40 protein-coding genes (2 of these 40 only partly in view) are annotated in these 57,671 nt (G+C 65.6%); 21 read left to right on the forward strand and 19 right to left on the reverse strand.

Features of this window, described 5'->3' with window-relative positions:
* Positions 1-1,191: the 5' portion of a catalase gene (locus ACEN98_RS02625; protein WP_413381198.1), read on the reverse strand. 432 nt of this gene lie to the left of the window's left edge; the window shows 1,191 of its 1,623 coding nt (coding positions 1-1,191); its start codon is at positions 1,189-1,191; its stop codon lies beyond the left edge, outside the window.
* A gap of 32 nt (positions 1,192-1,223) precedes the next feature.
* On the reverse strand, positions 1,224-1,775 hold the full coding sequence (locus ACEN98_RS02630; protein WP_413381200.1) for an asparaginase domain-containing protein: 552 nt from the start codon (positions 1,773-1,775) through the stop codon (positions 1,224-1,226).
* A 134-nt stretch (positions 1,776-1,909) separates the two neighbouring features.
* Between ACEN98_RS02630 and ACEN98_RS02635 the strand changes: the two genes are divergently transcribed.
* Positions 1,910-2,674 (forward strand): L-asparaginase, encoded by a 765-nt coding sequence (locus ACEN98_RS02635; protein ID WP_413381202.1) that lies wholly within the window; start codon positions 1,910-1,912, stop codon positions 2,672-2,674.
* Between the two features lie 15 nt (positions 2,675-2,689).
* On the opposite strand, the gene ACEN98_RS02640 is transcribed toward ACEN98_RS02635, so the two are convergent.
* A complete protein-coding gene (locus tag ACEN98_RS02640; protein WP_413381204.1) occupies positions 2,690-3,655 on the reverse strand; it encodes an IS110 family transposase in 966 nt (321 codons plus the stop codon).
* Positions 3,656-4,318: 663 nt separating this feature from the next.
* Here ACEN98_RS02640 and ACEN98_RS02645 point away from each other — a divergent pair.
* From ACEN98_RS02645 to ACEN98_RS02655, 3 genes are all read left to right on the forward strand, one after another.
* Positions 4,319-6,166 (forward strand): YadA family autotransporter adhesin, encoded by a 1,848-nt coding sequence (locus ACEN98_RS02645; protein ID WP_413381206.1) that lies wholly within the window; start codon positions 4,319-4,321, stop codon positions 6,164-6,166.
* A 173-nt stretch (positions 6,167-6,339) separates the two neighbouring features.
* Entirely contained in the window at positions 6,340-7,173 is an 834-nt protein-coding gene (locus ACEN98_RS02650; protein WP_413381208.1) for a response regulator, read from the forward strand.
* Positions 7,174-7,189: 16 nt separating this feature from the next.
* Positions 7,190-9,493, forward strand: a complete 2,304-nt coding sequence (locus ACEN98_RS02655; RefSeq protein WP_413381210.1) for a sensor histidine kinase — start codon at positions 7,190-7,192, stop codon at positions 9,491-9,493.
* On the opposite strand, the gene ACEN98_RS02660 is transcribed toward ACEN98_RS02655, so the two are convergent.
* Entirely contained in the window at positions 9,490-10,464 is a 975-nt protein-coding gene (locus tag ACEN98_RS02660) for a D-2-hydroxyacid dehydrogenase family protein (protein ID WP_413381212.1), read from the reverse strand. The genes ACEN98_RS02655 and ACEN98_RS02660 overlap by 4 nt on opposite strands.
* A gap of 443 nt (positions 10,465-10,907) precedes the next feature.
* Here ACEN98_RS02660 and ACEN98_RS02665 point away from each other — a divergent pair, with 443 nt between their 5' ends.
* The 3 genes from ACEN98_RS02665 (at position 10,908) to ACEN98_RS02675 (ending at position 14,719) form a co-directional block, all read left to right on the forward strand.
* Positions 10,908-12,773: a phosphoenolpyruvate carboxykinase (GTP) gene (locus tag ACEN98_RS02665; RefSeq protein WP_413381214.1), complete on the forward strand. Its 1,866-nt coding sequence runs from the start codon at positions 10,908-10,910 to the stop codon at positions 12,771-12,773.
* 135 nt (positions 12,774-12,908) lie between these two features.
* A complete protein-coding gene (locus ACEN98_RS02670; RefSeq protein ID WP_413381216.1) occupies positions 12,909-13,148 on the forward strand; it encodes a DUF2256 domain-containing protein in 240 nt (79 codons plus the stop codon).
* A gap of 2 nt (positions 13,149-13,150) precedes the next feature.
* Positions 13,151-14,719 carry a GH39 family glycosyl hydrolase gene (locus ACEN98_RS02675; RefSeq protein WP_413381218.1) on the forward strand — a complete coding sequence of 523 codons (1,569 nt, stop codon included), beginning with the start codon at positions 13,151-13,153 and terminating at the stop codon, positions 14,717-14,719.
* 21 nt (positions 14,720-14,740) lie between these two features.
* Here ACEN98_RS02675 and ACEN98_RS02680 read toward each other — a convergent pair whose 3' ends face one another.
* Together ACEN98_RS02680 and ACEN98_RS02685 are read right to left on the reverse strand one after the other, a co-directional pair.
* Complete coding sequence (locus ACEN98_RS02680) at positions 14,741-16,123, reverse strand: YfcC family protein (protein ID WP_413381220.1); 1,383 nt, start codon at positions 16,121-16,123, stop codon at positions 14,741-14,743.
* 1 nt (position 16,124) lies between these two features.
* A complete protein-coding gene (locus ACEN98_RS02685; protein WP_413381222.1) occupies positions 16,125-17,243 on the reverse strand; it encodes a succinylglutamate desuccinylase/aspartoacylase family protein in 1,119 nt (372 codons plus the stop codon).
* Positions 17,244-17,395: 152 nt separating this feature from the next.
* Here ACEN98_RS02685 and ACEN98_RS02690 point away from each other — a divergent pair, with 152 nt between their 5' ends.
* From ACEN98_RS02690 to ACEN98_RS02700, 3 genes are read left to right on the forward strand one after another with little or no spacing between them, the layout of a single operon-like run.
* On the forward strand, positions 17,396-18,325 hold the full coding sequence (locus ACEN98_RS02690) for a MurR/RpiR family transcriptional regulator (RefSeq protein WP_413381224.1): 930 nt from the start codon (positions 17,396-17,398) through the stop codon (positions 18,323-18,325).
* 33 nt (positions 18,326-18,358) lie between these two features.
* A complete protein-coding gene (locus ACEN98_RS02695; RefSeq protein WP_413381226.1) occupies positions 18,359-21,109 on the forward strand; it encodes a TonB-dependent receptor in 2,751 nt (916 codons plus the stop codon).
* A 1-nt stretch (position 21,110) separates the two neighbouring features.
* Positions 21,111-22,322 (forward strand): cyanophycinase, encoded by a 1,212-nt coding sequence (locus tag ACEN98_RS02700; RefSeq protein ID WP_413381228.1) that lies wholly within the window; start codon positions 21,111-21,113, stop codon positions 22,320-22,322.
* Between the two features lie 112 nt (positions 22,323-22,434).
* On the opposite strand, the gene uvrA is transcribed toward ACEN98_RS02700, so the two are convergent.
* A complete protein-coding gene (gene uvrA / locus ACEN98_RS02705) occupies positions 22,435-25,281 on the reverse strand; it encodes an excinuclease ABC subunit UvrA (protein WP_413381230.1) in 2,847 nt (948 codons plus the stop codon).
* A gap of 470 nt (positions 25,282-25,751) precedes the next feature.
* On the opposite strand from uvrA, the gene ssb reads away from it, so the two are divergent.
* Together ssb and ACEN98_RS02715 are read left to right on the forward strand one after the other, a co-directional pair.
* Positions 25,752-26,252: a single-stranded DNA-binding protein gene (gene ssb / locus ACEN98_RS02710; protein WP_105380070.1), complete on the forward strand. Its 501-nt coding sequence runs from the start codon at positions 25,752-25,754 to the stop codon at positions 26,250-26,252.
* Positions 26,253-26,595: 343 nt separating this feature from the next.
* Positions 26,596-27,273, forward strand: a complete 678-nt coding sequence (locus ACEN98_RS02715; protein ID WP_413381233.1) for a methyl-accepting chemotaxis protein — start codon at positions 26,596-26,598, stop codon at positions 27,271-27,273.
* A 1-nt stretch (position 27,274) separates the two neighbouring features.
* Here the strand turns inward: ACEN98_RS02715 and ACEN98_RS02720 are convergent, their stop codons facing one another.
* Both ACEN98_RS02720 and ACEN98_RS02725 read right to left on the reverse strand, forming a co-directional pair.
* A complete protein-coding gene (locus ACEN98_RS02720; RefSeq protein WP_413381235.1) occupies positions 27,275-28,810 on the reverse strand; it encodes a glycoside hydrolase family 28 protein in 1,536 nt (511 codons plus the stop codon).
* A gap of 130 nt (positions 28,811-28,940) precedes the next feature.
* Positions 28,941-30,686 carry a ClcB-like voltage-gated chloride channel protein gene (locus ACEN98_RS02725; RefSeq protein ID WP_413381237.1) on the reverse strand — a complete coding sequence of 582 codons (1,746 nt, stop codon included), beginning with the start codon at positions 30,684-30,686 and terminating at the stop codon, positions 28,941-28,943.
* A gap of 153 nt (positions 30,687-30,839) precedes the next feature.
* Between ACEN98_RS02725 and ACEN98_RS02730 the strand changes: the two genes are divergently transcribed.
* Together ACEN98_RS02730 and ACEN98_RS02735 are read left to right on the forward strand one after the other, a co-directional pair.
* Complete coding sequence (locus tag ACEN98_RS02730) at positions 30,840-31,733, forward strand: hypothetical protein (RefSeq protein WP_413381239.1); 894 nt, start codon at positions 30,840-30,842, stop codon at positions 31,731-31,733.
* Between the two features lie 81 nt (positions 31,734-31,814).
* Positions 31,815-32,024 carry a DUF4287 domain-containing protein gene (locus ACEN98_RS02735; RefSeq protein ID WP_413344277.1) on the forward strand — a complete coding sequence of 70 codons (210 nt, stop codon included), beginning with the start codon at positions 31,815-31,817 and terminating at the stop codon, positions 32,022-32,024.
* On the opposite strand, the gene ACEN98_RS02740 is transcribed toward ACEN98_RS02735, so the two are convergent.
* Positions 32,008-33,360, reverse strand: coding sequence for an ATP-binding protein (locus tag ACEN98_RS02740; protein WP_413381241.1), 1,353 nt, complete (start codon positions 33,358-33,360; stop codon positions 32,008-32,010). The genes ACEN98_RS02735 and ACEN98_RS02740 overlap by 17 nt on opposite strands.
* Positions 33,344-34,006: a response regulator transcription factor gene (locus ACEN98_RS02745; protein ID WP_413381243.1), complete on the reverse strand. Its 663-nt coding sequence runs from the start codon at positions 34,004-34,006 to the stop codon at positions 33,344-33,346. Before ACEN98_RS02745 ends, ACEN98_RS02740 begins: the two co-directional genes overlap by 17 nt.
* A gap of 114 nt (positions 34,007-34,120) precedes the next feature.
* Here ACEN98_RS02745 and ACEN98_RS02750 point away from each other — a divergent pair, with 114 nt between their 5' ends.
* From ACEN98_RS02750 to ACEN98_RS02765, 4 genes are all read left to right on the forward strand, one after another.
* Entirely contained in the window at positions 34,121-35,431 is a 1,311-nt protein-coding gene (locus ACEN98_RS02750; protein ID WP_413381245.1) for a PQQ-binding-like beta-propeller repeat protein, read from the forward strand.
* A 209-nt stretch (positions 35,432-35,640) separates the two neighbouring features.
* The gene (locus ACEN98_RS02755) at positions 35,641-39,093 is read left to right on the forward strand and encodes a glycosyl hydrolase 2 galactose-binding domain-containing protein (RefSeq protein ID WP_413381247.1); all 3,453 of its coding nucleotides are present in this window, start codon (positions 35,641-35,643) and stop codon (positions 39,091-39,093) included.
* A 149-nt stretch (positions 39,094-39,242) separates the two neighbouring features.
* On the forward strand, positions 39,243-41,900 hold the full coding sequence (locus tag ACEN98_RS02760; RefSeq protein ID WP_413381249.1) for a TonB-dependent receptor: 2,658 nt from the start codon (positions 39,243-39,245) through the stop codon (positions 41,898-41,900).
* Positions 41,901-41,984: 84 nt separating this feature from the next.
* Positions 41,985-42,821, forward strand: a complete 837-nt coding sequence (locus tag ACEN98_RS02765) for an alpha/beta hydrolase (protein ID WP_413381252.1) — start codon at positions 41,985-41,987, stop codon at positions 42,819-42,821.
* Between the two features lie 229 nt (positions 42,822-43,050).
* Here the strand turns inward: ACEN98_RS02765 and ACEN98_RS02770 are convergent, their stop codons facing one another.
* The 7 genes from ACEN98_RS02770 to ACEN98_RS02800 all read right to left on the reverse strand — a co-directional run bounded on the left by ACEN98_RS02770 (position 43,051) and on the right by ACEN98_RS02800 (position 53,984).
* Positions 43,051-43,815, reverse strand: a complete 765-nt coding sequence (locus ACEN98_RS02770) for a ThuA domain-containing protein (RefSeq protein ID WP_413381254.1) — start codon at positions 43,813-43,815, stop codon at positions 43,051-43,053.
* Between the two features lie 10 nt (positions 43,816-43,825).
* Entirely contained in the window at positions 43,826-44,731 is a 906-nt protein-coding gene (locus ACEN98_RS02775; protein WP_413381256.1) for an alpha/beta hydrolase, read from the reverse strand.
* Positions 44,721-47,744, reverse strand: coding sequence for a glycosyl hydrolase family 28-related protein (locus ACEN98_RS02780; RefSeq protein ID WP_413381258.1), 3,024 nt, complete (start codon positions 47,742-47,744; stop codon positions 44,721-44,723). Before ACEN98_RS02780 ends, ACEN98_RS02775 begins: the two co-directional genes overlap by 11 nt.
* Before the next feature lie 6 nt (positions 47,745-47,750).
* A complete protein-coding gene (locus tag ACEN98_RS02785) occupies positions 47,751-49,073 on the reverse strand; it encodes a gluconate:H+ symporter (protein ID WP_413337514.1) in 1,323 nt (440 codons plus the stop codon).
* Between the two features lie 13 nt (positions 49,074-49,086).
* Positions 49,087-52,056, reverse strand: a complete 2,970-nt coding sequence (locus ACEN98_RS02790; protein WP_413381260.1) for a TonB-dependent receptor plug domain-containing protein — start codon at positions 52,054-52,056, stop codon at positions 49,087-49,089.
* A gap of 73 nt (positions 52,057-52,129) precedes the next feature.
* Positions 52,130-52,666 (reverse strand): gluconokinase, encoded by a 537-nt coding sequence (locus tag ACEN98_RS02795; protein WP_413381262.1) that lies wholly within the window; start codon positions 52,664-52,666, stop codon positions 52,130-52,132.
* A 241-nt stretch (positions 52,667-52,907) separates the two neighbouring features.
* On the reverse strand, positions 52,908-53,984 hold the full coding sequence (locus ACEN98_RS02800; protein WP_413381264.1) for an AI-2E family transporter: 1,077 nt from the start codon (positions 53,982-53,984) through the stop codon (positions 52,908-52,910).
* A 133-nt stretch (positions 53,985-54,117) separates the two neighbouring features.
* Between ACEN98_RS02800 and ACEN98_RS02805 the strand changes: the two genes are divergently transcribed.
* The gene (locus ACEN98_RS02805) at positions 54,118-54,666 is read left to right on the forward strand and encodes a putative glycolipid-binding domain-containing protein (RefSeq protein ID WP_413381266.1); all 549 of its coding nucleotides are present in this window, start codon (positions 54,118-54,120) and stop codon (positions 54,664-54,666) included.
* On the opposite strand, the gene ACEN98_RS02810 is transcribed toward ACEN98_RS02805, so the two are convergent.
* The gene (locus ACEN98_RS02810; RefSeq protein ID WP_413381268.1) at positions 54,633-55,862 is read right to left on the reverse strand and encodes a DUF418 domain-containing protein; all 1,230 of its coding nucleotides are present in this window, start codon (positions 55,860-55,862) and stop codon (positions 54,633-54,635) included. The two genes, ACEN98_RS02805 and ACEN98_RS02810, sit on opposite strands and share 34 nt — an antisense overlap.
* Positions 55,863-56,160: 298 nt before the next feature.
* Between ACEN98_RS02810 and ACEN98_RS02815 the strand changes: the two genes are divergently transcribed.
* Entirely contained in the window at positions 56,161-57,318 is a 1,158-nt protein-coding gene (locus tag ACEN98_RS02815; RefSeq protein ID WP_413381270.1) for an MFS transporter, read from the forward strand.
* Between the two features lie 147 nt (positions 57,319-57,465).
* Positions 57,466-57,671, forward strand: partial view of a DUF4254 domain-containing protein gene (locus ACEN98_RS02820; protein WP_413381272.1) — the beginning only. The gene runs 418 nt beyond the window's last position; 206 of the gene's 624 nt are visible here — the first part of the coding sequence; the start codon lies at positions 57,466-57,468; the stop codon falls past the right edge of the window.

The raw sequence follows: 57,671 nt of genomic DNA on the forward strand, positions 1-57,671 counted from the left end.
GCTCGGTTCGTAATTGATGTGCTTTTCCTCGCCGCCGCCGTCGACATGGAAGGTCATCTGGCCGTCGCGCTGGTTCGTGCGCGCGATCGCTTTTTCTTGCGGCGCATTGATCGGTAGCTGAAGATAGTTGGGCCCGACGCGGTAGCGCTGCGTGTCCGAATAGGACAGGGTGCGGCCCTGCAGCATCTTGTCGTCCGAAAAGTCGATGCCGTCGACGAGCACGCCCGTGCCGAAGGCCGATTGCTCGGTTTCGGCAAAGACATTGTCCGGGTTCTTGTTGAGCACCATGCGGCCCACGGGCAGCAGCGGGAAGCGGTCTTCCGGCCAGCGTTTCGTGTCGTCCAGCGGGTCGAATTCCAGTTCCGGATGCTCGCCGTCGCTCATGATCTGCACGCAGAATTCCCACTCCGGAAACTCGCCGCGCGCGATCGCGTCGTACAGGTCGCGCGTGGCGTGGCTCGTGTCGTGCGCCTGGATTTCGGCGGCCTGCTGGCTCGTCAGGTTGCGCACGCCCTGTTTCGGCTGCCAGTGGAATTTGACGAGGTGGGCGATGCCCTGGTCGTTCACGAGTTTATATGTGTTGACGCCCGAGCCTTCCATCTCGCGGTAATTGGCGGGAATGCCCCACGGGCTCTTGACCCACGTAACCATGTGCAGCGCTTCCGGATGGCTGCAGATGAAATCGTAGAAGCGCCACGGCTCCTGCTGGTTCGTGACGGGGTCGGGTTTGAAGGCGTGGATCATGTCCGGGAACTTGATCGCATCGCGGATGAAGAAGACTTTCAGGTTATTGCCCACGAGATCCCAATTGCCGTCGACCGTCTTGAGCTTGACGGCGAAGCCGCGCGGATCGCGTGCCGTCTCGGGCGATTCCTTGCCACCGATCACGGTCGAGAAGCGCACGAACACGGGCGTCTGCACGCCGGTCTCGTTGAGGACCCGGGCACGCGTGTACTTGCTGGCGGGTTCGTTGCCGATCTTGCCGTAGGCCTCGAAATAACCATGCGCGCCCGTGCCGCGCGCATGCACCACGCGCTCGGGGATCCGTTCGCGGTCGAAGTGGGTGATCTTTTCGATGAACTGGTAGTTCTCGAGGGTGGCCGGACCGCGTTCGCCGACGGAACGCATGGCCTGGTTGTCGCGGACGGGATGGCCCTGGCGCGTGGTCAGGGTGGGGCGCTGCTCGCTCATCGCATGGCTCCTTCAGGTTTGTTGGAAAACCATTATAGGAATTGACGAAAGCGAGCAGCGCCCGACACACCGGGGTGGGGGCCCCCCCGTTTGGGGGTGTGGCACAACGGGGGGGGGGGCCCCCCGGGCGCGCCGCGGGCCCCCCGCCGGGGCCGGGGCGGGGGCGCCGCCCGCCCGCGCCCCCCCGGCGGCAGCATCTGCGCGGCGGCGCAGGCGAAGCCGAAGTTGAACAGCGCATCCGAGTTGGCGATTTCGTACGGGATCATGGCACCCGTGAACACGATCGTCTTGTCCGACGTTGCCGCACCCAATACCTCGGCCGTTTCGCGCATCGTGTCGGTGCCGTGCACGATCACGATCTGCTTCTCGCTCGCGGCCTGGCACGCGGCCAGCACGTTCTGGCGATCGCTGTCCCGCATCTCCAGCGAATCGAGCAGTGACACGACCTGCAGTTCGACAGGAATGGTCATGCGGGAACGTGCGATGACCTCCGGTAAGTGGCTTTCGGCAAAGCCCAGAACGCCATTGAGTTCGTTATAGTGTTTGTCGAAAGTGCCGCCAGTGGCGATGATCCGCAAAGTCATGATGATTTGAAAACTCGGTAAAAAAAGGTGGGTAATGATAGCCGCAAACCGTAGTGTTTCCGTATGTGTCTGCGCTAGAATCGTCCGGATCGGATGAGTATCCTTTCTCCTTTTTGGGCCGAGCCCGCCTTCCAATGAAACCCGTCGCACCTGGAACCGTCATCTTCCATCGCCATCGCGGCTATGGTGTCATCACCCACGTCAACCTGCTGACGGGCTGGATTTCCGCACGCTTCGGCAACGAGTCGCGCACACTCGACCTGAACCTGTCGACCGACGAGGTGCAGCACGCCGATGGCGAAGCGATCCTGTTCCGCCGCTCGCCGCCGGACCGCATGCCGCATGCGCGCCTGATGGCGATGGTGCGCGAACTGCACAAGGCCGGCTACGAAAAGCTGTACCTGTATTCCTGGCCGAAGCCGTCGGGCCTGCATTGGCGCTGGCAATTGTTCACGGGTAAGCGCGACTGGATGCAGCGGCCGTGGCGCGAAGGCTGGTACGGCTCGGGCGCCGACTACAACAACAATCCCGTGATGGGCTGGGGTGATGCGCCCGGCGCCAGCACGGATGAGCTGATCCACGCACTGGCGAAGTTCGATCCCGAAGGTCTTGCGCGCGCGCTTGGGCGCGACGAGGATCACACCGCATGGTTCGCGAACGTGTGCGATGCGCTGCTGCCGGGCTATATGTATTCCTTCGATATGGCGCCGATGCAGCCGAATGCGAACGGCGGCCTCATCGAGATGCCGCCGGTGCCCATCGTGCCCGTGCGTGCCGGGTTGCCCGCGTATGCCGGCCCCGTGATCGAGTGGCCCCCCGGCTGGGCCGGTCTATGGACGCGCCGGCATGAGATGCCGATGCGCAAGCCCAACTTCACCGGCGAACCGGAGTTACGGTAGATACTGTTATCCCGGTCAAGCGGCGTGCAGGTCTGGATTGAACTTTTGTCCGGACTTCAGCACGCCGAAGGCGACATGAAGCAGCTTTCTCATCATGGCGACGATAATGACCATGGGCTTTTTTCCAGCGCTGGACAGACGAGCGAGGAAGCGCTTTCCCCAGTTCGTTCGATACAACGTGACCATAGCCGGCATGTACAAGCCTTTCCGGATCAGATTGTGACCGACCCTGGAGATGCGTGTCTTTCCTTGAACGCTGCTGCCTGACTCATGATGCCGCGGATCGAGCCCGGCATAGGCAGTCACCTGTCGGGCGTTCGCGAACCGGCCTGGAGCGAGCGAAAATGCCAGCAGCAATGCGATCGTACGTTCACCGACGCCAGGAATGCTGTCCAGCAGCGCTTTCCGGTCCTTCAAATCGGGATCGCTGTCGATGTGATCGCGAATTTTCTTGCTGAGATGCGCGATTTCCTCGTCAAGCCAGACGATATGGGATGTAATGCCGTCCTTGACGGCTTCACGCGCCACTTCGAGACGATTACTTTCCTGAGTCCGGATCTCCTGAAGAGCGTCCAGGCGCAGCACCATGGCCCGTAACTCTTGTTCTTGCAAAGACGGGGCCTTCCACGGTTCCGGCCGACTCTCCTTGCAGAAATCAGCGATCAACTTCGCGTCGACCTTGTCAGTCTTGGTCCTGACAAGACGCGACGCACCAAACGCTTTGATCTGCACCGGATTGACGATACTGACCACGTACTGATGGTTCGCCAGATACTCGGCGACGGCTTCCCAGTACACCCCGGTAGCCTCCATGCAGACGTGAAGCTGGGGCACGTCAAAGCTGCAAATCCATTGTTGTAACTCTTTAAATCCGTTGGGCGTATTGTCGAAAACCTTGTGCTTGTGCTTGCCGTCCGGTTGGCGCAGCGCGCAGTCGAGCTTTTTCTTGGCAACGTCAATTCCCAGGTACCACTCTTGCATCGATATCCTCTTCTGATCCACCTTGCGAAATACGGGCTCACGGCTAGCCGGGCCAAAGATACTGTCCGATCTTCGAACGAGGGAGAGCAGCTGGTGCGAAATCTACGAAACTGGCTCGTGCCAAAGGGTGGGCTCGGCATCCAGCTGCTCAGAACCTGAGGTGCCCCTCAGGTAAGCAAATTGCTCAGAAGGATAATACAAGGGTGGGGTGTTTGATGCCTGAGTATCAAACACATGCCCACATCTTCACGATGTGTTGAAAGTCACTTCCTGAGCCTGGTTGCCTGGATCTCGTCCAGGCACAACATCATCCCATCCTCCTGGTAGCGCCATTCCTTGAGCGAGGAAGGGTTCCACCTGTCCTGCCTGCCATTGAATCCAAGGTCCGCTCTGCGGCGCCATTGGGTTCGTCATGTCTATTCGTTTGTTAAACCCAAACCCAATAAATTTACCGACATTAAAAGATTTATTGCTCCGTAGCAAATGTTAACTTTGCCGGCTCGGCTCAGAATCTCCACCAACTTGATGCAACCGCCGCTCGGGCGCCATCACGATTCAGTTGTCGATGATCGTGAAGGCCATCCATCAAGGCGACGCGACATTATAAAAAGATGGAGGAGACGACGATGTCACAAAAGCAACTTCACATTTTACGGAAAAAGCATGAGGAATAAACCAGCGTTTGCACATCCGGCACGGCGTCTGCCGGCCAAATCGACAACCTCGCTTGCCGTCGCAATCAGCGCGGCCATGGTCGCACTTGCGGCCTCCGCACCAGCGCGGGCCGATTACACGGTGAACGGGACGACCACAAAGACGATTGCATACTGCGACGGCAACATTGCAATTTCGGGAAGCGGCGCCTATCCGGCCACAGCGACGGGCTGCGACAATATTGCGATCGGCGTTTCTGCGACCTCGAAAGCAGGTGCTCCGGCCGCTTATAGCAATGCCATCGCGATCGGGACCGTGGCCTCGGCGACTGGCGCCCAGGCCACGGCGGTAGGCAGCAGTTCTACCGCGATCGGAGACCACGCGGCGGCAATCGGCTCCAACTCCAACGCCACCGGCGCGCAGGCCACGGCAATCGGCGACGGCGCAGTCGCGAACGGTACGACGGCCTCCGCATTCGGCCAGGGCGCTTCCGCGGTCGACCAGTCGACGGCGGTCGGACAAGACGCCAAGGCCAATACCACGTTTTCGACGGCCATAGGCAAAGGCAGTGTGGCGGCGGGCGGTACGGCACTCGGCTTCCAGGCAAACGCGGGAGCGGCCGATGCGGTCGCGGTTGGTGTGGATAGCGTGGCTTCCGGAGCCGGGAGCGTTGCCATTGCCCGTTCGACGGCGTCGGCAACGAATGCAGTTGCCATCGGCGAAGGCGCGACTGCTGCGGATGCCAATTCCGTCGCGCTGGGTTCCAACGCGACCACGCGCGCAGCGACCACCGTCGGCAACGTGAAGGTGGGCGGGGTAACCTACAATGGCTTCGCGGGTACCCCGGTGGGCGTGGCGAGTGTGGGCAGTGCCGGCGCGGAACGTCAGGTCGTCAACGTCGCGGCCGGCGACGTCAGTGCCACGAGCACGGACGCGGTCAACGGGTCGCAGCTGTACTCGGTCGCCAACCAGGTGTCGACGGTGACCAATCAGGTGGGTGCGGTCGCCAGCCAGGTCAATGCGGTGTCCAACAGGGTGGACACGGTCGCCGCCCAAGTCAACACCGTGTCCAACAAGGTCGACACGGTTGCGGCCCAGGTCAACACGGTTTCCGACAAGGTCAACACGGTATCCGACAAGGTGGACACGGTATCCGACAAGGTGGACACGGTTGCGACCCAGGTGACTTCGGTTTCCAGCCAGGTGACGACGTTGAAGACGACCGTCGGCAAGATGGAAGCGAGCATGTCGGCCGGCACGGTCGCGGACCAGACGGGAACGGCAGTCGGCCGCAACTCTGCGGTGAGCGCGGTGAACGGCACCGCGACCGGCACGAACTCGAAAGTAACGGCGGCGAACGGTACCGCGATCGGCGCAAGCTCGAATGTTTCTGGCCAGAACTCGACCGCCATCGGCGCGAACAGCCAGGCCACGGCCAACAATGCCGTCGCGCTGGGAGCGAACTCGGTCGCCGATCGCGACAATACCGTGTCGATCGGCTCGGCCGGCGCCGAACGCCAACTGGCGAACGTCGCGGACGGTACGGCACCGACGGACGGCGTGAACGTGCGCCAATTGAACGGTGCGATCGGTTCGGTCCGTGACGAGATGTCGCAGTATCGCAAGGATGCCAACGCCGGTACGGCGAGCGCGATTGCAGTCGCCAGCCTGCCGCAAGCGGTATTGCCCGGCGAGCGCGTTGTCACGATGGGCGCCGGTACGTATGGCGGTCAAGGCGCAGTCGCCGTCGGTATTTCCGCCGCGACCGACAAATGGCTCGTCAAGGGCTCGATGTCGAAACCCGTGTCGCGCCACGGCGCGTTCGGTGCGGGCGTAGGCGTCGGTTATCGCTGGTAACTCGTCCACTCCATTGCGAGTGGACTGATCTGCGCGAACCGCAATGCGAACGGTGCGTATCCGACGGCATGTAATTGCTTTTCATCAAAGTTTTGCTGACTGCTCTATAATGTTTACATTCTTTGCAAAGCTTGTGCCGTCGGTAACATTTGCCGCCTCACCGTTCGCAGTCCATGCCGTCCAGCCCGTACAGCCCGACGCTCCGCCATTCCGCTCAAGATATCGCTGGCGCTCACATCCTTGTCGTCGATGACCGCCCGAACGAGCTTCAATTACTGATCGAAATCCTGCGCGCATCGCGTTGCCGGATCAGCGTCGCGTTCGACGGGGCGCAGGCGTACAACCGTGCGCAACTGATTGCGCCCGACCTGATCCTGATGGATGTGCGCATGCCGCGCATGGACGGCTTTACGGCGTGCCGTCTGCTGGCCGCGAATTCCGCCACCCAGGCCATTCCGATTCTCATCCTGACCGCAGTCGACAAACTCGACGATCGCATTCACGGGCTCGAACTGGGCGCGATGGACTATATCGTCAAACCGTTCGAACCGGCCGAGGTGATCGCGCGAATCCGGAATCATCTGAAAAAAATCATCCGCACGCGTCTGGATGAGTACCTGCCCGACCTGCCCGACGGACCCGATGCGGCGCTGGTACGCGCGGCCGCCGCGGTGCTGGTGCGCGACTTGCGCAGTTCGCCGACGGTCGAGGAACTCGCCAGGCTCGTCGGTACGCACGAAAAACGCCTGTCCCGGGCGTTCCGCGACAATCTCGGCCAGACTGCCGGCGAATATATCCGCGACACGCGCCTGAAGACGGCCCAGCGCTTCCTTCTCAATACGTCGATGACCATCGGCGATATTGCGGAAGAGATTGGCTTTTCGACTGCAGGGAATTTCGCCACCGCATTTCGTGAGCGCTTCGAGACGACGCCATCCGACTGGCGGCGCCAGCATGGCCGGACGGGGGACGTCTCTCCGTGTGCGGAACAACTGTCCGATGCATAGACTGTCGGATATGCCCGTGCTGGCCTGTCGTACCTTCCTTCTTTGCCTGCTGTTCACCTGCCTCTCCCTGTCCAACGCCCGGGCCGCCGGCGCGTCCGGCATGCCGGCGCTGCCGGAAGGCGTATCGGTTTTCGAAGATCCCACATCCGCGTTGACGGTCAGCCAGGTGGCCGCGCGGCTCGGTCATCCGCAAGACGGCTTCCTGCCCGCCACCAGGGAACGGCTCAATCCCGGATTTTCGCGGTCCGCATGGTGGCTGTACGTCACCGTGGCCAATCGCGACGACAGCAAGCGTGCGCTCGTGCTGGCGCTGCAGGATCCGCGGGTCGACAGGGCGGATTTCTACATTGTTCAAAATGGTAAATGGACTGCCAGCTCCGTTTTTCCTCCCGCCAGCGCCGCCGCAAATGCGGCGCGCCCGCGTTATCCGTTGCTTGACCTGAGCCTCGCGCCGCACGACGAACTTTCCGTACTGGTTCGCATCTCGTCCCGCAAGCCGATGCGCCTGCAGCCCGCGATCGTCACCTGGGCGGCCTGGCACGCCAACGAAGTGCGTGCAGCGTTGTGGGATGCCGCGCTTCTCGGCGGGTTCCTGGCGCTGACGTGGTGCGCATTGCTGATCGGGCTCTTTTCGCGCAGCGTCACCTTTCTGTTGCTGGCCATGGTGTCGCTCGGCACCGCCCTGTACGAGGCCGGCATCCGCGGATACCTGCGGACGTTCCTATTGCCGTCTGCGCCAGAGTGGGCGGCCCGCGGCGAAACCATGGCCGTCTATTTCGCGATCGCCTGCTTCATCCTGTTCGTCCTGAACATTTCGAACGGCGAGAAGATCCGCATACCCGTGCGCATTGCCTATCTGACGATATTCGCGTTCGAATGGGTTGGCATGGCCGGTGCGGCGTTTGGCGACCTGTATGTCTTTGTGCGGTTTTGTGCGGGGTTGAACGTCGCATTCGGTCTGTTGAATATTTGTCTTGCGCTTCTGCTTGCCAGACGCCGGACCCCGACCGGCCGCCTGATGCTGGTTACGGTGGTCTTCTCGTTTTTCAATTACGTGATACGAACCCTCGACGGGCACGATGCGCTGCCGTCGGCATTGCTTTGGCTGCACTCCGATATTTTCCCCAACCCTGTCATCGCGATCATCGGTCTTGCGACGAATCTTGTCGTGCTGGCGGCCTGGATCCACCACGTGGGCCGACAACGCAATGAAGCGAAACAGCATCTGGAAGATCAACAGCGCACGGAGCAGGCACGCCTGCGTGCGGAAGTCACCAAGCGCACGCTCGAACTCAATGAAGCCATGCATCAGGCGCAGGTCAATGTGCGCCAAAAGGTCGAGATTCTCGGCTATGTGAGCCACGACCTGCGCGCGCCCCTCTCCACGATCAATGGATACGCGAAACTCCTGCTCGAGACCGCGACCCAGCACCAGGCCAGGTTCATCCAGTTCATCGATCGCAGCGTCCATTATCAGCTCGCCCTGATCGATGAATTGCTCGAATTTACCAAAGCAGAATTGCAACCGCTCGATCTCGACCCGGAAGAAATCGATCTGCCCGCCTTCCTGGACGACATCAACAGTTTTGCCGTCGCGCTGTGCGCGCAGCAGAACAATCACTTCACCTGTCGCATGCTGACGGCGCTGCCGCGGACGGTGATCATCGACCGGACGCGTCTCCAGCAAGTGCTGCTGAACCTCCTGTCCAATGCATCGAAATTCACGCACGGCGGCCAGGTCACGCTGTCCGTCGACGCGCACGAGGAAGCCGGCGCCTGCCATATCGGTATCGAAGTCGCGGATACCGGCATCGGGTTCGACGTCGATGGAAAAACCGGACTTTTCCAGGCATTCCGGCAGGTGCACCCGACCGATGGCGGAACCGGACTGGGCCTGTTCATCGCCGACCGCATCATCCGATCCATGGGCGGCGCGCTGCGGGTATCGAGCCTGCCGGGCGCCGGGTCATCGTTCTCGTTCAGGGTCGCCGTGCGTCACCTTGGACCCATGTTCGTACCGCCCACGCACGTCGACCGAACAGCGGCGCCGGCGGCCGAAGCCACGGCGGTGGCGCTCCGTGTCCACGACAAGTCGTCTTGTCCGGAACCCGAAGCCCTCGACAAGCTGGCCGGATTCGCGCGCAACGGCCGTCTTACCGACATTGAACAATGGATCGAAACGTATGCGGCCCGTGCCGACCATGCGGACTTCCTCGAGGAAGTGCGACGTCGCATCGATGCGCTGAACTTCCGGGCCATCGAGGTGCTGGTCGAGGCATTGATATCGCCGCACGTCACGGTCGAGAACAGTGGCTCTTAACCATTCAGGATATTGGTCGGGTTCCCGTTTGCGAAGTTCACGACATTCTCGAACGCCGCCCGGAAATACAGTTCATAACTGTCGCGCTCCACGTAGCCGATGTGCGGCGTCGCCAGCACGGTCGGAATCTTCAAGATCGGCGCGTCGCCCGCCAGCGGTTCGCTGGTGAACACATCCAGTGCCGCATACCCCGGCCGTCCCTTGCGCAGCGCGGCCTCGAGCGCACCTTCTTCCACCAGTTCTGCACGGCTCGTGTTCACGAACAACGCGTCGCGCTTCATGCGCGCCAGGTCGTCGGCCTTGACGATGCCGCGCGTCGCATCGTTCAGCCGCAGGTGCACACTGACCACGTCGGCCTGCTCGAAGAACGCTTCGCGCGTCGGCGCGGCCGTCAAACCGTCGGCGACCGCGGCGGCCCGGCTTTTCTCGCTGCCCCACACCATCACCTGCATGCCGAACGCTTGCGCATAGCCCGCGATCAGGTGTCCGATCTTGCCGTAGCCCCATATCCCCAGCGTACGCCCCTTCAGCACGCGGCCCAGGCCGTTGAGCTCGGGATTGATCGACGCCGTCTGCCACAACCCGTCCTTCAGGTTGTTGGCGTAGGGCACGATCTTGCGGCTGGCCGCCATGATCAGCGCCCACGTCAGTTCGGCCGGCGCGACCGGCGAGCCGACGCCTTCCGCGATCGCGACGCCGTGTTCGGTCGCGGCAGCCACGTCGATGTGTCCGGCGACCTTGCCCGTCTGCGACAGCAGCTTCAAATTGGGCAGCTTGGGCAGCAGCGCGCGCGGAAACGCGGTGCGTTCGCGGATCAGGACCAACGCGTCGAACGGTGCCAGGCGGATCGCCAGTTGGCCCAGGCCTCGGGTCGAACTGTTGAACACTTTGACCTCGTGGCCGTCCAACATGCGGAAGCATTCGAGGGTGCGGACAGCGTCTTGGTAATCGTCAAGGATCGCAATTTTCATGGATGTTAGCGGATGTTATCAGCAAGAAAGTAATGAAATGACAGAATTTGAACGTTAGGAAATAGCCTACTACATTACTCAACCAAAATTCCTACATTTTTGTTATTGAAGCATTTAAAACGCGTTTGTACGGGTGTAGAATCGACCAGAAATAAGAGCCAGAGATGTCAGACTGACATCATTTGCGGCCAGCAGCACACGTTCCAACCAGCCCGCCGGCCTCCGCGCACACGCGACCCCGGGCTGGCGACATGACCGCCGTAGCACCGAACCGTGAACCGCACGGCTTTCCGGGTGCGGGCCCACGAGGCCATCCTTGACGACGATCCTGCCGGGACAAGATTAACGGGATTCCGACCGCCACGCGCATTGCAGGCCGCCGCCTCTGCCGCATCAAGGCCATCGGAATCGCCAGGGATTCTTAATTGGCATTGGAGGTATGTATGAACCAGCCCGTGATGGGCGGCGTCGCCGCACTGAACGTCCCAGCTTACATCAAGCACAATAAACTCATCAATTGGGTGGCCGAGATCGCGGCCCTCACGAAGCCGGACGCCATCTACTGGTGCGACGGCTCCGAAGAAGAGTACGACCGCCTGTGCGCACAGATGGTCGAAGCCGGCACGATGAAGCGCCTGAACCCGGAGAAGCGCCCGAACTCGTACCTGGCCTGCTCCGACCCGAGCGACGTCGCGCGTGTCGAAGACCGCACCTTCATCTGCTCGGCCACGAAGGAGCAGGCGGGTCCGACCAACAACTGGACCGACCCGAACGAGATGCGCCAGACCCTGAACGGCCTGTTCGACGGCTGCATGGCCGGCCGCACGATGTACGTCGTGCCGTTCTCGATGGGCCCGCTGGGCTCGCCGATCGCGCACATCGGTGTGGAACTGTCCGATTCGCCGTATGTCGCCGTCAACATGCGCATCATGACCCGCATGGGCAAGGCCGTGTACGACGTGCTGGGCAGCGACGGCGATTTCGTGCCGTGCGTGCACACCGTCGGCATGCCGCTGCAGGCGGGCCAGCAGGACGTGCGCTGGCCGTGCAACGCGACCAAGTACATCGTGCACTATCCGGAAACGCGCGAGATCTGGTCGTTCGGCTCGGGCTACGGCGGCAATGCGCTGCTGGGCAAGAAATGCTTCGCGCTGCGCATCGCCTCCAACATGGGTTACCAGGACGCGCAGCAGGGCGGTCCGGGCTGGCTGGCCGAGCACATGCTGATCCTGGGCGTGGAATCGCCGCAGGGCGACAAGAAATACGTCGCGGCCGCGTTCCCGTCGGCCTGCGGCAAGACGAACTTCGCGATGCTGATCCCGCCCGCCGGCTTCGAAGGCTGGAAGGTCACGACCATCGGCGACGACATCGCCTGGATCAAGCCGGGTGCCGACGGCAAGCTGTACGCCATCAACCCGGAAGCGGGCTATTTCGGCGTCGCCCCGGGCACGAACGAAAAGACCAATCCGAACTGCATGGCCTCGCTGCGCGAAAACGTCATCTTCACGAACGTGGCGCTGACCGACGACGGCGACGTGTGGTGGGAAGGCATGACCAAGGAAGCCCCGGCGCACCTGATCGACTGGCAGGGCAAGGACTGGACCCCGGCGTCCGGCACCAAGGCCGCGCACCCGAACGCGCGCTTCACCGTGGCCGCCACGCAGAACCCCGTGATCGACCCGGCATGGGACGATCCGACCGGCGTGCCGATCTCGGCCTTCATCTTCGGCGGCCGCCGCTCGACGACGGTGCCGCTCGTGACGGAAGCCCGCAACTGGACGGAAGGCGTGTACATGGCCGCCACGATGGGTTCGGAGACGACGGCAGCCGCCGCCGGCCAGATGGGCATCGTCCGCCGCGATCCGTACGCCATGCTGCCGTTCATCGGCTACAACATGAGCGACTACTTCCAGCACTGGCTCAACCTGGGCCAGAAAGTCGCCGACAAGAACCCGCAAGCGCTGCCGAAGATCTTCTGCGTCAACTGGTTCCGCACCGATGACAACGGCAAGTTCGTATGGCCGGGCTACGGCGACAATATGCGCGTGCTGAAGTGGATCCTGGACCGCAGCCAGGGCCAGGCCGGCGGCGTCGAGCACATGTTCGGCACCACCCCGACCTACGGCGACCTGAACTGGACCGGCATCGAGTTCACGTCCGAACAGTTCACCATGATCACGTCGATCGACAAGGATGCATGGCGCGAAGAACTGAAGCTGCACAGCGAACTGTTCGACAAGCTGGCTTACCGCCTGCCGCAGGAACTGGTCGCGACCAAGCAGCAGCTGGAGAAGCGCCTGGCCGAGTAAGGCTGCCGCGGAGAAACACAGGCGAGGAGACGACGGCCGCACACACGACGATGCGGCCGCGACAAAATGGAAAAGGACAGGTCTGGTGGCCTGTCCTTTTTTCATTGGCTCATCGTGTCGTACTAGTCGGAAATATTGCAACTAACCGACTTCGACGCGGGCGCTCGGTGGAAGCGCGACTGGGACCAGGTGAAATACTGTTCCGAGTGCTGCCGCCGCGCATCGCCTCCGTCACGAAATAAACCCATCGACTTACGCGAAATCATTTCGTTTTTGATTTTACTAAATCACGCATATCCACTATCCTGTCGTCAACTCGCACTGTTAGCGCAAACATTGTGGATAGAAGCGAGCTTCGACGTAAAAGGACAATAGACATGAGACAACGCCGCACCGTGCTGCGCGCCGCTCTGGCGCTGGCTTTCACCACCCCATTCGCATTGCCGGCCATGGCCGCCGACGCCGCGCGCCAGATCGTCATCGATGCGAAGGCGCCGACCGTCGCGCGCGACCATGCCGCCGACCTGTCGGTGGGTTCCGATTACCCGGGCACGCTGATCCGCGACGACAGCCTGGCCCAGTTGAAGATCGCGAAGGATGAGCTGGGCTTCCGCTACATCCGCTTCCACGGCATCTTCCACGACGTGCTGGGCACGTTCAAGGTCGTCGACGGCAAGCCCGTGTACAACTGGACGAAGATCGACTACCTGTACGACAAGCTGCTGGGCATGGGCATCAAGCCGTTCGTCGAGCTGGGCTTCACGCCGGAAGCGATGAAGACGTCGGATAACAGCATCTTCTACTGGAAGGGCAATACCTCGCACCCGAAACCGGAACTGTGGGCCGGCCTCGTCGACGCCTTCGTGCGCCACGTGCAGCAGCGCTACGGCAAGGAAGAAGTGCGCACCTGGTTCTTCGAAGTCTGGAACGAGCCGAACCTGGACGGTTTCTGGGAAAAGGCCGACCAGAAGGCCTACTTCGACCTGTATGACGTGACCGCGAAGACCATCAAGGCGATCGACCCGACGCTGCGCGTGGGCGGTCCGGCGACGGCCGGTGCGGCCTGGGTGCCGGAATTCCTCGCGCACACGCAGAAGAGCGGCGCCGCGGTCGACTTCATCGCCACGCACACGTACGGCGTGGACGGCGGCTTCCTGGACGAGAACGGCCAGGGCGACCAGAAGCTGTCGCCGTCGCCGGACGGCATCGTCGGCGACGTGCGCAAGGTCCGCAAGGAGATCGAAGCGTCGTACCTGCCCAAGCTGCCGCTGTATTTCACGGAATGGAGCACGAGCTACAACCCGCGCGACCTCGTGCACGATTCGTACATCAGTGCCGCCTACATCCTCTCGAAGCTGAAGGCGACGGAAGGCATCGCGCAGGGCATGAGCTACTGGACCTATACGGACCTGTTCGAAGAACCGGGTCCGCCGACCGCGCCGTTCGAAGGCGGCTTCGGCCTGATGAACCCGCAGGGCATCCGCAAACCGGCCTGGTTCGCCTACAAGTACATGCACGAGCTGGGCGACCAGCAGGTGCAGACCACCGACAAGCAAAGCTGGGTGACGAAGGACGCGAACGGTGTGCAGGTGCTGGCATGGGACTTCCAGACGCCGGACATGGGCAAGAAGACCAACCGCCCGTTCTTCGGCGCCGTCCAGCCGACGAAGAACGCCACGCCTTTGACGCTGTCGCTGAAGGGCATGAAGCCGGGCACGTATAACGTCCAGGTGTACCGCACGGGCTTCAAGGCCAATGACGCGTACACGGCCTACATCGAGATGGGCAAGCCGAAAACCCTGGCGGCCGACCAGCTCGCGAAGCTGCAGGCGCTGACGGTGGACAAGCCCGAGACGCGCACCGTGAAGGTCGCGGCGAACGGCACCGCGAACGTGCAGGTGCCGATGCGCGTGAACGACGTGGTGCTGGTGAAGATCGCGAAGTAACCTGACCTGGTACTGCGCGGCTCAGCCCCACTGCATCAGGCAGGGGGGTATGAGCAGCACGAGGGCCAGCACGAGATAGATCAGCTGTAGCGGGATCATCCACCTGGCCCACGTGATCCACGGCACGCGCGCGAGCGCGAGCACGCCGACCGTGATGCCGGACGTCGGGATCATCGGCGTCGACAATTCTCCGAGTTGAAAAGCGAGGATCGCGGTCTGGCGCGTCACGCCCACCAGGTCCGCGAGCGGCGCCATGATCGGCATCGTCAGCGCGGCCTGGCCCGTGCCCGAGTGGATGAAGAAGTTGATCACCGACTGGATCAGGTACATCTTCTGCGCCGCGAACACGGGATGGCTCGACTGCACGAGCGGCATCAGCCCGTGCAGCATCGTGTCGATGATGTGGGCGTCGCGCGCGAGGATCATCGTGCCGCGCGCGATCGCGATCACGAGCGCCGTCGGTGCCAGGTCCTTCGCGCCCTGCATGAAGGCCGCCACCCAGTTGTCGGGTCCCAGCCGCCCGACGATGCCCACGACGATCGCCATGGATAAGAACAGCGCCGCGATCTCGTCGATGTACCAGTCGAATTTCACCACGCCGATCACCATCGCCGCCAGCGACAGCGCGAAGATCGCCAGCACCGCCTTGTGCCGGCCCGTCATGCGGTCGAGGCCAATGTGCGCCGGCTGTTCCTGGCGCCGCGTCTGGTCCAGCACGTAGGTCGGGCTCAATGTCGGGTTCTGCTTCACGCGCGCCGCGTACCACATCAGGAACAGGATCGTGACAGTCGTCGTCGCCACCCACACGATCAGGCGATACCCGATCCCCGAAAACACGGGCACGCCCGCGATGCCCTGCGCGATGCCGACGTTGAACGGATTGAGGAAGGCGGCGCCGAAGCCGGCCTGCGAACCGAGGAAGGGGATCGACACGCCGGTGATGGTGTCGTAGCCGAGCGCCAGCGCGAGCGGCACGAAGATCAGCACGAACGGGATCGCCTCCTCGTTCATGCCGAACGTGGCGCCGCCCAGCGAGAACAGGGTGACGAAGACGGGAATCAGCGCCGCGCGCACGAGCGCCGAGTGCTCGTGCATGCGGGCGATCGAGCGGATGCCCGTGTCGATCGCGTCGGTCTTCTGCACGACGGCGAACGCGCCGCCGACGACCAGCACGAAGCCGATGATCTGCGCCGCCTCCACGAAGCCCTTGATGGGCGCCTTCATCAGCGCAACGAGGCCTTGGGGCGCGCTCTCGACATAGTGGAACGAGGCCGGGTCGATGAGCTGCTTGCCGTTCACGAGGTGCGTGTCGTACTTCCCGCCGGGGATGAACCACGTCGCGAGCGCGATCAGTGCGAGGATGGCGAACAGCAGCACGAAGGTATTGGGGATTCGCAGGCGCATGTTATTGGCTTAAAAGTGAACCCGAACGGAAGGGCGTCGTCCCCGCGATCTTACAGATGTGCATCCCACGCAGCAGGTGGCGGTGTGCGGTGCTCGCGAACAGCAGGCCGTCGCGGCTCGCATGCACGGTCGCCGTGTCGCCGGTGACCGGGTTGACGATGTCGGCGACGGCCTCGCCCGCCTTCACCTCGTCGCCCAGCGCCTTCAGGAACACGAGCACCCCCGTCTGCGGCGCGTGCAGGGGCTCGACGGCTTCCAGCGGCGACGCCGCGCACCGCGGCGCGGGCAGGGGGGCCGAGGGGATGTCGACGATGCCTTCGCGCGCGAGGAACTGCAGCAGCGCCCGCGCATCCTGCTCCGCGTAATCGTAGCGCACGTCCATCTCGCCGCGCAGTTCGACCGTGACGGCGGCGCAGGCGGGCGGAATCGGGATCGACGGTCCGAAATGCGCGGCCAGGTCCCACCACAGCCGGCTGCACGCCTCGTCGAACGGCTCGCCACCCGAACCGGCGGACAGCAGATAGGCGCGCGCGCCGAGCAGCGTCGCCAGCGGTGCCACGCGGTCCGCCAGCGCGGGACCGGTATAGACGTGCAGCAGCGCCTCGTTGTCGCAATGCAGATCGAGCACGATGTCGGCGTCGATCGCCATCTCCAGCAGTGTCTTTTTCAGCACCTGCGTTGCGTCTTGAGGCATCCACCGCTCGACGGCGGCGCGTGCCCCGGCGCGGATCGCGGCCACGTTCGCGGCCGCATCCGGCCCGAGCCGGCCAGCCAGCGTGTCTTTCAATTCGTCGGCGACGTGGCGGAAGGCGCGGTTGAAATTGGTACCTGTGCCCAGGTCGAAGCGTCCGAACGGCGTGCCGTGCACGATTTGCGACAGCCCGATCGGATTCGCGGCGGGGACGAGGATCACTTCGCCGCGGATGCGTCCCGCCGCATCGAGTTGTTCCAGTTCGCGCCGCAGGACGTGCGCGACGAGCATCGCGGGCACCTCATCCGCGTGCAGCGACGCCTGGATATAGACCTTGCCGCCGCTGCCCGCGCTGCCGTAGTGGTACGACGTGAGCTGGTAGCTGGCGACGCCCGGTTCGGTCGCGATCGGATGGGTCTTCGTATGCATGCGGACGGGTCTCCTGGCGGCGGGTCTGCGGCCGATTATGTATGAATTTTTACACAACGTAAATCGATGAAAGATTATTTTCAAAATGTTGTTGAGTTGGGCGCTGTAACTGTTTTACATTAAAAAACATTAACTCATTGACATCCGGTCACATGACTTCTGCCGTCCCGTCCAGCGCTTCGCCCGACATCGGTTTCGCCGAATCTTCGCTCGGCCAGTCGCTGCTGCGGGTGCTGGCGGAAGGCTCGGCGTCGAACCGAGCGATCGCGGATTACGTGCTGCGCAACCAGGTGCGCGTGACGGCGCTCGGCATCGAGGAACTGGCCGACGCGTGCGCCGTGTCGACGGCGACCATCAGCCGCTTTGCGCGCGACCTCGGTTTCAAGAACTACGCGGCGATGCGCGGCGCGGTGGCGGAGACGCTGCAGTCGGTACTGCAGCCCGTCGAAAAGCTGCGCAGCACGATCGCCCGCCGTGCGGCCAAGGCGTCGCCGGCGCTGGAAAGCCTGGGTTATGCGGAAGCGTCCATCACGGCCACGAGCCGCGCGCTGTCCGGCACGCAGATCGACCGCGTCGGCGCCGTGCTCACCAAGGCGCGCACCGTGTACGTGCTGGGGTTCGGCCTATCGTCGTTCCTCGCGGGCGCGCTCGCGATGCACTTGCAGCCGTTCTGCCGCCACGTCGTCGAAGCGGCGGCGAGCGGCGGCACGGAAGTCGCGGCCAGTCACCTCGCGACCATCACCGACAAGGACGTGCTGGTCGTGATCTCGCTGCCGCGCTACACGCTGGACGCCGCGTCGTTGACCCGGTTCGCGCGCGATGCCGGCGCGACCATCGTCTCCATCACCGATTCGCCGGCGTCGCCGCTCGCCGAACTGGGTCACCACGTGCTGTACGCGCACAGCACGCACCCGGTGCTGCCCAGCAGTTCGAGCGCCGCGCTGGCCGTCATCGAGGCGCTGGCCGTGTCGCTGATGACGTCCAATAAAGCCAACGTGGCCAAGGCGGCCCGCCACACCGAGGCGATCGCCGCGTATCTCTACGGTGAACACCAGATTCGCAAGCTCGTCAAAAAAACCTGAGTCACCACAAGACACCAAGAGGGAGAGCACCGCATGACCAAGCACATTTCGAGAGCCCTGCAACCGACCATACTGGCGGCGACCGTCGCCGTCTTGACGTCGCAGCACGCCACCGCGCAAACGCAGACGCAGGCGGACGAACCGAAGATGCACCGCGTGGAGATCACCGGCTCGTCGATCAAGCGCATCGACACCGAGACCGCGCTGCCCGTGCAGCTGATCTCGCGCGAGGACATCGAGAAGATGGGCGCGACCACGGCCGCGGAACTGGTCAAGAACATCAGCGCGAACACGGCGCCGGTGACGGACGGCCCGAGCATCACGGACGGCACGTCCGGTCAGCGCGGCCTGAACGGCGCCAACCTGCGCGGCCTCGGCGTGTCGTCCACGCTGATCCTGCTGAACGGCCGCCGTCTCGCCAACTTCGCGTCGCCCGGCGACAACTCGGGCGTCGACCTGAACAACATCCCGGCCGGCGCGATCCAGCGCGTCGAGGTGCTGAAGGATGGCGCATCGGCGATCTACGGGACCGACGCCATCGGCGGTGTGATCAACTTCATCACGCGCAAGGACTACACGGGCATCGACCTGGCCGCGTCGGCCGCGGGCACGCAGCAGGGCGGGGCGGGCAAGAAGACGCTGAGCCTCAGCGGCGGCACGGGCGATTTGACCACCGACCGCTTCAACGTGTTCGGCGTGCTCGACATCCAGCAGCTCGACCGCCTGCGTTCCGGCCAGCGCCGCTTCATCTCCGAGCATCCGCTCGCGACGACGCTGCCGGCGCAGATGTCCAGCAACACCTTCCCGGCCAATATCGACATCTCGGCCGCGCAGCGTGCCGCCCTGATCGGCGCGGGCCTGCTGCCGGCCGGCAGCCGCGCGAGCCGCGTCAACCCGAGCGCGCCGAAGTGCAATCCGCCCGCCACCGTGTATGCCGAGAAGGGGCCGGGCGGCGTGGCCGGCTGCAGCTACGACTACATGGAAGATACGGAGATTTATCCGGACTCGCGCAAGATCGGCTTCATCGGCCGCGCGACCTTCCAGCTCGATCCGGACAACCAGTTGTTCGCGGAGCTGGTGCAGACGCAGGCCAAGACCAAATACGTGCTGTCGCCGAACCCGGTGTCGACCCTGCGCAACCTGCCCGTCAGCATCCTGCCGGAGGCATACCGCAACGCGCTGTCGGCGCCCGGCCTGCCCGCCACGGTCAACCGGATCCGCTACCGGATGGCGGAAGCGGGCAACCGCACCAACGACGTGACGAGTACCGGCCAGCGCCTGCTGCTGGGTGCCACGGGCACCCTGGGCGGCTGGGACTACGACGTGGCGCTGGGCCGCGCCGAGAACAAGGCCATCGACAAGTACGTCGACGGCTACTTCCTGTACGACCAGTTCGAGGCCGGCGTGCGTTCGGGCGCGATCAATCCGTTCGGGCCATCGTCGCAGGCCGGCCGGGACCTCATCAACAAGATCCGGGTCAACGACGAAGCACGCAATGCGAAGGGCGTGTCGACTTCCCTCGACGGCAAGATGTCGCGCTCCCTGACGACGCTGGCCGGCGGCGACCTGGCGCTGGCGGTCGGCGGCGAACTGCGCCACGAACACCAGACGTTCAGGCCGTCGGACCTGCTGCGCTCGAATAACATCCAGGGCGACCGCGACAGCACGATCCCGGCCGGCGAGCTGGCCGACGTCGAGACGGCGGACAACACGAGAAAAGTGGCGTCCGTGTTCACCGAGGTGGTCGCGCCGTTCACCAAGGAACTCGAGATGCAGTTCGCGGTGCGCTACGACCACTACAGCGAAGTGGGCAACACGACCAATCCGAAGATCGGCCTGCGTTGGCAGCCGATGCAGTCGCTGCTGGTGCGCGCGTCCGCGGGCACGGGCTTCCGCGCGCCGTCGCTGTCGGACCTGAAGCGCCCGACGATCTTCGGCACGACGGCCGGCATCCTGACCGACCCGCAGTGCGTGAAGCAGGAAGGCAGCATCGACACGTGTACCGACCAGTGGAACGTGGAACGCCGCTCGAACCCGGACCTGAAGCCGGAAAAATCGCGCGAGTTCTCGCTGGGCGTCGTGTTCGAACCGGTCAAGCGCACGAGCCTCTCGATCGACTACTGGAACATCGAGAAGCGCGACGTGATCAGCACCCTGGGCGAACAGGTCATCATCGAAAACCCGGCAGCGTACAACGGCAAGTACATCCAGCGCGACGAGGACGGCTTCATCTCGAACATCCTCCTGATGAAGGAAAACCAGGGCAAGCTCAGGACGTCGGGCTTCGACATCGCCGGCGACTGGCGCAGCGAGCGCGGACCGTGGGGCCGCTTCGGCGTCAACCTGTCCGGCACGCTGATCCTGCATTACGACCGCCAGTTCGGTCCGCAGGAGCCGTTCCGTACGAACCTGGGCGTGTTCCTGAACGACCAGGCGATCCAGAAGTGGCGCCACCGCGTGAACTTCGAGTGGGACAACGGCCCGGTCACGCTCACGCTGGCGAACCAGTACTCGATGGGCTACACGGACCAGAACACGACCTACGACCCGTACACGGACACGCTGCTGGCGCCGAACCACGTGAAGTACTACTCGCTGTGGGACCTGACGGGCAGCTGGACGATCAGCAAGCAGCTCAAGGTGCGCGCGGGCGTCCTGAACATGTTCAATGCGGATCCGCCGTTCTCGAACCAGGCCTGGTTCTTCCTGGCGGGGTACGACCCGAGCTACACGGACCCGCGCGGCCGCAGCGCGTTCGTGAGCGTGAACTACTCGTTCCGCTGACATGCTGAAGAAACTGGGTGTCGCGCTGGCGCTGGCGGTATGCGCCGGCGCGGTGATGGCGGCCGACGCCGGGCAGCCGAAAGGATCGCTGGTCATCATCGGCGGCGGCCTGCGCGTCAACAACGCCGAGGTGTGGGAGAAGATCGTCGCGCTGGCGGGCGGGAAGGGCGCGCGCATCGCCGTGCTCCCGACGGCCGCGCAGACGCCCGCGAAGGAAGCCCAGCTCACGGTGGACGCGCTGAACCGCTACGGCGCGCGCGCGTTCGTCGTCCCGGTCGCGCCCATGCTCGCCGGGACGGACGTGCGCAAGGCCGCGGACGATCCCGCGCTGGCCGAGGCGATCCGCAAGGCCGGCGGCGCGTTCTTCACGGGCGGAGATCAAGCCCGCATCACGGGTTCGCTGCGGCGTGCGGACGGCAGCAACACGGCCGTGCTGGACGCGTTGTGGGCGCTGTACCGGCGCGGCGGCGTCATCGCGGGCACGAGCGCCGGTGCGGCCATCATGAGCAGCACCATGTTCTACGACCCGCCGCTGGAAGTGATGCCCGTGCTGAAGAACGGCGTGGCGGACGGCAAGGACGTGGCGCCGGGCCTGGGCTTCATCGGCGGCGACGTCTTCGTCGACCAGCACCTGCTCGCGCGCGGCCGCTTCGGCCGCATGCTGCCCGCGATGCTGGCCAAGGGTTATACGCTGGGACTGGGCATCGACGAGAACACGGCGGCCGTCGTGGGACCGTCGCGCGACGTGACGGTGATCGGCTACCGCGGCGCGCTCGTGCTCGATCTGGCCGGGGCCACGACGGACAAATCGAAGCCGGGATTCAATCTCGCCAATGCGCGCATCAGCTACCTGGACAGCGGCGACCGGTTCAACCTGGCCACGCGGACGTACACGCCGGGACCGGGCAAGGAGCCCGTGGACCGGCAGTACGTCGAGCACCGCGCGCCGATCTTTTATACGGACATCCTCGGCAACACGGCGGTCGCGGACCTGCTCGAGAAACTGGTGGACAGCGATCTGCAGCGGGCCGTCGGCGTGGCGTTCGAAGGGCCGGACAGCCAGTCGCCGGACCGCGGGTTCGAGTTCACGTTCACGCGTGTGCCGGACAGCGCGGAATACGTGACGAACCGCGAGGATGCGTATTCGATCTACCGGATCCGGATGGACGTGCGGCCGGTGCGGGTGCACCAGCCGTTTTATACGGTGGAGTAGCAAGACTGTCGTTCCCGCGCAGGCGGGAACCCAAGTCACGTGCGCAGTGTTAGCCTGACGCCACAGGCTTGCATGCAAGATTGGGTCCCCGCCTGCGCGGGGACGACGTGGGTTACTTGAGCAGCGGTTTCAAGTATTTGCCGGTCACGCTGTTCGGATTGTCGGCCACGTCTTCCGGCGTGCCGTGCGCGACGATCGTGCCGCCGCCCGCGCCGCCTTCCGGACCCAGGTCCACGATCCAGTCCGCCGTCTTGATGACGTCCAGGTTGTGCTCGATGATGACGAGCGTGTTGCCCTGGTCGCGCAGGCGGTGGATCACCTTCAGCAGCAGGTCGATGTCGGCGAAGTGCAGGCCGGTCGTCGGCTCGTCGAGGATGTACAGCGTGCGGCCGGTATCGCGCTTGGACAGTTCCAGCGACAGTTTCACGCGCTGCGCCTCGCCGCCCGACAAGGTGGTCGCGCTCTGGCCCAGCTTGATGTAGCCGAGGCCCACGTCCAGCAGCGTGTGCAGCTTGCGGGCGATGACCGGCACCGGCTTGAAGAACTCGTGCGCATCCTCGACCGTCATGTCCAGCACTTCGGTGATGTTCTTGCCCTTGTACTGGACTTCCAGCGTCTCGCGGTTGTAGCGCTTGCCGTGGCAGACGTCGCAAGGCACGTACACGTCCGGCAGGAAGTGCATCTCGACCTTGATCACGCCATCGCCCTGGCACGCCTCGCAGCGGCCGCCCTTCACGTTGAACGAGAAGCGGCCGGCCGAGTAGCCACGCTCCTTCGCGGTCGGCACCGTCGCGAACAGGTCGCGGATCGGCGTGAACACGCCCGTGTACGTGGCCGGGTTCGAACGCGGCGTGCGGCCGATCGGCGCCTGGTCGACCGAGATCACCTTGTCGAAGTGTTCCAGGCCGTGGATCGCCTCGTGCGGCGCCGGTTCCGTCTGCGAACCGTACAGGTGGCGCGACAGGGCCGGGTACAGCGTATCGTTCACGAGCGTCGACTTGCCGGAACCCGACACGCCCGTCACGCAGGTCAGCAGGCCTACCGGCAGCTCCAGCGACACGTTTTTCAGGTTGTTGCCGGTCGCGCCCGTGATGACGAGCTGGCGGTCCGGGTCGGCCTGCGTGCGCTTCTTCGGCACGTGGATCTTCTTCTTGCCCGACAGGTAAGCCGCCGTCAGCGACTCCTTGCTCTTCATGATGTCCTTGAGCGAGCCTTCGGCGATCACGGCGCCGCCGTGCACGCCCGCGCCCGGACCCATGTCGACGATGTAGTCCGCCGTGCGGATCGCATCCTCGTCGTGTTCCACCACGAGCACGCTGTTGCCGATGTCGCGCAGGTGCTTCAGCGTGGCGATCAGGCGGTCGTTGTCGCGCTGGTGCAGGCCGATCGACGGCTCGTCGAGCACGTACATCACGCCCGTCAGGCCGGAACCGATCTGCGACGCGAGGCGGATGCGCTGCGCTTCGCCGCCCGACAGGGTGTCGGCGCTGCGGTCCAGCGACAGGTAGTCGAGGCCCACGTCGTTCAGGAATTTCAGGCGCGCGACGATTTCCTTGATCACGCGCTCGGCGATGTCCTTCTTCGCGCCCGTCAGTTTCAGGTCGTCGAAATAGGTCAGGCAGTCGCGCAGCGGCGTCTTCGCGACTTCATAGATGGCGCGCTGCTGGCGGCCAGCGCCGATCTTGACGTAGCGCGCTTCCGTGCGCAGGCGCGCGCCGCCGCACGACGGGCACTCCTTCTCGTTGATGAACTTCGCCAGCTCTTCCTTCACCGCCATCGAATCCGTCTCGCGGTAGCGGCGCTGCAGGTTGTTGACGACGCCTTCGAACGTGTGCTCGCGCATCACCGTGCGGCCACGCTCGTTCACGTACGCGAACGGCACCGACGTCTTGCCGGAGCCGAACAGCACGACGTCCTGCGCGGACTTCGGCAGCTGCTCGAACGGCTTGTCGAGGTCGAAGCCGTAGTGCGACGCGAGGCTCGTCAGCATCTGGTAGTAGAACTGGTTGCGGCGATCCCAGCCCTTCACGGCGCCGGACGCCAGCGACAGGTTCGGGAACGCGACGATGCGCTTCGGATCGAAGAACTCGATATGGCCCAGGCCATCGCATTCCTGGCAGGCGCCCATCGGGTTATTGAAGGAGAACAGGCGCGGCTCCAGCTCCTGCAGCGAATAGCCGCAGACGTTGCACGCGAACTTGTTCGAGTAGATGTGCTCCTTCTCCGTGTCCATCTCGTACGCGACGGCGCGGCCGTCCGCGATGCGCAGCGCGGTCTCGAAGCTTTCGGCCAGGCGCTGCTTGATCTCGGCATTCACCTTGATGCGGTCGATGACGACGTCGATCGTGTGCTTTTCCGTCTTCTTGAGTTTCGGCAGGTCGTCCACGTCGTAGATCTTCGCTGCGTGCGTGCCGCTCTGGATGCGGAAGCGGACGAAGCCCTGCGCCTGCATCGCCTCGAACAGGTCGCCGTGCTCGCCCTTGCGGTTCGCCACGACGGGCGCCAGGATCATCAGCTTGGTCCCTTCCGGCATGCCCAGCACGGCATCGACCATCTGCGACACGGTCTGCGCGGCCAGCGGCTCTTCCGGGTGATCCGGGCAGTAGGGCGTGCCGACGCGCGCGTACAGCAGGCGCAGGTAGTCGTGGATCTCGGTGACGGTGCCGACGGTCGAGCGCGGGTTGTGCGACGTCGCCTTCTGCTCGATGGAGATGGCGGGCGACAGGCCCTCGATCATGTCGACGTCCGGCTTTTCCATCAGCTGCAGGAACTGGCGCGCATAGGCCGACAGCGATTCGACGTAGCGGCGCTGGCCCTCGGCATACAGCGTGTCGAAGGCGAGCGACGACTTACCGGAACCCGACAGGCCGGTGATCACGATCAGCTTGTTGCGCGGCAGGTCGAGGTTGATGTTCTTGAGATTGTGCGTGCGGGCGCCGCGGATACGGATTTCTTCCATTGTTGTTTGAAGGCTTTCGAATGGTTGCGGGGCCGGCGCACGAATGGCACAGGTGAGCGGGCCGAACGGGAAAGCGCACTAGTTTACCTGTTTTTATTTACAGTGGTATGCCGGCCCTCGAAAAAGTCTGCGAGGCTTAACAGCATGATATGACGACCTGTCAAGATCTGCCGTTCCGGTATAACGTGCGCGTGTCGTATGTGGTCCGGGAGCGGGGCAATTCAATGGCAGACTCGCCAGAAAACAGAAAAAATTTTCGGTGATCCTATTGATGCGTATCTCTTCCAAAATGGGCACTTTGGCCCCATCTACGAGGTCTGATCGGGTGCTGCAACCCGGGGGTCCGGTCAGTGCGGAACCAGTTGCTTTATGAGGCAACTGACCAGCATAATAGCGGACGCAATATCAACAGTTTCCCTCACGCTTAGTCTTCATGCAGAGTCAGGGATCATCCAAAGGAGCTTTACAAAATGGCATCAGTTAACAAGGTCATCATCGTCGGCAATCTCGGCCGCGATCCGGAAATCCGCTACATGCCGAGCGGCGACGCCATCGCCAACATCGCGGTGGCCACGTCCTACAAATCGAAGGACAAGAACACCGGCGAGCAGAAAGAGCTGACCGAGTGGCACCGCATCTCGTTCTTCGGCCGCCTCGCCGAAATCGTCGGCCAGTACCTCAAGAAGGGTTCGTCGGTCTACGTGGAAGGCCGCCTGCAGACCCGCAAGTACACCGACAAGGACGGCATCGAGCGCTACGCCACCGACATCATCGCTGAAAACATGCAGATGCTGGGCGGCCGCCAGGGCATGGGCGGCGGCGACAGCTATGGTGGTGGCGACGACATGGGCGGCTACGATGCCCCGCCGAGCCGCCCGGCACCGCGCCAGGCCCCGCCGGCCCCGGCCGCACGTCCGCAGCCGAAACCGGCACCGAACTTCTCGGATATGGATGACGATATCCCGTTCTAAGCGCGACCTCGTTGTCCACTGATGAAAGCCCGCTCTTCGGAAGAACAGCGGGCTTTTTCTTTGTACATGCCGATGGGTTACCAATGTGTGCCTGATTGCGCCGCACAGGTCTTGAGCGTTCATCTTTTCAGTGCGTTCACGTTACGTGAACAAGAAAAAATCGTGAACAAACGGGCGAGCCTGCCCAATATGTGGGCTGTCTCACGCCCCGGGTGCAAATCGTCCCCAGAGTTTGATTCAAGTTAGTGCATGTAACTACAGCCGCCACGAATCTCGCTGGCATAAAACCTGCATCAGCTACTGCATCAGCCGCCGCCGGCGGCCCACCCGATCGGAGCCCAGCATGCACGCAGAAACTCTCCCCGCCGTATCCACCGTCCAGCCCGACGTCAAACTGTCCGGCGACGTGTTCGGCGCCCTGATCAACCTGTCCGGCCGGCGCCGTTTCACGTCACAGCGGGTGGTGCTGTATTCCGTGCTGGCGTCACTCGGCCATGACGGCGCGGACAAGACTGCCCGCGACACGCTGGCGGCCTTCCGGGACGCGCATGTCACGCTCGTGCAGGGCAAGCAGGGTTTGCCGGGCATCTTTTGCCAGCAACTGCGCGACGCGTATTTCGGCACGATGCGGGGCGACCAGATCATCCGCGACTTCATCGCACTGGCCGAGAGTACGCTGGACGCCATCGGCACGACGTCGCGGCGCGCGCCCGCGCTGCTCGATGAGCTGGTGCGCAGCGCGACGCCGCTGCTCACCGTGCTCAATGCGCTGACCCTCGTGTACGAGGAACAGTCCAAGCGCCATGCCCTGCTGCAGCGCAGGCAGATGCAGGAATTGATGGGGGACATCAAGACCATCGCGCGGCAGGCGCGCATGGTCGCCTTCAATGCCCAGGTCGTTGCTGCGCGCGCCGGCGACGTCGGCAGGGAGTTCGCCGTGGTCGCGAGCACCATGACCAACATCACCGGCGAGATCGATGCGCTGGTGCAGACCGCGCTGGAGGGTTCGCTCGCCTACTGAATCAGATGCGCTGGCGCTGCACGGTGCCGGGAACGTGCTGGTCCTTGACCCTGCGCGCGTCGCGCACCGTGAAGTCCGTCACCGACCGCAGGTCGAACAGCGCCGCGCCGCCGCTGCCCGGCTGGGCATTGACCGCGCTGAAGACGGCGTCCCGTACATCCTCCAGCACGAAGGCGGCGCGCGCCTCGGGCTGCGCATACGTCACCGTGACGTGGCCGACGTCGATGCCGGCCGCATGGCGCACGTACAGGCCATAGGCCGGGCACGGGCCGAACAAGCCCGGCTCGGGATACGCTGTCGGCTTTTCCAGCGGGACCACGTCGCGCAGCATGGCCGTGCCGCCGCCTTCGACGTGCAAGCGCAGGTTCGACAGGTGGATGTCCTCGACCGGATGACCGGGCAGGCCGCTGATCGTGCTGGTAAAACCCGGTTGGGCGCCCGAGACGACGATGTTGCTGATGTTGACGCGCCGGATGGTCCCGACCGGCGGCGCATCCGGCCCACGCAGGCGCGCGCCGAGGCAGATGAAGATCGGATCGTTGGCCACCTTGCGCATGGTGATGTTGGAAATCGTGAGGTCTTCGATGTGCGAACCGTCCACGCTTTCGATGGCGAGGCCGCGGCAATCGTCGAAGATGCAGTTGGTGATCGTGATGTTCCTGAAGTCGCCATTCGATTCCGTGCCCAGCTTGATCCGCCCGACGCGGCTCGAGTGGTACTCGGGCGCGCTGCGCTTGAACGTCCCGTCCAGCAGCGTGCCGACGTCGAAATTCCCGGCCACGTAACAATCCGAAATGGTGATGTTGTCGCAGGCCGCGATCCGGCCCAGTGCATACGACGCCTTCAGGCAGATGCCGTCGTCCCAGGGCGAATTGACGCTGCACCTGGAAATACGCACGTTGCTGCAGCAATCGATGTCCATGCCGTCGCGATTGGTATCGATGCGCAGATTATCGACCGTCACGTTGCTGCATCCGGTCGCCAGGAGTCCGAAATGGCCCCCTCTCAAGATGCCGAAGTCGCGCAGCAGGACGTTATTGCATTCGCGTAGCGAGATCGCCTTGTTGCCTTCGCCCGGCCCGCCGTCCGCGTCGTAGCGGATGTTCCCGTCGGGCAGCTTCCGGTAGCCCGGGTTCAGTCCCTTGCCATCGATGTGGCCGGTGCCGGTGATCGCAACGCTGTCCAGGCCGATGCCCCAGATCAGGCTGTTCTTCCAGTGGCTGTGGCCGAAGTCCTGGTAGTTGCCGCCCGCGGCATTCGGTTCCGGCAGGTCGTACGGCGCGACCTTCCAGTCCACCGCTTCGATCACCGCGCCCGCCTCCAGATGCAGCGTGACGCGGCTGCGCAGCCGGATCGATGCGGACAGGTAGCGCCCGGGCGGGACATGCACGGTGCCGCCACCCGCCCTGGCCGCCGCCTCGATGGCGGCGTTGATGGCGCCGGAATCGACCGTCTTGCCGTCGCCGCGGGCACCGTAGTCGCGCACGTCGTGGCGCGCCGCGGCTTGCGCCTGCGCGTTGCCGAAGGCGGACAGCATGGGAAGCGAGGCCGCCAGTCGGGCGGCTGAACCAAGCAAACGACGGCGGGTAAGTGTGCTCATGGACCGATACGCGGAAGAGTGGGTAATCTCTCGATGTTATCGATCTCACAATATATCTGCAAGCAGTTTATGCCTCCACCTGCGTCCCCAGCGGCGCCCGATTCAGCCTGACATACGCATCCAGCACATCCGTCTTGTGCACGGCCCCGAGCAGCTCGGGGTCGAGCGCGCTGCGCACGGCCGGCAGCCGCTCGCCGAAGTGGCGCATGAACTGGCGCAGCGCGTCGTCCAGGCCCATGTCGGCGGTGACGACGGGCAGGGCGTCGGGCCGGGCGATGTCGGCGCAGGTGCGGGAGGATGTTTCGTCCCGCTCGTACAGCGCGGCCACGTCGTGCAGCGCCACCACGCCGCGGTAGCGCCGGGCGGCGTCGACGAGGTAGACGTATTTCACAGGGTGCTGGCGAAACAGCGCGGCGGCCTGCGCGATGGAGGCATCGAGCGGCAGGACGGTGTCGGCGGGGCGGATCAGTTCCTGCATCCGGATCGCGCGCAGGCGTTCGCGTTCCTGCTCGTCGGCCGCGCGGCGCGCCGTGATCTCGTACATCGACGGCCCGTTCACGGCACGCGCGACGGCAAAGGCGACGACGCAGGCCAGCATCAGCGGCAGCATCAACGCATAGCTGAGCGTCATCTCGAAGATCATCAGGATCGCCATCAGCGGCGCGCTCGTGGCAGCGGCCAGCAGGGCGCCCATGCCGACGGCGACGAACGCGGCCGGCGCGGCGGCCGTTTCCGGCGTCAACGCCTGCGGCACCAGCGCGAACAAATGGCCGACGGCCGCGCCGACGAACAGCGTGGGCGTGAAGATGCCGCCGATGGCGCCGGAGCCGCTGGTGAGCAGCGTCGCCGCGATCTTGCAGACGAGGACCACGAGAACGGCCTGCCATAGCCAGGACTGATGCAGCAGCGCGTTCACGACGCTGTAGCCGTTGCCCCAGACCTGCGGCACCCAGATGGAGATGGCGCCCACGCCCAGGCCGCCGAGCGCGAGGCGCAGCGGCAGCGGCAGGCCGCTGTTGGCGAACCTGCCGCGCGTGCGCTGCAACGCGACCAGGAAGGCCGGCGCGATCAGCCCCGCGAGCACGCCCAGCGCGACGAACCACACGACCTCCAGGTTGGCGATGGGCGCGAACGCGGGCATCTCGTACGTCGGATGATAGCCGGGCAGGCGGCGCATGGTGATGTTGGCGACGACGGCGGCGACCATGATCGGCCCGAGGCTGTTCATGGTGATGGCCCCCAGGATGATCTCGGTGACGAAGAACGCGCTGGCGATGGGCGCGTTGTAGGCCGCGGCGATGCCCGCCGCCGCGCCGCACGCCACGAGCAGGCGCAGACGCTCCGTATTGAAACGGGCGATGCGGCCGACGACGGACGCGCTCATCGCCGCCAGCTGGATCATCGAGCCTTCGCGGCCGATCGAGCCGCCCGACGCGATCGACAGCAGCGACGATACGCTGTTCACGAGCGTAAGCTGCACCGGCACCTTGCCGTCGCCGACGGCCACCACTTCCATGTAGTCCGCACGCGCACCGCCGGCATGGCGGCGCGCCAGCACCAGCACGCAGCCGGCCAGCAGGCCGCCCGCGCTTGGCATCAGCAGGCGTGCCTGCCAGGGCAGTGCGGTCGCGATGTCGACGAACGAGCCGCTGCGGCCGAACAGCAGCGCCTGCAGCAGCGTGAGACCGTCGCGGAAGAGGAGCGTCGCCAGCGCGCCGACGAAGCCGACGAGCGCCGCCCACAGCAGGATGGCATTGGCGCGCAGCAGCAGCGAGAGCCGCGTGCGCAGGCGATCGGGCAAAGGAGCATTCATGACGAGGGGGCGGAGCCCGGCGCGGACCAGGTCGGCAACTATAGCATGCGCGCCGCGTTATGCGATTTGCATTTGAGGGATGTCAACCCGACGCCGACGGTACGACTTAGGATCGCTTCAGCGCCGTGTGCGCATTTCGACCTGGAGGCTCTCATGCCGTATCCACTGCTCCGGCTGGTCCGTCCGCTGCTCATCCTCGTTGCCGTCATCATCATGGCGGCGTCCGGCCATGCATGGGGCCGTGAGCCCCCGTTGCCGAGCGTATCCGCCCCGTACCGTGTCACGGTGTATGCCCATGTTCCCGAGCCCATGAAACTGTCGTTCGCACCGGACGGCTCGCTGTATGTCGGGCGCCAGCCGGGGCTGCGCATCCATCGTGTCGGACCCGGCGGGCAGCCGGTGACGGAGTTCGGTCCGCCAATGACCGATCCGGACGCCGTGCTCGTCGACGCCGCCGCGCACATCGGCGGGTACAGGTTTGCGGTCCTCGTCGGCGGTGGCGGCGTCCTCGCGGCGATCCATGCCGACGAGACGTCATCGGTCCTCTTCGACACCGGCTTCGTCGATGTCGACGACATGAAGTTCGACCGTCACCGGCGCCTGGTTTTTTCGGACGACCGGCCACGCGTGTTGAGCACTACCGGAGCCCCGCCGACCGTCCTGTTCGAGACGCCGACACGTCCCGGCAGCATCGCCATCGATGCGCGCAACCGGATCTTCGTTGCGCTCGCCGACGGTACGATCCGGATCTACGGCCCGGATGGCCGTCTCGTGGACGACGCTTTCGCCACCGGCCTGGCCGGGCTGGATACCTATCTCGCCTTTCCCGGCATCGCGGGCGCCGCGATGCCGGGGCCGCTGTACGTTCTGAGCGGCACCACGCTGCTACGCTTCACGCCTGGAGGAAAGGCGATGACGATCGGGACTGGCTTCGTGCCCGGCCCGTCGAGCGGGACTGGCTTCGTATTCGGTCCGGACGGCGCCCTGTATGTGTCCGACTACTATGCGAACCGCATCCTGCGGATTTCGCGTCGCGGCCGGCCATAGCGCGGCCGGGTGTCGACATGCCGTATCCTCGTTCGTCGTCGAGGAGCAGACTCGACTCGACAACGACCGCAAGGAACCGGCATGACAACGCAAGACACCGTAAAAGGCCCCGCCTCGTATTTCCCCTCCATCGAAAAGAAGTACGGCAAGCCGATCGCGCACTGGATGCAGGTCCTGGAGCAGGCGGGTCCGCGTAAGCACATGGAGCTGGTCGCCCACCTCAAGAACGACCACCAGCTGGGCCACGGTCACGCCAACGCGCTGGTCGCGGCATTCATGGCGAAGGCGTAGCGCAGCCGGCGTCGCCGAACGCGATGCGCACGGCCAGTCCGCGCCCATCGGGGCGGCCGTCGAGCGTGATGCGGGCGCCGTTGCGGGCCGCAGCCCGTTCCGCGATCGCGAGACCCAGGCCGCTGCCCGCCTGGTCCTGGCCCGGCACGCGGTAGAAACGTTCGAACACCCGCGCGCGCAGCGTGGGCGGGATGCCGGGGCCCTGGTCCGACACCGTGATGCAGGGGCCGGCGTCGAGGCACACGTCCACGCGCGCGCCGTCCGGTGAATACTTGATCGCGTTGCCGACCACGTTGTCGAGCAGGGCCGCCATGCTTTCGCGGTGCAGCGGCAGGGTGATCGGAGCGGGCGCGTGCAATTCGATGTCGACGCCGCGCTGCAGCGCCAGCGGCGCGGCCACGGCGATGCGTTCGCGCAGCAGCGCGGCCAGGTCCAGGTCCTGCAGCGGCGCGTCCGTCGATTCCTGGCGTGCCCGTTCGAAGGCGAGCAGCTGGTGCACCGCGTGCGTGGCGCGCGCGACCCCTTCGCGCAGGCCGGCACCGGCTTCGGTCTTCTGGGCCGCGTCCGTGGACGCTTCCAGCAGGTGGGCATTGAGCTGCACGACCGACAGCGGCGTCTTGAGCTCGTGCGCGGCGTCGGCGAGGAGTTCTTGTTCGCGCGCGAGCCGTTCGGACAGGCGCCGCATCAGGCGGTTCACCGCATCCACGACCGGGGCCAGTTCGCGATAGGGCGACGCGGGCAGCGGCGCCAGCTCGGCGGCGCCGCGCGCCTCGAGGGCCTGCGCCACCTCGCGCAGCGGGCGCAGGCCCACGCGCACGAGGAGCCAGGCCGGCAGCAGCATGAACGGCAGGCTGTAGACCAGCGGCGAGAGCAGGTAATTGGCGGCCGACGGGGTGAATACCCAGTCGCTGTCGGGCTTTTCGCGTCGCTCCACCGTGATGCCGCGTGTGGCGTCGCGTTCGGTCCAGAGCGCCCACCCGTCGTCCAGCGGCGCGCCCGGCGCCGAATCGTACGCGAGCTGCCCTCCCAGCCAGACGCGGATGCGCGCCTGCGTCGGGTAGCCGAACTCGCGGAACATGTCCAGGCGCAGGTCTTCGATGCGCTGGCCGATGCGCGCCAGCGCCGCCGGATCGGGCGGCAGCGACTGCATGTTGAGCATGATCTGGCGCGTCCAGGCCCGGTTGACGGCCGCCGTCTGGCGCACTTTGTCGACCTTGACCTGCTTCACGATATGGGCCAGCGCCGCCAGCCAGATGGCGAGCATGACGAGCATGAAGCCGATCAGGAGGCGACGCAGCAGCGACTTCGGCGGCGACATGCTAACGGTCGCCGTCATGGCGCACCATGTAGCCGACACCGCGCACGGTGCGGATGTAGCCGTCGCCGATCTTCTTGCGCAGGTTCGAGATATGCACGTCCAGCGTCTGGCCCTCGCTGTAGGGCAGCACGCCCTGTTCGAGTTCCGCGCGCGTGACGATGCGGTCCGGGTTGCGCACGAGCGCGTGCAGCAGCGCGAACTCCGTCCGCGACAGGTTCACGGGCGCGCCGCGGCAGGTGGCGCTCATGCTGCGTGCGTCGATGGCGAGGTCGCCGACCTGCCACAGCGCGTCGGCCTGCGCGCCGCCGGCGCGGCGCACGACGGCGCGCAGGCGGGCCAGCAGCTCGGGGATGTCGAAGGGTTTGATGAGGTAATCGTCGGCGCCGCCGTCGAAGCCGTCGAGGCGGTCCTGCAGGCTGTCGCGCGCCGTGATCAGGACGGCGGGAAGCACGTGGCCGGCCGCGCGCAGGCGGCGCAGCAGCGCGACGCCGTCGCCGTCGGGCAGGCCCAGGTCCAGCAGCAGCGCGTCGTGGCGGCGCTCGTCCAGCAGGCGCGCGCAGTCGCTGCCCAGGCGCACCCAGGTGACGTCATGGCCGTCGTTGTGCAGCACCGACTGCAGCGCGCGGCCCAGCGCCAGGTCGTCTTCCACGAGTAGGAGTCGCATGGAGCGCAAGTATAGCGACGCGCCGCCGCCGCGCCTATCGGCCGTGAAGCCTCCCTGAAGATTGCGGGCGCTTCCCGCCTCTAGAATGGCGGCATCCCAACGTCAGGATCCCCCATGCGCCGCCTTGCCCTGCTGCTTGCCTTCCTCGCCACCCCATCGTTCGCCGCCGACTGGCCCATGTTCATGGGCGACCCCGCGCATACCGGCCGCGTGCCCGGCGAGACGCGCGCCATCGAGGGTTTCAGATTGGCGGGGCGGTTCGACGTCCACGCGGCGATCCATGCGTCGCCGGTGGCGGCGCAGGGGCGCGTGTTCGTCGGCGCGGAAAACGGCAACCTGTACGCGCTGGATGCGAAGACGCGTACCCTGCAGTGGCTGTATCACGCGCGCGGCGGCATCGCGTCGACGCCCGCGGTGGCCGACGGCACCGTGTACTTCCTCGACCGCGCGGGCAGCGTGCATGCGCTCAAGGCGGACGACGGCTCGCCGCGGTGGACCTTCCGCACGCAGGGCGAGGCGGTGTTCGCCGCCCACGGCATGTTCGGCATGCCGCGCGACGGCCGGCCCGTGCCCGACCCGTGGGACCTGTACCTGTCGTCGCCGCTGGTCCATGACGGCAAGGTCTACGTGGGCAGCAGCGACGGCCACGTGTATGCCCTCGACGCGAAGGACGGCAAGCTCGCGTGGGCGTGGCGCACGGGCGGCATGGTGCATTCGTCGCCCGCGCTCGCAGGCGGCAACATCGTCGTCGGCAGCTGGGACGGCGCCGTCTATGCGCTCGATGCGCAGACGGGCGAGCAGCGCTGGCGCCACCAGACGGGCGTCGAGCAGAAGACCAGCATCATGTTCGGCATCCAGGCATCGCCCGCCGTCGATGGCGACACGGTGTACGTCGGCTCGCGCGACGGCTTTTTCTACGCGCTCGATGCGGTGGGCGGCCAGCCGAAGTGGCGCTACGACGCGCAGGGCAGCTGGGTCGTCGGCACGCCGGCGGTGGATGGCGACAGCGTGTACGTCGGCACGTCGGACACCGGCCTGCTGCTGGCGCTGGACAAGCGCACCGGCCGCGAACGCTACCGCTTCGAAACGAAGGTGTGGACGTTCGCGTCGCCGCTGCGCGTGGCCGACGTCGTCGTGGCGGCGTCGATGAAGGGAGAGTTGCACGCGCTCGACGCGGCGACCGGGCGCGCGCGCTGGTCGTGGCGCAGCGATGCGCTTGCCGTGAACGATGGCCGCGTGATCGACACGGCCACGGGCAAGCTGGACACGAAGCACATGTACGAGAGCGGACCGCATGCGCTGTACTCGGCCATGGAATACGTCAAGCGCCTCGGTGCCTTCGCGGGTTCGCCGGCCTGGTACGACGGCCAGCTGATCGCGGCCACCGCGACAGGCGAGGTATTGTTCTTCGAACCGCAGCGCTGACGGGCGGCTTTACTAAAACGCCGCGCGCCGCTGCCCGCGCGGCGGACGGCATCGTTTGACCATCAAGCGCGGCCAGTTTAGTAATCGCCGCTAAACAGCGCCGCAAAGCCTTTCCGGCGTTTGACCCTCCCTCCGGGCGGATGCAGAATCCGCCGCATAACGATCCCGGCCGTCCGCGCCGGGACTTCATGCCTATCCCGGAGACCATCATGCGCCACGCCAGTTCGGGCCTGCCCACGCCCGTCGCACGCCCACCCCGCCTTTCGAACGCCTTGCTCGCCGCCGTGTTGCTGGCGGCACCCACCGTCCACGCGGCCACGTGGGGACCGTTCAACGCCGAATTCCCGGCCGCCGCCGACGGCCTGGTCAAGAAGGCGCCCGCCGGCGTGACGCTGGCGGCGCAGCGCGTCGCCATCGGCGGCTGGTTCAAGCCGTCGGAGGCCGCGCGCGGGACGGTGCTGCTGGCCGGCGCGGACGGCATCGGCTACCTGTGCAGCGTGGACGGCACGCTGGCCTTCTGCGGCGCGGGTGCGCCGGTGCGCAGCAGCGTGCCGCTGCCCGCCGGCGCCTGGACCCATGTGGCGGCCAGCCGGGACGGCCGCCACGTCGTCCTGTACGCGAACGGCAGGGAAGTGGCGCGGCGGGAGGTGCAAGGCAGCGCAGCGTCCGCCGCGCAGATCGCGATCGCACCGCGCACGGGGACCGATGCCGCGTTCGCGGGCCGCGTGGCCGGGCTGACGCTGGGGGACGACGCACAGGCCGTCGCACGGCTCGCGGCGACGCCGCCGGATGAAGGCATGATCGTGTTCGAGACCGGCAGCCCGCACTGGCCGCTGCAGACCCGCCAGATGGCCGGCCAGCTCGTGCCGCAGGATGCGTGGACGCTGCCGCACAGCGCGACGCCGCCGTCGAAGCCCGTCGCCGTGCCGGCCTATGCGGGACCGGCGCTGGAACCGCGGGGCGCGAACGCATGGACGATCCGTGCGTGGACGCTGCAATCGGCGGACCAGGCACCGGGATCCGCGCAGCAGATCGCGAGCGGCGGCTATGACGCGTCGCGCTGGTACAAGGCCACGGTGCCGGGGACCGTGCTCACGACGCTGGTCGACCGCGGCGTCTATCCGAGCCCGGCGTATGGCCTCGACAACCTCGCGATCCCGGAAAGCCTCAGCCGCCAGGACTGGTGGTACCGCACGAGCTTCGCGCTGCCGCGCGGCCATCGTCCGGGTCGTCACCTGTTCGTCACGTTCAAGGGCATCAATTACGCGTCCGAGATCTGGGTCAACGGCCACCGCGCCGGCACCACGCGCGGCGCCTTCGTGCGCGGCAGCGTCGACCTGGGGCCGTACCTGAACCCGAAAGGCGAGAACGTCATCGCCGTCAAGGTGTCGCCGCCGCCACATCCCGGCATCGCGCACGAGGAATCCGTCGCGGCCGGCGTCGGCGAGAACGGCGGCGTGCAGGCGCAGGATGGCCCGACCTTCATCGCCACCGAGGGCTGGGACTGGATCCCGTCCGTCCGCGACCGCAACACGGGCCTGTGGCAGGACGTCGTCCTGCGCAGCACGGGCGACGTGCGCGTGGGCGATGCGCACGTGATCACGGCGCTCGCGGACGACCATCGCGAGGCCGACGTCGGCATCGAGGTGCCGGTGACGAATTTGTCGAACAAGACCGTGCGCGCGACCGTGCGCGCCACCATCCGCGACCGGGCGGGATCGATGCAGCCTATCGTCGTGAGCCGCACGCTGGACGTGGCGCCCGGCACGCGCACCGTGCGCTTCGCATCGAACGACTTCGCCGCGCTGAAGGTCAAGCAGCCGCGCCTGTGGTGGCCGAACGGCTACGGCAAGCCGGAGCTGCACGACCTCGACGTCGACGTGCTGCAGGGCGCGGCCCTGTCCGACCATGCGCGCACCGCGTTCGGCATCCGCAGCGTGACCTACGAACTGTCGCTGGTCGACCGCACGGGCCACCTGCGCCGCGTGGAGGCCGATTTCACCAGGGCGCACGCGCTCGGCGTGCGCATCACCGATGCCCGCCACGAGGCGCTGCGCAAGGTCGCGGGCAACCAGTGGGCGACCGGCCTGCGTGCGGAAGCGGAAGGCACGGCCGCGATCCGCGAACTGGCCGATGCCGGCAGCCTGGCGCCGCACCTCGTCATCAAGGTCAACGGCGTACGCATCGCGGCGCGCGGCGGCAACTGGGGCATGGACGACTTCATGAAGCGCGTCGACCGCGCGCGCCTGGAACCCTATTTCCGCCTGCACCGCGACGCCCACGTGAACATCATCCGCAACTGGGTCGGCCAGAACACGGAAGAGACGTTCTTCGAGCTGGCCGACGAATACGGTCTCATGGTGCTGAACGACTTCTGGGCCTCGACGCAGGACTACAACATCGAGCCGCAGGACGTCGACCTGTTCATGGCGAACGCCGTCGACGTCGTGCGCCGTTTCCGCAACCACCCCTCGATCGTCGCCTGGTTCGGCCGCAACGAGGGCGTCCCGCAGCCGGCGCTGAACGAGAAGCTGGAAGCGCTGATCTACGCCGAAGACGGCACGCGCTGGTACACGGGCAGCTCGAACCGCGTGAACCTGCAGAACAGCGGCCCGTACGACTACCAGCCGCCGGAAACGTATTTCACGACGCACGGCAAGGGCTTCGCCGTCGAGGTGGGCACGCCGTCGTTCCCCACGCGCGAGGCGTTCGAGGCCGCGGTGCCGGCATCCGAGCGCTGGCCGCTGGGCGATACCGCCGCGTACCACGACTGGCACCCCAGCGGCAACGGCCGCGTGGAACCGTTCATGAAGGCGCTCGAGCGGCAGTACGGCGCGCCGGCGTCGCTGGCCGACTTCGAGCGCAAGGCGCAGCTGATGAACTACGAATCGCACCGCGCGATCTTCGAAGGCATGAATGCGGGGCTGTGGCGCGAGAACAGCGGCCGCATGCTGTGGATGACGCAGCCGGCCTGGCCGAGCACGATGTGGCAGATCCTCAGCCACGACTACGATACGCACGCCGCCTACTACGGCACGAAACACGCGTCCGAACCCGTGCACGTGCAACTGAACCTGCCCGATCACGCGGTCGACGTCATCAACAACCCGACCGCGCCGCTGGACAATGCGCGCGTCGCATTCGAGGCCTGGACCGTCGACGGCCGCCTGGCGGGCCGCGGTGCCGCCACCGTCAGCGTCCCCGGCGTGGCCACGTCGGGGCCGATCGACCTCGGCATCGCGCCGCTGCTGGCGCGCGAAGGCCTGCTGGTCGTCAAGCTGACCTTGACCGACGGCGCGGGCCGCACGCTGTCGGACAACGTGTACTGGCCGTCGACGAGCCCCGAGCGCCAGCGCGGCCTCGATACGCTCGCCGGCGTGCCGGTGACCGTGCGCGCATCCGCCCGCACGCAAGGGAGGGTGGACGTCACGCTGACCAATCCATCGAAGGTGCCCGTGTTGAACACCAAACTGACCCTGCTCGACGCGGCCGGCGCGCGCGTGCTGCCCGTGTACTGGTCGGACAACTACGTGGCGCTCATGCCGGGCGAGAGCCGCACCGTCAGCGCCGAATTCAGCGGCGGACAAGGCGCGCTGAAGGTCGCCGTACGCGCCTGGAACGGCCCGGAACAAGCGGTCGCGGTGGACGCCGCGCAGCCTTGAACCTGCGCGACAAGCTGATTGTTTAGTAAAGACGAAGAAACTGAAAGGTGTCCGGCGAAATTCTTTGATTTTACGAATTCCGATTGAAATACTCGTCGACACGTGTCCGGTTCGCCGGCACGCAGAATTCAAAAAACCAAGGAGATATGATGCTGCATCCAATCAAACGGACGGCCATGAGCATGGCCGTCGCCAGCGCCTGCACCTTCGCCGCCATGCCCGCCTGGGCGCAGGCCGACACCAAGCCCGCGCAGTCCGCCGACACGATCCCGGAAGTGACGGTGACCGCCACCCGCTTCAGCACCTCGCTGCTCAAGACGCCGGTCGCCGTGACGGCGTTCTCGCAGGACCAGCTGACCCGCAAGGGCGCCACCAACATCCGCGACCTCGCCAACGACATCCCCAACGTCACCATCGATTCGGGCCTCGACAACGGCGTGCAGATCACGATCCGCGGCATCACGTCGACCAACTTCACCGAGACGGGCGACCCGGCCGTGGGCTTCCACGTCGACGGACTGTACTCGCCGCGGCCGCAGGGCGCGCAGGCGCTGATGTTCGACATCGACCAGCTCGAAGTGCTGCGCGGTCCGCAGGGCACGCTGTTCGGCCGTAACTCGACGGGCGGCAGCGTCAACGTCATCACCGCGAAACCCGACTTCAACGGCAACTACGGCCGCGTGGAGACGGACTTTGGCAACTACAACAAGAAGCAGGTCAACTGGGTGCAGAACGTCGTCGTCAACGACAACCTGGCGCTGCGCGGCTCCTTCATGCGCGTGCGCCGCGACGGCTACGCCGACCAGCACCAGGACCTGTCGGAAGCGAACGTGCCGTCGAAAGGCTGGATCCCGAACGGCGTGCCGGACGTCGACATGCGCTACAACCGCCAGGTCCGCCCGTCCGACTACTACACCAACCAGAACGAGTGGGCCGCGCGCCTGCAGGCACTGCTGCGCGTGAACAAGGACCTCACCTTGCACGCCGCCTACGAGCACTTCCAGGATTCGGGCGCGGGCTATGCGTTCTTCCGCGACTGCGGCGCCGGCGTCGGTACGCGCTATGCCTGCACCAACGACGAGTTCTATATCAACGTCAACGTGCCGGGCCAGACCGACATGAAGATCCGCACGGTGCGCGCGGGCGCGGACTGGAACGTCAACGACCGCACGGCGGTGAGCTACAACTTCGCCGTCGCCGACCAGCGCCGCAGCCAGATCTCGGACGACGACCTGGGCCTGCAGAACGCGCCGTCGTGGGCCGACATCGCTCCGTTCCCAAATACGAAGGACGGCAACTGGGGCACCTGGCCGCTGCGCGACACGTGGCACCGCACCGCGGATTCGCGCTACCTGTCGACCGTGCACGAACTGCAGCTCAAGCAGCAGCTGGGTTCCCTGAAATACGTGTCCGGCCTATTCTGGATGCACGAGCGTAACCGCATCGACTACGAGATGACGGAAGCGATCCAGAAACCGTTCGGCGACCCGGGCAGCGTGGTGTACGCGCAGCCGAACCGCCAGATCGATTCGAAGGCCATCTTCGGCCAGGCCGACTGGAGCTTCGCACCGAAGTGGACGGCCACGCTGGGCGCGCGCTACAGCCGCGATTCGAAGGAAGACAAGGGCGGCAAGGTGTACGGCGCCAACTGGATCGGCAACCCGGCCTATTACCGCGGCCTGTACGACCGCGGCATCCCGGGCACGCCGGGCTTTACGATCCACGACGGCACCGACCTGACGCAGCAGATGGGCTGGGCCGGCGGCGGTCCGATCGCCTATGCCGGCTACGCCAACGCGACCAACAACGATCACAAGGAAACCTGGGGCAAGGTGACGTGGCGCGCGGGCCTGCAATTCCAGATCACGCCGCGCCAGATGGCCTATGCCTCGGTCTCGACGGGCTACAAGGCGGGCGGTTTCGCGGACAAGGTCGACAGCTGCAACTACCACCTGTGCGCCGCGACGGGCAAGCCGGGCGAGGCGACGTTCCTGCCGTACGGCCCGGAGACCGTCACCAACTATGAGCTGGGCTGGAAGGGCCGCTTCCTGGACAACCGCCTGAGCCTCTCGGCCACCGCCTTCTACATGCGCTACAAGGACATGCAGCTGACGGGGAACTACTTCGTCAACCAGATCATCCCGGACAACGGCCTGCCTTGCCCGGCCGACCAGCCCAAGTGCGACGTGTACGAATCCTGGCGCACGATCAACGTGGGCGACACCCGCATCCCGGGCCTGGAGCTGGAATGGGACTACAAGCCGTGGCGCGGCGCGCGCGTGGGCGGCGGCTTCGCCTTCATCGACACCAAGGTGCACGGCTTCTACAACTACAGCGACGATTACCAGTGCGGCGACGTGCGCGCGGAATTCGGCGTCCAGCCTTGCCCGGCCATCTACAACGGTCCGGACAAGTCGCTGCTGGGCCGCCGCCTGTACGACATCGACGGCAACCACCTGCCGAACACGCCGAAGTACCAGGTCTACCTGAACTTCTCGCAGGAGTTCGAACTGCCGGGCGGCTACCGCCTCACGCCGTACGTGAAGGTGAACTGGCGCGACAAGGCCTATTTCGACCTGCGCAACTCGGACTGGGCCGGCATCGGCCGCTACCAGGCCGCGTATGCGCTGGCGGATGCGTCGGCACGCCTGGATGCCCCGGACGGCAACTGGTATGCGGAAGCGTACGTGCGCAACGTGACGGACAAGCGCGCCAAGACCAGCAGCGATTCGCTGTGGGGCGGCTTCATGAAAGCCACCTACGTCGAGCCGCGCATGTTCGGCATCCGCGCGGGCTTCAATTATTGAAGACTGCCTGAAGAAAGCCCGTTCCATTCGTGGCTAGAATGAGCCGGTGCTCATGGGAGGCCACGGATGGAACGTCGGAGTCTTTTGCTTGCCACGGCTGCCTGCCTGGCCGGTTGCGGGGGCGGCAACGCTCCGGTTCAGCAGGCCGTCGCGCCCGGCCCCGCGGCACCGGCGGGCACTGTCGACACCTTCGCCGTCGCGAGCCGCGCGCTCGGGCGCACGATGAACGTCGCGCTGTACCTGCCGCCGGGCGGCGCGCGCCATCCCATCCTCTATCTGTTCCACGGCTTCGGCGGCAACGGCGCGGCATTCTTCGATGCCGGCCTGGCCATCAACCGCGCGGCCGACCGGCTGGGCACACCGCTCGTCATCGCCGCGCCCGACTACGACAACGGCTTCGGCGTGAACACGACGCCAGCGCAAGGGACGCAGGCCTCAGGCGGCACGATCGGCCTGTACGAGGATTACCTGATGACGGAGATGCTGCCCGCCGTCGAATCACGGCTCGGCGTGACGGCCACGCGCGCGGACCGGCGCATCGGCGGCGTGTCGATGGGCGGATTCGCCGCGCTGCATCTCGCATTGCGCCACCCGGAGATGTTTTCACGCGTGGGCGCGCACAGCGCCGCGTTATGGGACTACAGCGGCGCGGACCAGTTCACCGGCCAGCGCGACTGGCTGTACCCGACGCCGGCCCTGCGCGCGCAACGCGATCCGCTGCTGCTGGCGCAGCACGCCGACCTGCGCGGCCTGCGCTTCTACCTCGACGTCGGCGACCGCGATCCGTTGCGCAAGCAGGACGAAGCGATGCAGGCCGTGCTCGGCGCCGCCAGCGAATTCCACGTGGGCGGCGGCGGCCACGACGCGCAGTTCTGGCGCAGCCGGCTGGAAGACTGGTTGTCCTTCTACAGTGCCGCCTGACGCCGCTGGCCCTGAAACAACCCACCCGATAAATTCGGGGTCAGAGCACATTTCGCCGCAGATTCGGGGTCAGAGCACTTTTTGAGACACAATCTTCAAAGAAAGATCTTTCGGAGCTACAGCCAGCTCCGTCGTGTGGTCCGGCGTGAATGGCGTCCCGATTGCTCCAATCTAGGAGAAGCACTGTTCACCCGGACATTGACCCGGAATGCGCTCTGACCCCGAATTTTCAGCGCTGCTGGCCCCGGCCCGTCGCCGCCCACCAGATCCCGCCCATCAGGTGCGCGAGATATTGCGGGTCGCGGTACATGTCGCCGTTGTGGCCCAGCAGCGTGACGAACACCCGGCCCTTCTCGACCGTGTGGTACCACGACACCGGGTGGTCACGGCCCATGCCCGTCGACACTTGGCCGGGCCAGATCTTCGTGACGTCGTAGCTGGATTCGTCGATGTTCAGCACGGGGTGGATGGCGACCTTGTACGGGTTCGTCGTCTCGTACCACTCGTCGCTCCAGATCCAGCGCGGCGGGATGCCGAACGTCGCCGGGAACGTTTTATCGACGACGTCGACGGCGCCCGTCTGCAGCATCGGGTGCGTCTTGAACGAGCGGCCGACGAGCTTCTCGTACCATACCCACCCGTTCGGCGGCGTGATCGCGGCGCGGTGCACGACGACGGCATTCCCGCCGTCACGCATGTAGGCCTCGAACTTCGCGCGCTGCGCCGGGTTCAGTTCCTCGCCCGGCGTGTTGAGGAAGACGACGGCGGCGTACTGTTTCAGGTCGCCGTCGAACACCTCGGGCTTGTTCGTGTACGTGAAGTCGAACGCGTGCAGCTTCGCCAGCTTTTCCAGGCTCTCGCGCGCGATCGGGATGTATTCGTAGTGGTACTTGTTGGGGATGGCCAGCACGAGCAGCTTGTACTGGACGTCCGCCGCCCAGGCGGCCGGCGTGGCCAGCAGGGCCACGGCCAGCGCCGATGCGATACGTTTCATATGGATCCTTTCAAGGTGCGGGCACGCCTTCCGGCTTGCGCGAATGACTCCCGATACTGCGCGGGATGAGCCAGCCGCCGTCGGCGAGCCAGTCCGCCAGGCGATCCGGCCAGTGCTGCAGCGAGATGCGTTCGCCGCGCTGGCCCACGTTGAAGGCGTGGTCCGTGTCCGCGTACAGGTGCAGCTCGGCCGACACGCCGGCCTTCACGAGCTGCTGGTACAGGGTGATGGTGGGCGGCATGCAGCACGTGTCGCGCGAGCCGGCGACGAGGAACGCGGGCGGCGCACCGTCCACGGCCTTCGCGGGAGAGCCCAGCGGCCCGGGATACACGAGCACCTGGAAATCCGGGCGCGCGCTCTGGCGGTCCAGCGCATCCGTCTTGCCGCGTGGCGCGGGCTCCGGATTGTCGGCGACGAGCGACACCAGTTCGCCGCCCGCCGAAAAGCCCATGATGCCCACGCGTTGCGGGTCGACACCGTACTCCGCCGCATGCGCGCGCACCCAGCGCACGGCGCGCCGCAGGTCGGCCGCGCCGTCGCCTTCGATGCTGTAGCCGGCGGAATCCGGATCGCGCGCCAGCCGGTATTTCAATACGAACGCCGTCACGCCCATGCGGTTCAGCAGCTTGCCCGCCACGACGCCCTCGTTCTGGAACACGAGCATGCGATGCCCGCCACCCGGCACGACGACGATCGCCGCGCCGTTCGCATGGCGCGGGTCGGCGCGCAGCACCGTCAGCGACGGGTCGTGCACGTTGCTGACGTACGCCCCGTCCGTCAGCTTCTCGGGCTCGCCGTGACGCCTTTCGGAACCGGGCGCGCCGTCGGGCCACAGTTGCACGGCCTGCTGGGCGAGGGCGCTGCCGGCGCAGCCCAGCGCCAGCAGCATCGCCACACAAAGGCGCTTAGTCGACATGGCTCGTGTACAGGCTGTGGTGCGTGAGGATGAACAGCGTGCGCTTGTCGGCGCCGCCGAAGATCAGCTGCAGCGGCCGTTCCGGCACGTCGATGCGGCCCCGTTCCTTGCCGTCCGGGCCATAGATGAACACCTGGCCGTTGGCGACGTAGACGTTGCCGTCCGGGCCCATGGTCGCGCTTTCGCCGCCGCGGTCGGCGACCTGCTTCAGGTCCGTGATGGCGCCGCCCTGGCCCACGAGACCGCTGAACGTGCGGTTCTCGGAACCGTTCGTGAAGATCACGCGCTCGCCCACGCGGGCGCTGGTAAAGCCGTGCGTGTCCAGCGTGTCGGACCAGCGGTAGCCCAGGTGGTCCGTCGGGCCCTGGCGCGTCACGCGCCATGCCGGGAGCACGAGGCTGCCGTCCGGCGACACGTATTCCTGCGCCTTCGGCTTCGCCACGTCGCGCGCGAACATCTCGCTCAAGGTGGTGAACTCGTAGGTCTTCGGATCGATCTGGTCCTGGAACTCGCCGTTCTGCCAGAAGTTGACGGGAATGGCCACACGCGCATCCGCACGCGCCGCGACCGCCGTCGGCTTGATCATCGTGTAGCCTTCCGGCGTCGGCGGCACGTCCGGCTTGAACGCATACACGCTCGCGTTCGGGCCGTAGTGCGACACGACCATCACGTTGCCGCTGCGGTCGATGGCGAGGTTGATCGGGTCGAGCGGCGTGTCGCGCACGATCTCCAGGCCGCGGTCATGGCTCCATGCGTGGACGCGCTTGAAGTGGCGATCGATGAAGTACAGCTTGCCGTTGGCGTCGACGGCCGCGCCGGCGATGGAATAAAAGCCGTCCGCGACCTTCTCGACCTTGCCCAGCGGTGCCGGCGCGGCCGTCTGCTTGCCCGTGTAGTCGAGGATCGCAAATTCCCGCTCGCGCACCTGGATGTTGTGCGTGACGTCGGTGATGGCGTTCTCGTACGGGTACTTCGACGCGCGCAGGTACGTGGTGCAGCCGTTCTCGTCGCAGGTGGCGAAGCCGCTCTCGCCGTTCACGTGCACGTTGCGAAAGCGGATGTCGCTGGAATTCGCGATGCGCACGGCCGTCACCGCCGGCTTGATGGAGCGGGTGACGCGGTAGCCGTGGTAGTTCGCGATCAGGATGTTTTTCGAATTCCGGATATCGAGCGACACGGAATCCATGCCGTCGCGGACTTCCTCTTCGGTCTGCGGCGCATAGAACGACCAGTTCTCCACGCCGTCCAGCACGATCTCGTTGCGGATGTGGTGCTCGGCCGAGAGTTCGTACACGCGGCCCGGCGTCTTCGTGTTCGTTACGTAGAAACCCGCCTGCGCATAGCCGCTCGGCGACCAGATGCCGGTGAACGTGCCGCCGCCGCCGTCCGTCACCCAGACACTCGGGTATTGGCGGTCCCACCAGGCGGTCGTATCCCACCGCTCCGTCTTCTTGTACGGATCGGCGCGCGTGCCGTCGTACAGGCGCGTGCCGTGGCCGCCCTGGATGCGCACGTCGTCGACCAGCGATTGTTCGCCCGCGCGCCACAGCAGCGCGACGGCGCGGTTGTTGACCTCACCGGTCGCGAGGCCGATGCCGGACACGATGCCGGCGCCGCCGCGCGCGCTTTCCAGCAGCGCCTTCGGCGTGTCGACGCCCTGGAACAGTGGCGAGCCGTTCGGCAGCACGAGCTGCGTCAGGCCCGGGTGCAGGCCGACGATCACGGTGTCCGGCTTCATGCGGATCGTGTCGTTGACCATGTAGAAGCCCTGCGGCAGGTACACGACGCGGTTGCTGTCGATGGCTTTCTGGATCGCGGCCGTGTCGTCCGCGCGGCCGTCGCCCTTCGCGCCGAACTTGTGCACGTTGGCCCATTCTTTCGACGGCGGCAGCGCTTTCAGCACACGCTGCGGCGTGACCTTGGCGCTCAAAGGCGCCGTCTTGTAGTGGGTCGTGAAGCGGCCGGGCGTGCCCAATTGATCGAGCTTCATGCCGTAGTTGAGTTCCGTGACCTCGTACGCGCGGCCCGCGCCCGCGAGGGTCTTGCCGCTGTCGCGGAACTTCGCGAAGGTCGGCACGTTCTTCGCGCTGGCGTGGTCGAACGCGATCTGCGTGTAGACGTTGTCCTCGTTGCTGATGACGACGGCGGCCTTCGCGACGTTCTCGAAGCGGACGTTCTTCGCATACAGCCAGTCGCCGTAGCCGCGGTCGATGTCGATGCCGACCGGGGTGTCGCGGATGTCGACGTTGTCCAGCGTGAGCCCGGCCTCGTGCTCGCGGATGGCGGCGTCGCGCTGGCCGTCGAACGTCGCGTCGACGAGCGTGAACTGCCAGGCGGGCGACGTCTTTTCGGCCAGGATGCCGTAGCGGCCGCCGTGGAATTTCAGGTCGTACGCGATGTTCCCGACGTGGTAGACGCCGGCGAGGCCGCTGCCGATATGGAAATCGATGTGCGACAGGTTCGAGTGCTGCGCCGTGTGCATGCGCACGCCGGTGGCGGCCGGGTTGCCGTCGCCGATCTCGAAGTCGACGTTCGACAGCACGGAATAGAAGGTGGCGGAGTTCGCGTCGCGCACGTCCTTGTCCGCGCCGACGGCGCCCGCGACGGGCATCGGCACCTTGCCCACCGTATACTGGTCGCCGCCGGTGAAGATCACCATGTTGGCGACGCCCTGCTGGAAGCCCGGCGTCTTCGGCGCCAGCACGAACACGGGACGCGTCGCGCCCACGCCGTACACGCGCACGGCGAGCGGAATCAGGATGCTCTTCGTGATGCGGTAGCGGCCCGACGGCAGGAACACGACGCCGCCTTCGCCCTTGTTGGCGGCGGCGTCGATGGCCTGCTGGATGGCGGCGGTGTCGTCCGTTTTGCCGTCACCCTTCGCGTGCACGACGACGGCGCGCGGGTCCTCGGGCATGGTCTGGAAAGCCGATACGGATGCGGCGGAAGCCGGCGTGGCGAGTACGAACGCCAGCGCCAATGCGGCAGGAATCGTTGAAAGCGTAGTCTTCATTTATAGTTATCCTTGAGTGACGAACAGCGACAACAACATCACGAACAGCAGTCCGAACACGCCGACGAGGGTCTCCATCATCGTCCACGAGCGGAACGTATCCTTCAGCGACAGGCCGAAGTATTCCTTGAACATCCAGAAGCCCGAATCGTTCACGTGACTGAACATCAGGCTCCCGGCACCGACGGCCAGGACCATCAGGTTCGGGTCGACGCCGGAGCTTTCCACGAGCGGCCCGACGACGCCCGCCGCCGTGATGCCGGCCACCGTGGCGGAGCCCAGGCACACGCGGATCAGCGTCGCCACGGCCCAGCCGAGCAGCAGCGGATGCACGGGCATGTGCGCGAGCTGCGTGCCCAGTTCCGCGCTGACGCCGGAATCGATCAGCACCTGCTTCAGGCCACCGGCACCGGCGATGATCATCAGGATCGGCGAGATCTCGCGCAGCGCGCCCGCGGCGCTGTCCGTCACTTTCGAGAACGGCTGGCCGCGGCCGATACCCAGCGTCACGACCCCGACGGCGTACGACAGCAGCATCACGACGAGCGGACTGGATAGAAACGCGAGCGGCTTGGACAGGTCCGGGCGGATCAAGGTGACGAGCGTGAGGGCGCCCAGCAGCACGACCGGCAGCAACGCGGTGAAGAAGCTGTTGAAGGTGCCCGGCAGCTCGCTGTCGGGAATCGCCTGCTGCGCGGTGCGGAACATCGGCGCAGGCTCGCCGCGGATGTGTTTCAGCGACATGGCGAAGATCGGCCCCGCGATGATCAGCGTGGGGATCGCGACGACGAGGCCATACAGCAGCGTCTTGCCCATGTCCGCGTGCACGGCGACGACGAGCGCCGTCGCGGACGGGTGCGGCGGCAGGAAGCCGTGCGCGATCGACAGGCCCGCCAGCAGCGGCATGCCGAGCGCCACGGCCGGACGGCCGGACTGGTACACGAGCGAGAAGATCAGCGGGATCATCAGCACGAAGCCGACGTTGTAGTACAGCGGCATGCCGACGACGAAGCCGGTGACGGTCATCGCCACCGGGATCCGCGCCATGCCGAGGCGGTCGACGAGGCTGATCGCGATGCGCCGGGCCGCGCCGCTGTCGGCGATCAGCTTGCCGAACACGGCGCCCAGGCAGATCACGACGACCAGGGACCCGAGCAGGTCACCGATCCCTTTTTCGATGGCGCCCGGGATCTTCGCGGCGGGCATCCCGAGCATCAAGGCGGCGACGATGGCTGCGACGACGAACGCGAGGAGCGGCTGAATCTTGCCCCACGCGATCATCACCGTCAGCAGGCCGACCGCCAGTAGTACTGACAGCAGGTTCCACATGGCCGGCCTCCGGTCAGAAGTTGTAGCGCAGGCCGGCGCGGTAGGTGCGTCCCACGACGTCGTACAGGGCCGGGTTGATCGCGAAGCTCGGGTTGGCCTGCGGTGCAGGTTCCGGATCGCGGTCCGCCAGGTTGTCGATCTTGAAGTAGACCATCATCTGCTTCGACACGTTGTAGCTGCCGCCGAAGTCGACGTAGGTCGCGCCCTTCATCTTGTTGTCGTAGATGGTCGGGTGGATCAAGGTCGACACCGGGCAGTTCGTCTGGCACTCGATGTACTCGTTGCTGTACTTGCCGTCGCTGAACCAGCGCTCGGTGAGGGTCAGGCTCAACTTGTCGTTATCCCACGACTGCGTGGCGAGCAGCTTCCACTTCGGCGTGTTGCCCAGGTTGACACCAGCGCCTTCCGACGGGATCGTGCCGACGACGCCCGAATCCGTGATGAAGTGCAGCGTGCGGGTGGCCAGCGCGCGGACGGTGAAGCGGCCCGGCAGGTTGAATCTGTCGAGGTTCGTGCGGTACGCCGACTCGATGTCGAAGCCTTTCAAATGCAGCGAAGCGAGATTGAAGTTCTGCACCGTGACGTAGTTGTTGCCCGGGCTGTTCAGCTCCATCGCCTGGCAGATCTCCTGGTTGCCGGCCACGCACAGGTCGACTTCCTGCTGGATCGACAAGGTCGAGATCACGTCGTTGACCTTGATGTCGTAGTAGTCGAGCGACGTCGAGAAGCCCGGCGCCCAGCTCGGCTGGCTCAGCACGATGCCGAACGAGTTATTACGCGCGATTTCCGGACGGAGCTTCGTGTTGCCGACGGTGCGCTGCTGCACGCTGACCGTGTTGCCCTGGTACTGCACCTGGTTGTTGACGACGACCGGCGCCGCGAACAGTTCGGAGAGGTTCGGTGCGCGCACGTCCTTCGAGCTGACGGCGCGGAAGCGCAGGCCGTCGATGGGTGTCTTCCACGTGGCGCCGATCTTCCAGCTGCTCACGCTGCCGGCGGTGCTGTACTTGGTCTGGCGGTCGGCCAGGTTCAGGTTCGCTTCGCCCCAGGTGTCCGACTTCAGCACGGGCAGGTTCAGCTCGACGTACGCCTCGCGCACGTTGTACGCGCCCGCGCCGTTGTGATAGTTACCGGCATACCAGTTGTTGCCGACCGTGCTGTTGAGGGTCGGGTCAGCGGGGTAGGCTGCGCCGCCGATCGACTCCGGGGAAACGCCGGCGCCATACGGATCGCCGTGCACGTCGTACTTCTCGCGGCGCCATTCGGCACCCGTCGCCATCGACAGCGGGCCCGCCCAGCCTTCCCAGATCTCGCCGTTGAAGTTGGCGCTGGCCACGTCCTGGCTCTGCGTCGTGCGCTGGATCGGGCCGGCGCCCGGCGCGACATAGCCCCACGCGGCCGGATCGACCGGATTGTTGCCGATGATGTTCAGCGGCACGCAACCGTTGGCGGCGGCGACGGCGTTGCGGCAGACGATCTTGCCGCTGGCATCGCGCACGGCGTCGATCGCATTGTTGTAGCGCGTGTTCAGCGTGATGTCGTGGACGTTGATGTTGGTCGTGTTCTCGCCGTGTTCCGCGTAGGCGTCGTACGACCACTCCTTGCCGAACAGGTTGAACCTGCCGTCCGCGCCCACGACGAAGCGGCGCTGCGTGCGCGTCGGGTGGACGTTGATGTTCTCCGGGAAGATCGCGTTCGCCGTGCCGTACTGGAAGCTCTTGATGTTGTTGGCCGCGCAGGCCGCCGCGATCGAGGCGGGCAGGAACGGGTTGTCACACTGGATCGTCAGGTTGGCCTGCTTGGCCGCGCCCGGGTTCGGCGAGAAGTGCGATTTTACTTGCGCATAGTTCGCGGTGAAATAGATCTCGTTATCCGCGTCGAGGTCCCACGACAATCGCGTGTAGGCGACTTGTCGCTTGAAATTCATCGCGAGGTTCGTACCGGCGCCCACGCTGCCCGAGAGGTCGCCGCCCACGCAGAACGGATTCACGCAGTTCGTGACCTGGCCGGTGCCGGTCGGCACGCCGTTCGAGCCGTAGTTGAACTGGTACGGCACGCCGCCGTCGCCGAACGCGGTGCCCTGCAGCGGGCCGCTCGTGATCAGGCCGTATTTCGAATACTGGTATTGCTGGGCGTGGTCGATGGCCATGTATTCCGGCTTGCCGTCGGTGGTCTGCGACAGCGGACGGCGCTGGAACACCGTGTTGCGGTACCACGTGCGGCCACCCGCGCCCACTTCGCCGAAGCCCGGCGAGTCGATGCCGTTTTCCTTGCTGAATTCGCCGCTGACGGTCGCGTGCAGGCGGTCGTCCATGAAGCCCTTGCCCCAGGCGGCCTGCAGGGTGCCGCTCTTGTCGTCGTGGTAGCGCGTCTGGCCGCCCTCGACGTTGGCCTTGAAGCCCGTGAATTTTTTATCCGTGATGAAGTTGACGACACCGCCCACCGCATCCGAACCGTACGACGCCGACGCGCCGCCCGTCACCACATCCACGCGTTTCACCAGCAGTTGCGGGAACTGGCTGACGTCCGTGACGCCGGTGACGTTCGCGCCGACGACGCGCTGGCCATCGAGCAGGGTCAGGGTCCGGATGGTGCCCAGGCCGCGCAGGCTCAGCGAGGACAGGCCCTGGATGCCGCTCGAGGTGCTGTTGGTGCTCGTCGTGCGGCCCGTGCTGCCCTGCAGCGCCGGCAGTTCGGCCAGCGTGTTGAACAGGTTCGGCTTCGCGGCCTTTTCGAGGTCGGCACTGGACAGGCTCGTCGTCGGCGTCGGCTGCGTGAAGCCGCGGGCCGCGATGCGCGAGCCGGAAATGCGCACGACGTTCGCTTCCGGGACGGCGGGGGCGGCTTCAGGCGCCTGGGTTGCCTGGGCATCCGTCGCCGGCTGTTGTGCCGGTTCGGCTTGCTGCGCATGGGCGGCGCCGAGCATGCCGCAGGCGCTGGCGACGGCGAGGTTGATGAGGGTGCGTTGTAGTGGTGTACGCATGGTAGTCTCCATTATTCTCATGTGGTCGGCATGCCGCCTCGGATGGGCGGCTGGGCCGGGTGCGACGACTGACTTAGTGATTGATCGATGCGATGATGCTGGCCACCAGGGTTTCTGGCGGCTGGGTAATGTCCAGGGTGATGCCGGCCTCGTCCGGCTGCAGCGGCTCGAGGTCGCGCAGCTGGCTGTCCAGCAGGGTAATCGGCATGTAGTGGCCGATGCGCGTCTGCATGCGCGCCGCGATCGTGCCGCGCGGACCATGTAAATGGGCGAAGCGCAGGTTCGGGTCGGCCTGGCGCAGCAGGTCGCGGTAGCGGCGTTTGAGCGCCGAGCACGACACGACGACACCCGTGCCGCGTTCGCGCGCGGCGCCGATCTCGTTGGCCAGGGCTTGCAGCCAGCCGGCGCGGTCGTCGTCCGTCAGCGGGACGCCGGCCGACATCTTGACCACGTTGGGCGCCGGGTGATACGCGTCGCCCTCGAGGAAGGCGACGTCGAACGCCGCGGCGAGGGCGGCAGCGATCGTGCTCTTGCCGCAGCCGCAGACGCCCATGATGACCCAGCGGCGGCCTTCGCCCGAGGGATTGGATACATCGCTTGGTGATGCCATTCTGTCTCTCTTTCTGTCAATTCACAGCGACCGTTAGCGCTATCATTTTTGCCAAGTCTTCAATAAGGCGGCGGGTTTGTAAAGCGTTATTCATGTTGCGGAGCAAACCGTGCGGGGGGTAGCTCATGCAATTTGCATGAAATGACCGGGAGATTGCTATTCCCTCAGAGGGAAACTGTGAAAATTGGACTGATAGCGCTATCAGTTGTGCACGGCGGCATTATGGGAGAGCGTGTGGCGTTTACAACACGTTTGCATCACCGGACGTTGGCGGAGTCGTGACCTTGGTCCGATGCAGGCGCATTTGCACGACAAACATCCGCAGCGCGGCCAGGAAGGGAACGGAAAGGAAGATGCCGGACACGCCGGCCAGTTCCTCGCCGGCGAGCAGGCCGAACACGACGAGGATCGGCGGCACGTCCACGCCCTCGCTCATCAGCCAGGGGCTCAACATATAGTCCTGGAAGACGCGGTAGCCGCCGATGAAGACGATGATCCAGCCCACGTGCTCGTAGCCGCTGAACAGGGCGACGCCGACGATGGCCGCCGCCGCGACGAGTGGCCCCAGCACGGGAATCACTTCCAGCACGGCCGCGACGCCGGCCAGCAGCAGGGCGAACGGCACCCTCATCAGCGACAGCACGAGACCGTAGGCGAGGAGCGTCGCCAGCGACAGCAGGGCCAGTGCCCGCACATAGCTCGACAGCAAGGTGTTCAGGCCGTGCAGCACGTCTGTCCAGAACGCGCCGTTGCGGCGGTGGCGCATCGCCACGAGCAATTCGTCGAAGACATGCGCCTGCAAAATCATCAAGAAGCTCAGGATCGGGACGACGATGACGTAGATCAGGTTGCCGGCGAGGTGCACCAACCCGTAGCCGATGTTGCGCACGAACGGCATCGCCTCCGCCGAGCCGCCCTGCAACAGGTCGCGCAGGAAGGCGGCCAGGCGCGCGCGCAGGGGTTCGAGCAGGTGGGGCAGCGGCAGGCGCCGCTCCAGCGTGGCGGGATCGAGCAGGGTCGGCAACTGTTGCGCCAGGGCCGTGGCCTGCTCGGCCACCGTGTTGCCGAACAGCCCGACGGCCAGCGCGACGAGCCCGACCACGACGAGGTAGACGAGGCATAGCAGGAGCGTGCGCGGCACGCGGCCGCCGACGACACGCTGGGCCAGCACGAACAGCGGATAGATGAGGTAGCTGAACAGCACGGCGATCAGCATCACCAGCAGCGTCGTCCGCACGAGAAAGACACCATACAGTCCTGCAATCACCAGCGCGGCCGTCCACACCACGCGGGCCGTACGCGCATCGATACCGAACACGGCGTCTCCCTGTCAGCAACCCGCCGCGGCGGCGGGCCTTGTCATGATGATACGACTAGGCCTTCTTCGCTGGCGCGCAACACGGCCGCCCGGTGCTACATTAGGCGTGCATGGAACACGGAAGGAGGGCGACGTGAAACGCAGCTATCGCTGGGCAACGGAGCAGGGTGGCGGCCTGGAGCATGTCGAGCTGGAGACCGGGGAGGCCGGCGTGACGGCGGAAGGTGTCCTCATCGGCCCCGCCGGCGGACGTCTGTTCGCCTGCAGTTATCTGTTGTGCTGCGACGAGCACTGGCGCGTGCGCAGCCTTGACGTCCATGTCGCGGGCAAGGGGCGCGTGAGCCTGCGCGCCGACGGGGCCGGCAACTGGACTGACGCGGGCGGCGCGCCGTTGCCGGCGCTGCAGGGCTGCACGGACGTCGACCTGTCCGGCAGTCCCTTCACGAACACGCCGCCGATCCGGCGCCTCGGCGATGCGCTGCATGACCGCCAGGAAATCCGCATCGCGTACGTCGACCTGCCCAAGCTCGACGTCCAGCCCGTCGCGCAGGCGTACACGCGCGTGGCGCCCGACCGGGTGCGGTTCGAAAGCCTGTCCCGGCCATTCGCCGCCGACCTCGACGTCGACGGCGATGGCGTCGTGCTGCGCTACGAGGGGTTGTTTACGCGCGTCGCGGGCTGAGGGCTTTGCGTTGACGCCGCGCCGATCCACGTCAGGCGGTGCCACAGGGCTTCCAGCGGGCCTTGCTTATGGTGCTTGAGCCACCAGGCGCTGAAGCAACCCTGCAGCATGGCCAGCACGATGCCGATCGACAGCGCCGCGACGGTGCCGGTGACCTCGTACAGGCCGAAGCCGAAGCCGTGGTACAGGGTCGTGCCGACGATCGATTGCATCATGTAGCTCGTCAGGCTCATCCTTCCCAGCCAGCGGAGCGACCCCAGCACGCGCGCGCCGGCCGGACGACGGTACAGCAGGGCGAAACCCGTCACGAGCAGCAGCATGATGTCCAGGTTGAGCAGCGGCTTGGCGATGGCGTCCAGCGGCCGGCGCAGGGCCTCGGCGGGGAACCACGCCGCCAGGTGCCCTTGGATGAAGATCAGCGGACCGAGCAGCAGCAACGCCCCGAAAAAGACGCGGCGCCAGATGCCGATGTTCCTGTCATTCACGGCAAACAGCCGGAGGCGGCCGGCCAGCATGCCGAACATGAACAGCGCGGGAATCTGCAGGAGGCGGCCCATTTCCCAGCTCCACAACAGCACGGCCTGCTTGCCGTTCGTGAGGTTGCCGATCCAGACGTCGAGCAGTGAGCCGTGCTTCAGGTATTCCTCGGCGCGGCCGAAGTATGCCCAGGAGGCGGGATCGGGCAGCTTGCCCGGCGCACTGCCCAGCGCCGCCAGCGCATCGAACCACGCGACCGGCTGCAGGCTGAGGAAGCAGGCCAGCAGGAAGACCGTCCACGTGCCCAGGCGCGCGACGGGAATCAGCACGAGGCCGAGCACGGCATACATCGCGAGGATGTCGCCCTCGTAGAACGCGGAATTCACGAGTCCGAACCCGAGCAGGAGCAACATCCGCCACGCGAAGCGCGGCCGGAAATCCTCCCCGCGCCGGGCCCGGGCATCGTCCTGCAAGTGGAACGTCAGGCCGAACAGCAGGGCGAAGATCGCATACGACTTGCCGCCGAACAGGGCGAACATCGTATCCCAGATGTGTTGTCCCAGTTCTTTCAACCAGGCCGGCTCGCCCGGCGGCGAAAAATAGAGATCGAAGTGCTCGATGTTATGCAGCAGCATGATCGAGACGATGGCAAAGCCGCGCAGGGCGTCGACCAGGTCGAGGCGGGAGTCGGTACGGGGCATGTCGGGGGAGGGCGTCATGGTATTCCTGTCCGTTTTTGGGCCCGGCCATTCTAGTTTGGAATCGTTTTCATCTCCACTATATTTTTTACAACGCCCACACTTATTTCTCGTTATAAGTTCACATCCGGTTACAAACTGCCCGTGTTTGTCGGCATCTCGCAACGCTGAAAATTTTTTCCGAGTGGCAAAGCAAAGTTCTCGCAAACCGTTTAGAATTGCCTCCCATCAGCTTTCCACGCGCCAACCGCTCGGTTGGCGTTTGCTTTTTGATCCAGACATTTTTTTAAAAAAAGTCATCTACTAAATGCAAAATCATTTGCCCGCTACTGCTGCCGCCCGCTCCCGCAGCCTCCCGCTCGCGCAATCGCAGTCGTTCGCCCTGCCGCTCCTGTTCACGGTATTCGGCGTGATCATGGGTTCGTGGGCCGGCCGCATTCCGGCCATGGCCGAACGCGTGCACGTGTCGCACTCGGCGTTGTCGATGGTGCTGCTGTGCGGCGGCCTCGGTGCCGTTCTGTCGTACCCTATTTCATCGCGCATGATGAGCTCGCTTGGCGCCCGCAAAACCATGCTGTTTTCCGGCCTGGCCCTGCTCGTCGTGCTGGTCGCCATCGGCGGCGCACCGACCGTGCCGCTGTTGATGATGGCCGTCCTGAGCCTGGGCATTACGGCCAGCACGTTCGACGTCGCCGTCAACTCGACCGCCACCCGCCGCGAAAAGCAGTCGGGCAAGTCGGAACTGTCGAAACTGCACGGCCTCGGCTGCGCCGGCGGCCTGGCGGGTGCGACCCTGGGCAGCCTGATGGCCGGCCTGCACATCGCGCCGCTCACGCACTTCGTGATGCTGGCCGGTCCGCTGGCCCTGGCCCTCTACTATGGCCATGCGTCGCTGGATGCGGACGACACCGGTGAAGTCGTCGAGAAAAAATCGTTCTCGCTGCCGCGCGGCCCGCTGCTGTTCCTGGGCGCACTCGGCTTTTTCGGTTCGATGGCCGAAGGCAGCATCGCCGACTGGAGCGGCGTGTTCCTGAAGGAGCACTTCGGTGCGTCGGACGGCCTGGCGCCGCTGGCCCTGTCGTCGTTCTCCGTGATGATGCTGCTGGCCCGCCTCGGCGGCGACAAGCTCAAGGTGCGCTATGGTGCCCGTTCGCTCGTCACCAGCGGCTCGATGCTGGGTGCCGCCGGCCTGTTCTTCGCCGTGCTGTCGCCGAATGCCTGGTTCGCCCTGTTCGGCTTCGCCGTCGCGGGCATGGGCCTGGCGCTGGTGTTCCCGTTCGTGTTCAGCGCGGCGGGCGCGCAGGGTCCGGCGGCATTGGCCGGCGTGGCCAGCATGGCCTACAGCGGCAGCCTGATGGGCCCGCCGGTCATCGGCGCCATCGCCCAGGGCATGGGCATGCAGATCGCCATCGCCTACATCGGCGGCCTCGCCTGCCTGATCGCCTTCGTGGCCAGCCGTTCGCGCCTGCTGAAGTAATCATCCTTTCTTCCTCGTTCAGGGCGGTGCCGATGGCGCCGCCCTTTTTTGTTTGCGCTGTGCCAAGCCCGCGCGCATTCCGCAGAACTCCAGTACGCCTGCGTACTCCAAGCAAACGTCGCTCGTCTGCCCAGGATCGGAGTTGCCATGCAAAGCGAAATCGATGCCGTGTCCGTCGTCTGGTTCCACGACCGCCAGCTGCGCGAACGCGATTGGCCCGTGATGTCGCACGTCGCCGCCGATGCTGGTGTATGGGAATGGATCGCCGCCAATCACCGCTACAACGGCCTGCTGTGGCGCGAGGAAGACCGGGCGCGCCGGCTCGACGTGCCGCCTTCCGAGATCGCGGCCGG

The organism is Massilia sp. CT11-137 (assembly GCF_047302885.1).
GTDB classification, from domain to species: domain Bacteria; phylum Pseudomonadota; class Gammaproteobacteria; order Burkholderiales; family Burkholderiaceae_D; genus Telluria; species Telluria orientalis.

Bases quoted from the DNA above. Each gene is read 5' to 3' on its own strand.
- ACEN98_RS02790 (WP_413381260.1), bottom strand. From the start codon at position 52,056: ATGCGTACACCACTACAACGCACCCTCATCAACCTCGCCGTCGCCAGC.
- ACEN98_RS02630 (WP_413381200.1), bottom strand. From the start codon at position 1,775: ATGACTTTGCGGATCATCGCCACTGGCGGCACTTTCGACAAACACTAT.
- ACEN98_RS02730 (WP_413381239.1), top strand. From the start codon at position 30,840: ATGCCGTATCCACTGCTCCGGCTGGTCCGTCCGCTGCTCATCCTCGTT.
- ACEN98_RS02760 (WP_413381249.1), top strand. From the start codon at position 39,243: ATGCTGCATCCAATCAAACGGACGGCCATGAGCATGGCCGTCGCCAGC.
- ACEN98_RS02675 (WP_413381218.1), top strand. From the start codon at position 13,151: ATGAGACAACGCCGCACCGTGCTGCGCGCCGCTCTGGCGCTGGCTTTC.
- ACEN98_RS02810 (WP_413381268.1), bottom strand. From the start codon at position 55,862: ATGACGCCCTCCCCCGACATGCCCCGTACCGACTCCCGCCTCGACCTG.
- ACEN98_RS02745 (WP_413381243.1), bottom strand. From the start codon at position 34,006: ATGCGACTCCTACTCGTGGAAGACGACCTGGCGCTGGGCCGCGCGCTG.
- ACEN98_RS02735 (WP_413344277.1), top strand. From the start codon at position 31,815: ATGACAACGCAAGACACCGTAAAAGGCCCCGCCTCGTATTTCCCCTCC.
- ssb (WP_105380070.1), top strand. From the start codon at position 25,752: ATGGCATCAGTTAACAAGGTCATCATCGTCGGCAATCTCGGCCGCGAT.
- ACEN98_RS02640 (WP_413381204.1), bottom strand. From the start codon at position 3,655: ATGCAAGAGTGGTACCTGGGAATTGACGTTGCCAAGAAAAAGCTCGAC.
- uvrA (WP_413381230.1), bottom strand. From the start codon at position 25,281: ATGGAAGAAATCCGTATCCGCGGCGCCCGCACGCACAATCTCAAGAAC.
- ACEN98_RS02650 (WP_413381208.1), top strand. From the start codon at position 6,340: ATGCCGTCCAGCCCGTACAGCCCGACGCTCCGCCATTCCGCTCAAGAT.
- ACEN98_RS02680 (WP_413381220.1), bottom strand. From the start codon at position 16,123: ATGCGCCTGCGAATCCCCAATACCTTCGTGCTGCTGTTCGCCATCCTC.
- ACEN98_RS02795 (WP_413381262.1), bottom strand. From the start codon at position 52,666: ATGGCATCACCAAGCGATGTATCCAATCCCTCGGGCGAAGGCCGCCGC.
- ACEN98_RS02690 (WP_413381224.1), top strand. From the start codon at position 17,396: ATGACTTCTGCCGTCCCGTCCAGCGCTTCGCCCGACATCGGTTTCGCC.
- ACEN98_RS02775 (WP_413381256.1), bottom strand. From the start codon at position 44,731: ATGTCGACTAAGCGCCTTTGTGTGGCGATGCTGCTGGCGCTGGGCTGC.
- ACEN98_RS02685 (WP_413381222.1), bottom strand. From the start codon at position 17,243: ATGCATACGAAGACCCATCCGATCGCGACCGAACCGGGCGTCGCCAGC.
- ACEN98_RS02750 (WP_413381245.1), top strand. From the start codon at position 34,121: ATGCGCCGCCTTGCCCTGCTGCTTGCCTTCCTCGCCACCCCATCGTTC.
- ACEN98_RS02645 (WP_413381206.1), top strand. From the start codon at position 4,319: ATGAGGAATAAACCAGCGTTTGCACATCCGGCACGGCGTCTGCCGGCC.
- ACEN98_RS02785 (WP_413337514.1), bottom strand. From the start codon at position 49,073: ATGTGGAACCTGCTGTCAGTACTACTGGCGGTCGGCCTGCTGACGGTG.
- ACEN98_RS02715 (WP_413381233.1), top strand. From the start codon at position 26,596: ATGCACGCAGAAACTCTCCCCGCCGTATCCACCGTCCAGCCCGACGTC.
- ACEN98_RS02660 (WP_413381212.1), bottom strand. From the start codon at position 10,464: ATGAAAATTGCGATCCTTGACGATTACCAAGACGCTGTCCGCACCCTC.
- ACEN98_RS02700 (WP_413381228.1), top strand. From the start codon at position 21,111: ATGCTGAAGAAACTGGGTGTCGCGCTGGCGCTGGCGGTATGCGCCGGC.
- ACEN98_RS02720 (WP_413381235.1), bottom strand. From the start codon at position 28,810: ATGCTGTCCGCCTTCGGCAACGCGCAGGCGCAAGCCGCGGCGCGCCAC.
- ACEN98_RS02780 (WP_413381258.1), bottom strand. From the start codon at position 47,744: ATGAAGACTACGCTTTCAACGATTCCTGCCGCATTGGCGCTGGCGTTC.
- ACEN98_RS02755 (WP_413381247.1), top strand. From the start codon at position 35,641: ATGCGCCACGCCAGTTCGGGCCTGCCCACGCCCGTCGCACGCCCACCC.
- ACEN98_RS02665 (WP_413381214.1), top strand. From the start codon at position 10,908: ATGAACCAGCCCGTGATGGGCGGCGTCGCCGCACTGAACGTCCCAGCT.
- ACEN98_RS02635 (WP_413381202.1), top strand. From the start codon at position 1,910: ATGAAACCCGTCGCACCTGGAACCGTCATCTTCCATCGCCATCGCGGC.
- ACEN98_RS02740 (WP_413381241.1), bottom strand. From the start codon at position 33,360: ATGACGGCGACCGTTAGCATGTCGCCGCCGAAGTCGCTGCTGCGTCGC.
- ACEN98_RS02770 (WP_413381254.1), bottom strand. From the start codon at position 43,815: ATGAAACGTATCGCATCGGCGCTGGCCGTGGCCCTGCTGGCCACGCCG.
- ACEN98_RS02725 (WP_413381237.1), bottom strand. From the start codon at position 30,686: ATGAATGCTCCTTTGCCCGATCGCCTGCGCACGCGGCTCTCGCTGCTG.
- ACEN98_RS02695 (WP_413381226.1), top strand. From the start codon at position 18,359: ATGACCAAGCACATTTCGAGAGCCCTGCAACCGACCATACTGGCGGCG.